The sequence below is a fragment of the Trinickia mobilis genome (assembly GCF_017315705.1).
Taxonomy (GTDB): Bacteria; Pseudomonadota; Gammaproteobacteria; order Burkholderiales; family Burkholderiaceae; genus Trinickia_A; species Trinickia_A mobilis.
On sequence record NZ_JAFLRF010000021.1, the window covers coordinates 1 to 56512 of the forward strand.

The 56512-nt window shown below is 62.6% G+C and carries 56 protein-coding genes and 6 pseudogenes (1 of these 62 cut by a window edge); 40 read left to right on the forward strand and 22 right to left on the reverse strand.

All coding sequences use genetic code 11. The features are described 5' to 3' along the window. On the forward strand, positions 1-179 hold a 179-nt coding region (ccsA, locus tag J3489_RS24020), incomplete at its 5' end, for a cytochrome c biogenesis protein CcsA (RefSeq protein WP_207002510.1). Between the two features lie 135 nt (positions 180-314). Continuing rightward, complete coding sequence (locus J3489_RS24025; RefSeq protein ID WP_207002339.1) at positions 315-824, forward strand: DUF1269 domain-containing protein; 510 nt, start codon at positions 315-317, stop codon at positions 822-824. A gap of 23 nt (positions 825-847) precedes the next feature. Here the strand turns inward: J3489_RS24025 and J3489_RS24030 are convergent, their stop codons facing one another. Further along, entirely contained in the window at positions 848-1480 is a 633-nt protein-coding gene (locus J3489_RS24030) for a lytic transglycosylase domain-containing protein (protein ID WP_207002341.1), read from the reverse strand. 533 nt (positions 1481-2013) lie between these two features. Between J3489_RS24030 and J3489_RS24035 the strand changes: the two genes are divergently transcribed. Beyond that, positions 2014-2793 carry a response regulator gene (locus J3489_RS24035; RefSeq protein ID WP_207002343.1) on the forward strand — a complete coding sequence of 260 codons (780 nt, stop codon included), beginning with the start codon at positions 2014-2016 and terminating at the stop codon, positions 2791-2793. Positions 2794-2800: 7 nt separating this feature from the next. On the opposite strand, the gene J3489_RS24040 is transcribed toward J3489_RS24035, so the two are convergent. After that, positions 2801-3877, reverse strand: a complete 1077-nt coding sequence (locus J3489_RS24040; protein WP_242540256.1) for a sensor histidine kinase — start codon at positions 3875-3877, stop codon at positions 2801-2803. A gap of 340 nt (positions 3878-4217) precedes the next feature. On the opposite strand from J3489_RS24040, the gene J3489_RS24045 reads away from it, so the two are divergent. The 17 genes from J3489_RS24045 (at position 4218) to J3489_RS38630 (ending at position 18553) form a co-directional block, all read left to right on the forward strand. After that, positions 4218-4853, forward strand: coding sequence for an SCO family protein (locus tag J3489_RS24045; RefSeq protein WP_374193483.1), 636 nt, complete (start codon positions 4218-4220; stop codon positions 4851-4853). A gap of 48 nt (positions 4854-4901) precedes the next feature. Further along, complete coding sequence (locus J3489_RS24050) at positions 4902-5558, forward strand: response regulator (RefSeq protein WP_309491417.1); 657 nt, start codon at positions 4902-4904, stop codon at positions 5556-5558. Positions 5559-5740: 182 nt separating this feature from the next. Next, positions 5741-6190 carry a type II secretion system major pseudopilin GspG gene (gene gspG, locus J3489_RS24055; protein WP_137337550.1) on the forward strand — a complete coding sequence of 150 codons (450 nt, stop codon included), beginning with the start codon at positions 5741-5743 and terminating at the stop codon, positions 6188-6190. 52 nt (positions 6191-6242) lie between these two features. Continuing rightward, complete coding sequence (locus J3489_RS24060) at positions 6243-7445, forward strand: type II secretion system F family protein (RefSeq protein WP_207002350.1); 1203 nt, start codon at positions 6243-6245, stop codon at positions 7443-7445. Between the two features lie 138 nt (positions 7446-7583). Then, positions 7584-9188 carry a GspE/PulE family protein gene (locus tag J3489_RS24065; protein WP_242540262.1) on the forward strand — a complete coding sequence of 535 codons (1605 nt, stop codon included), beginning with the start codon at positions 7584-7586 and terminating at the stop codon, positions 9186-9188. Beyond that, the gene (locus J3489_RS24070) at positions 9169-10059 is read left to right on the forward strand and encodes a hypothetical protein (RefSeq protein ID WP_207002353.1); all 891 of its coding nucleotides are present in this window, start codon (positions 9169-9171) and stop codon (positions 10057-10059) included. Before J3489_RS24065 ends, J3489_RS24070 begins: the two co-directional genes overlap by 20 nt. Further along, positions 10056-10586 carry a PilN family protein gene (locus J3489_RS24075; RefSeq protein WP_207002356.1) on the forward strand — a complete coding sequence of 177 codons (531 nt, stop codon included), beginning with the start codon at positions 10056-10058 and terminating at the stop codon, positions 10584-10586. The genes J3489_RS24070 and J3489_RS24075 overlap by 4 nt, the downstream gene beginning before the upstream one ends. Further along, positions 10583-11149, forward strand: coding sequence for a hypothetical protein (locus tag J3489_RS24080; RefSeq protein WP_207002358.1), 567 nt, complete (start codon positions 10583-10585; stop codon positions 11147-11149). Before J3489_RS24075 ends, J3489_RS24080 begins: the two co-directional genes overlap by 4 nt. Continuing rightward, complete coding sequence (locus J3489_RS24085) at positions 11146-11754, forward strand: hypothetical protein (RefSeq protein WP_207002360.1); 609 nt, start codon at positions 11146-11148, stop codon at positions 11752-11754. Before J3489_RS24080 ends, J3489_RS24085 begins: the two co-directional genes overlap by 4 nt. Continuing rightward, positions 11755-14001: a type IV pilus secretin PilQ gene (locus J3489_RS24090; protein WP_207002362.1), complete on the forward strand. Its 2247-nt coding sequence runs from the start codon at positions 11755-11757 to the stop codon at positions 13999-14001. Between the two features lie 24 nt (positions 14002-14025). Beyond that, entirely contained in the window at positions 14026-14553 is a 528-nt protein-coding gene (locus tag J3489_RS24095; RefSeq protein WP_207002515.1) for a type II secretion system protein, read from the forward strand. 9 nt (positions 14554-14562) lie between these two features. Next, positions 14563-14952 carry a type IV pilin protein gene (locus tag J3489_RS24100; protein WP_207002364.1) on the forward strand — a complete coding sequence of 130 codons (390 nt, stop codon included), beginning with the start codon at positions 14563-14565 and terminating at the stop codon, positions 14950-14952. Then, positions 14949-15584: a type II secretion system protein gene (locus J3489_RS24105; protein WP_374193484.1), complete on the forward strand. Its 636-nt coding sequence runs from the start codon at positions 14949-14951 to the stop codon at positions 15582-15584. The genes J3489_RS24100 and J3489_RS24105 overlap by 4 nt, the downstream gene beginning before the upstream one ends. A 227-nt stretch (positions 15585-15811) precedes the next feature. Continuing rightward, entirely contained in the window at positions 15812-16204 is a 393-nt protein-coding gene (locus J3489_RS24110; protein WP_207002366.1) for a DUF2946 domain-containing protein, read from the forward strand. A 154-nt stretch (positions 16205-16358) separates the two neighbouring features. Next, complete coding sequence (locus J3489_RS24115) at positions 16359-17258, forward strand: hypothetical protein (RefSeq protein WP_242540258.1); 900 nt, start codon at positions 16359-16361, stop codon at positions 17256-17258. Between the two features lie 18 nt (positions 17259-17276). Beyond that, positions 17277-17642: a copper resistance CopC family protein gene (locus tag J3489_RS24120; protein ID WP_207002368.1), complete on the forward strand. Its 366-nt coding sequence runs from the start codon at positions 17277-17279 to the stop codon at positions 17640-17642. Positions 17643-17644: 2 nt separating this feature from the next. Continuing rightward, positions 17645-18553, forward strand: coding sequence for a CopD family protein (locus tag J3489_RS38630; RefSeq protein ID WP_207002370.1), 909 nt, complete (start codon positions 17645-17647; stop codon positions 18551-18553). Positions 18554-18739: 186 nt separating this feature from the next. Here the strand turns inward: J3489_RS38630 and J3489_RS24130 are convergent, their stop codons facing one another. The 6 genes and pseudogenes from J3489_RS24130 to J3489_RS24155 all read right to left on the reverse strand — a co-directional run bounded on the left by J3489_RS24130 (position 18740) and on the right by J3489_RS24155 (position 22639). After that, a complete protein-coding gene (locus tag J3489_RS24130) occupies positions 18740-19663 on the reverse strand; it encodes a LysR family transcriptional regulator (RefSeq protein ID WP_207002373.1) in 924 nt (307 codons plus the stop codon). Positions 19664-20080: 417 nt separating this feature from the next. Then, positions 20081-20395, reverse strand: a complete 315-nt coding sequence (locus J3489_RS24135; protein ID WP_207002375.1) for a DUF4148 domain-containing protein — start codon at positions 20393-20395, stop codon at positions 20081-20083. A gap of 341 nt (positions 20396-20736) precedes the next feature. Continuing rightward, positions 20737-20913: pseudogene (locus J3489_RS24140) on the reverse strand (IS30 family transposase); the annotation flags it as partial. Then, positions 20898-21431: pseudogene (locus J3489_RS24145) on the reverse strand (cytochrome c biogenesis protein DipZ); the annotation flags it as partial. The pseudogenes J3489_RS24145 and J3489_RS24140, both read right to left, overlap by 16 nt. Positions 21432-21539: 108 nt before the next feature. After that, a complete protein-coding gene (locus J3489_RS24150; protein WP_207002377.1) occupies positions 21540-22289 on the reverse strand; it encodes an alpha/beta fold hydrolase in 750 nt (249 codons plus the stop codon). Between the two features lie 44 nt (positions 22290-22333). Beyond that, complete coding sequence (locus J3489_RS24155) at positions 22334-22639, reverse strand: putative quinol monooxygenase (RefSeq protein WP_207002379.1); 306 nt, start codon at positions 22637-22639, stop codon at positions 22334-22336. Positions 22640-22746: 107 nt separating this feature from the next. On the opposite strand from J3489_RS24155, the gene J3489_RS24160 reads away from it, so the two are divergent. Then, on the forward strand, positions 22747-23706 hold the full coding sequence (locus tag J3489_RS24160; protein ID WP_207002521.1) for a GlxA family transcriptional regulator: 960 nt from the start codon (positions 22747-22749) through the stop codon (positions 23704-23706). A 197-nt stretch (positions 23707-23903) separates the two neighbouring features. Here the strand turns inward: J3489_RS24160 and J3489_RS24165 are convergent. Next, positions 23904-24035 (reverse strand): annotated as a pseudogene (locus J3489_RS24165) (IclR family transcriptional regulator); the annotation flags it as partial. Between J3489_RS24165 and J3489_RS24170 the strand changes: the two are divergent. Beyond that, positions 23979-24368: an FAD-dependent oxidoreductase gene (locus J3489_RS24170; RefSeq protein ID WP_508617099.1), complete on the forward strand. Its 390-nt coding sequence runs from the start codon at positions 23979-23981 to the stop codon at positions 24366-24368. The pseudogene J3489_RS24165 and the gene J3489_RS24170 overlap by 57 nt on opposite strands. Positions 24369-24805: 437 nt before the next feature. Here the strand turns inward: J3489_RS24170 and J3489_RS24175 are convergent, their stop codons facing one another. After that, the gene (locus tag J3489_RS24175) at positions 24806-25195 is read right to left on the reverse strand and encodes a DUF1330 domain-containing protein (protein ID WP_207002381.1); all 390 of its coding nucleotides are present in this window, start codon (positions 25193-25195) and stop codon (positions 24806-24808) included. A 30-nt stretch (positions 25196-25225) separates the two neighbouring features. Between J3489_RS24175 and J3489_RS24180 the strand changes: the two genes are divergently transcribed. Continuing rightward, positions 25226-25417, forward strand: a complete 192-nt coding sequence (locus tag J3489_RS24180; protein WP_207002383.1) for a hypothetical protein — start codon at positions 25226-25228, stop codon at positions 25415-25417. Between the two features lie 4 nt (positions 25418-25421). Here J3489_RS24180 and J3489_RS24185 read toward each other — a convergent pair whose 3' ends face one another. Then, positions 25422-25760 carry a septal ring lytic transglycosylase RlpA family protein gene (locus J3489_RS24185; RefSeq protein WP_207002385.1) on the reverse strand — a complete coding sequence of 113 codons (339 nt, stop codon included), beginning with the start codon at positions 25758-25760 and terminating at the stop codon, positions 25422-25424. Positions 25761-26733: 973 nt separating this feature from the next. On the opposite strand from J3489_RS24185, the gene J3489_RS24190 reads away from it, so the two are divergent. The 3 genes and pseudogenes from J3489_RS24190 to J3489_RS37820 all read left to right on the forward strand — a co-directional run. Further along, positions 26734-27474 (forward strand): hypothetical protein, encoded by a 741-nt coding sequence (locus tag J3489_RS24190; protein WP_207002387.1) that lies wholly within the window; start codon positions 26734-26736, stop codon positions 27472-27474. A gap of 592 nt (positions 27475-28066) precedes the next feature. Further along, entirely contained in the window at positions 28067-28339 is a 273-nt protein-coding gene (locus J3489_RS24195; protein ID WP_207002389.1) for a DUF3734 domain-containing protein, read from the forward strand. Next, positions 28336-28489, forward strand: a pseudogene (locus tag J3489_RS37820) (acetoacetate decarboxylase); the annotation flags it as partial. The gene J3489_RS24195 and the pseudogene J3489_RS37820, both read left to right, overlap by 4 nt. A 109-nt stretch (positions 28490-28598) precedes the next feature. On the opposite strand, the gene ydiK reads toward J3489_RS37820, so the two are convergent. Further along, entirely contained in the window at positions 28599-29768 is a 1170-nt protein-coding gene (ydiK, locus tag J3489_RS24200) for an AI-2E family transporter YdiK (RefSeq protein WP_309491418.1), read from the reverse strand. Continuing rightward, positions 29765-30514: a SulP family inorganic anion transporter gene (locus J3489_RS24205; protein WP_207002391.1), complete on the reverse strand. Its 750-nt coding sequence runs from the start codon at positions 30512-30514 to the stop codon at positions 29765-29767. Before J3489_RS24205 ends, ydiK begins: the two co-directional genes overlap by 4 nt. 360 nt (positions 30515-30874) lie before the next feature. Here J3489_RS24205 and J3489_RS24210 point away from each other — a divergent pair, with 360 nt between their 5' ends. From J3489_RS24210 to J3489_RS24220, 3 genes are all read left to right on the forward strand, one after another. Then, on the forward strand, positions 30875-31480 hold the full coding sequence (locus tag J3489_RS24210) for a hypothetical protein (RefSeq protein ID WP_207002393.1): 606 nt from the start codon (positions 30875-30877) through the stop codon (positions 31478-31480). A 136-nt stretch (positions 31481-31616) separates the two neighbouring features. Then, positions 31617-31895 carry a hypothetical protein gene (locus tag J3489_RS24215; RefSeq protein ID WP_207002395.1) on the forward strand — a complete coding sequence of 93 codons (279 nt, stop codon included), beginning with the start codon at positions 31617-31619 and terminating at the stop codon, positions 31893-31895. Positions 31896-32015: 120 nt separating this feature from the next. Further along, a complete protein-coding gene (locus J3489_RS24220) occupies positions 32016-32777 on the forward strand; it encodes a bestrophin-like domain (RefSeq protein WP_207002397.1) in 762 nt (253 codons plus the stop codon). A 212-nt stretch (positions 32778-32989) separates the two neighbouring features. On the opposite strand, the gene J3489_RS24225 is transcribed toward J3489_RS24220, so the two are convergent. The 6 genes and pseudogenes from J3489_RS24225 to J3489_RS38505 form a co-directional block, all read right to left on the reverse strand. Further along, positions 32990-34729: an ABC transporter ATP-binding protein/permease gene (locus tag J3489_RS24225; RefSeq protein ID WP_207002399.1), complete on the reverse strand. Its 1740-nt coding sequence runs from the start codon at positions 34727-34729 to the stop codon at positions 32990-32992. Positions 34730-35017: 288 nt separating this feature from the next. Further along, positions 35018-35674 (reverse strand): annotated as a pseudogene (locus J3489_RS24230) (NADH-quinone oxidoreductase subunit N); the annotation flags it as partial. Between the two features lie 319 nt (positions 35675-35993). Further along, positions 35994-36734 carry an acetoacetate decarboxylase gene (locus tag J3489_RS24235; protein ID WP_207002401.1) on the reverse strand — a complete coding sequence of 247 codons (741 nt, stop codon included), beginning with the start codon at positions 36732-36734 and terminating at the stop codon, positions 35994-35996. Between the two features lie 25 nt (positions 36735-36759). Then, entirely contained in the window at positions 36760-37488 is a 729-nt protein-coding gene (locus J3489_RS24240; protein ID WP_207002403.1) for a DUF3734 domain-containing protein, read from the reverse strand. Positions 37489-37536: 48 nt separating this feature from the next. Then, positions 37537-39906, reverse strand: coding sequence for a hypothetical protein (locus J3489_RS24245; RefSeq protein WP_207002405.1), 2370 nt, complete (start codon positions 39904-39906; stop codon positions 37537-37539). 484 nt (positions 39907-40390) lie between these two features. Next, positions 40391-40908, reverse strand: a pseudogene (locus J3489_RS38505) (LysR family transcriptional regulator). 260 nt (positions 40909-41168) lie between these two features. Here J3489_RS38505 and J3489_RS24255 point away from each other — a divergent pair. The 11 genes from J3489_RS24255 (at position 41169) to J3489_RS24305 (ending at position 52745) form a co-directional block, all read left to right on the forward strand. Beyond that, complete coding sequence (locus J3489_RS24255) at positions 41169-42869, forward strand: 5-guanidino-2-oxopentanoate decarboxylase (protein WP_207002409.1); 1701 nt, start codon at positions 41169-41171, stop codon at positions 42867-42869. Next, on the forward strand, positions 42866-44341 hold the full coding sequence (locus J3489_RS24260; protein ID WP_207002411.1) for an aldehyde dehydrogenase family protein: 1476 nt from the start codon (positions 42866-42868) through the stop codon (positions 44339-44341). Before J3489_RS24255 ends, J3489_RS24260 begins: the two co-directional genes overlap by 4 nt. A 24-nt stretch (positions 44342-44365) precedes the next feature. Then, on the forward strand, positions 44366-45337 hold the full coding sequence (gene speB / locus J3489_RS24265) for an agmatinase (RefSeq protein ID WP_207002413.1): 972 nt from the start codon (positions 44366-44368) through the stop codon (positions 45335-45337). 272 nt (positions 45338-45609) lie between these two features. After that, positions 45610-46704, forward strand: a complete 1095-nt coding sequence (locus J3489_RS24270; RefSeq protein ID WP_207002416.1) for an ABC transporter substrate-binding protein — start codon at positions 45610-45612, stop codon at positions 46702-46704. Further along, positions 46701-47630: an ABC transporter permease gene (locus J3489_RS24275; protein WP_374193485.1), complete on the forward strand. Its 930-nt coding sequence runs from the start codon at positions 46701-46703 to the stop codon at positions 47628-47630. The genes J3489_RS24270 and J3489_RS24275 overlap by 4 nt, the downstream gene beginning before the upstream one ends. Continuing rightward, positions 47627-48496 carry an ABC transporter permease gene (locus J3489_RS24280; RefSeq protein WP_207002418.1) on the forward strand — a complete coding sequence of 290 codons (870 nt, stop codon included), beginning with the start codon at positions 47627-47629 and terminating at the stop codon, positions 48494-48496. Before J3489_RS24275 ends, J3489_RS24280 begins: the two co-directional genes overlap by 4 nt. Before the next feature lie 22 nt (positions 48497-48518). Further along, complete coding sequence (locus J3489_RS24285; protein ID WP_207002527.1) at positions 48519-49592, forward strand: ABC transporter ATP-binding protein; 1074 nt, start codon at positions 48519-48521, stop codon at positions 49590-49592. A 39-nt stretch (positions 49593-49631) separates the two neighbouring features. Further along, positions 49632-50456: a transporter substrate-binding domain-containing protein gene (locus J3489_RS24290; RefSeq protein ID WP_207002420.1), complete on the forward strand. Its 825-nt coding sequence runs from the start codon at positions 49632-49634 to the stop codon at positions 50454-50456. Positions 50457-50502: 46 nt separating this feature from the next. Then, positions 50503-51252, forward strand: coding sequence for an amino acid ABC transporter permease (locus J3489_RS24295; protein ID WP_207002422.1), 750 nt, complete (start codon positions 50503-50505; stop codon positions 51250-51252). Then, on the forward strand, positions 51249-51905 hold the full coding sequence (locus tag J3489_RS24300) for an amino acid ABC transporter permease (protein ID WP_207002423.1): 657 nt from the start codon (positions 51249-51251) through the stop codon (positions 51903-51905). Before J3489_RS24295 ends, J3489_RS24300 begins: the two co-directional genes overlap by 4 nt. A gap of 114 nt (positions 51906-52019) precedes the next feature. Beyond that, complete coding sequence (locus J3489_RS24305) at positions 52020-52745, forward strand: amino acid ABC transporter ATP-binding protein (RefSeq protein WP_207002425.1); 726 nt, start codon at positions 52020-52022, stop codon at positions 52743-52745. 178 nt (positions 52746-52923) lie between these two features. On the opposite strand, the gene J3489_RS24310 is transcribed toward J3489_RS24305, so the two are convergent. The 3 genes in view from J3489_RS24310 to J3489_RS24320 are tightly spaced (at most 12 nt apart) and all read right to left on the reverse strand, a layout consistent with a single transcriptional unit that may run on beyond the window. After that, entirely contained in the window at positions 52924-54498 is a 1575-nt protein-coding gene (locus tag J3489_RS24310; protein WP_207002427.1) for an efflux transporter outer membrane subunit, read from the reverse strand. After that, positions 54495-55571: an HlyD family secretion protein gene (locus J3489_RS24315; RefSeq protein ID WP_207002429.1), complete on the reverse strand. Its 1077-nt coding sequence runs from the start codon at positions 55569-55571 to the stop codon at positions 54495-54497. Before J3489_RS24315 ends, J3489_RS24310 begins: the two co-directional genes overlap by 4 nt. 12 nt (positions 55572-55583) lie before the next feature. Further along, positions 55584-56512 carry the 3' portion of an MFS transporter gene (locus J3489_RS24320; RefSeq protein ID WP_207002431.1) on the reverse strand. 697 nt of this gene lie beyond the right edge of the window, so 929 of the gene's 1626 nt are visible here — the last part of the coding sequence; its start codon lies beyond the right edge, outside the window; it ends in the stop codon at positions 55584-55586.

The window sequence follows — 56512 nt, forward strand, 5'->3', positions numbered from 1 at the left end:
AGACCTGGGCGCTGATCGTCTGGCTGAACTACGCGGCGTGGCTGCACATGCGCCTGATGAAGGGGCTGCGCGGCGCGGTCGCCGCGTGGTGGGCGCTCACAGGCCTGCTGGTGACGACCTTCGCATTCCTCGGCGTCAACATGTTCCTGTCGGGGCTGCACAGCTACGGCAGCCTGTGAGGATAGCGAAAGACCATCTACGGGTCTCTACCCACGCATTTCGGCGAGCCTTCCTACTTCAAGCCTGCTTCGGCCCGGGCAAGAATGCAATCACGGGTCTCGGTGTGAGCCCGGTGCAAAGTAGGAGTAACCGAAATGAGACGAATCTATCTTCTGTTGCCCACCAAACAGTGTGCGTGGGCGATCGTCAACGAGATGCTGATGCAGCGGGTCGAGTGGCGGCATATGCATGTCATCGCCAACGAGAATGTGTCAATCAACGGCCTGCCGCAGGCATCGCTCGCGCAACGCAGCGACCTGCTGCCGGCGCTGGCGCGAGGCACTGCAGTGGGTTGCGCGACCGGGATGATGATGGCGCTGTTTGCACTCGCTTTTCCGCCCGAAGACCTCACAATCGCCGGCGGCGCCGTGGTGACGATCACGCTTTCAGGCGCGGGATTCGGCGCATGGGCGGCCTCGATGATCGGCATCGATGTGCCGAACACGCGATTGAAGCGCTTCGAAGAAGGGATCCATCGGGGCGAGCTTCTGATGATGATCGACGTTCCGAAGGACCGCGTGGAGGAGATCGAGCAGATGATCAAGATTCACCACGAGGAGGCGCGCATCGAGGGAACGGACCCGACCATCCCCGCGTTTCCGTGACGCGTGCGCAAGTCCTCCGGTGATCAACTGGCCGCGAGAAGCTGCTTGTAACGCTCCAGCACTCGCGGAACGTACAGTCGTGTTTCAGGCAGCGACGGAATACGATAGCCGGCACGAATCACGGCATTCTCTCCGGCATTGTAAGCGGCCAGCGTAAGCTCGACATTCTCCTTGAACAGATCGAGGAGGAATCGCAGATAGCGGGCGCCGGCCAGCACGTTGTCTCGTGGATTGAGCATGTCGCCTTCCGAGAAGCGACGGGCGGTTTCCGGCATCAACTGCATCAGTCCCAGCGCACCTTTTTCCGACACTGCCTTCGGGTTGTATCCCGACTCGACGTCGATCACCGCGCGAAGGAGTTCGGGCTGAACGCGAAAGGAGCGGCTGGCCTCGTCGATCACATCCGCGAACAAGGCGAGCTGAGCGCTGCCGGATGACTTGCGGGACGTGCGCTTCGCGCCAGGTTCGCCTGGCGGGTCATCTGCGACGATTACCTTCAATCCGGGCTTGCCCGGCACGTTCGTGAGAACGATCGCTCCGTTGCTGTCGACCCCGCCGAATATCTGTGCGAGCGCCGTACCTGGCAGCACCGCGCCGAGCATGGCGAATGCGGCAACGGTCACGCTTCCCAACGTGGATGGCGGGCGCCAATGCATCTTCGTGTTCTCCTGCACCTGAATTGTGGTGTAAGAAAGAACGGATCAGCAATGGGGCACCTCCCTACATTTTGAGGCGTGAAATGGCTGCCGCAATGCCCAGTTCAGGAACTTTACGTTCGAAACAGACGGTAACGGGCGGAAATCGGCGGTAATAAATCAATTGTCAAATGCGGTGTCTGCATTGTTCTCAATTTACGCAATTGCTACGAATTCATTTTCGTGCGGCGGCAAAAAAGGAGTGATTTCCCCGCGATCCGTAGTGATACCAATCCTCGGGAAAAGTCGAAGGAGTTCAAATCTGAAACATTTTCGACATCCGGTGTGCTCCCGATGTGCCGGGAAATGCAGAGATCCGCGCCGTTGCTCGCTTGCAGAGAGGTGGCGCGAACCTTGCGAATCTCAGGCGCATCGCAGTCGCCTGACAGAAACTTGAAGCAAACACTTAGGAATTCGAAATCAAAAAGTGAAAGATTTGTGAATGGCAGGAATATCGTCAGCGACCGGGACCAGTAGAACCGGGGAGAAAAGGCATGAATACCAAATGTCGCGTTGTAATCGCAGAGGATCACGATCTGCTGAGAAATGGGCTACGTTCGATGCTGTGTGCGCAAGGCGACTATGACGTCGTCGGCGAAGCAAGAGACGGCAAGGAAGCCTGCCAGCAGGCGATGACGCTCACCCCTCATCTGATCCTGATGGATCTGTCGATGCGGGGGATGAATGGCATCGATGCCAGCGCGACGATCAAGCGGCGATCGCCGAGCGTGCGGATCATTGCGCTCACGGTGCATCAAAACGAGGAGTACGTGCGGGAAGCGCTGCGTGCTGGCGTCGAGGGTTACGTGCTGAAGGACGTATCGTTCGACGAGCTGCTGGTCGCGATGCGCTCCGTCATGCAGGGTAAGAAACACCTGAGCGCGGACGTGTATGGGTACATGGTCGACTCGTTCGTCAGCGGCCGCGAAGCGCCCGCACCGAAGCATGTATGGGACGTTCTGACGGGGCGCGAGCGCAGCGTGCTGAAGCTGATCGCGGAAGGACGCACCAACCGGCAGGTCGGGCAATACCTGAACCTGAGTCCGAAGACGATCGAGAAGTATCGTGCGAGCATGATGCACAAGCTCCATATCGTCAATCTCACGGAACTGGTTCTCGTCGCGATGAACATGGGTCTGCTGACCTCGCTCGCCGCCAAGTGCGCTGAGCCGAACGTGGACGATGAGCACTTGCCGGAACGCTCCGATCCGGCGCCGGACTCCAGCCCGGGGGGCGAACTGCCCGAATACAGGATCGGCGATGCGGGCAACTGAGCGCGATCTAGAGCATCCAGGTCGCGCAGACGCGGGTACCCGTCGCGGCGGATGACTCGATCGAGAACGCGCCGCCGTGCATCTCGACGCGGTGCTGCATTCCGATCAGGCCCAATCCTGTCGTATACGCGTCTTCCGTGGCGAGCGGGTGGTTCTCATAGCCGATGCCGTTGTCCTGAATCGTCAACAGCAAGCCGCCCGCGTCACGCCGCAGGCTGAGGGAGATTTCCGTAGCCTCGGCATGCTTGACGGCGTTGTTCAGCGCCTCCTGAGCCACTCTGAACATGTCCGCCTTCAGATGCTCAGGCACGTCCTTATCCACGACATCGCAGTCGAACACCACCGACATCGTCTCCGTGCCGTGCTCGATGCGCCGGCACAGCGAACCCAATGCCGCAGGCAGCCCCAGCTTGTCCAGCATGAGCGGCCGCAGTTCGCCGCATATCTGCCGCACGTCGCCGATCGTTTCGCGGACTCTGAACACGGTCGCATCCAGCAGGTTCGCCGCATCGTCGACCTGCCCGCGGCGTATGCGCATCAGTGCGTCCTCCGTCATCAGCTTGACGAGGGTCAATGCCTGCCCGAGGCCATCGTGCAATTCCGCAGCAAGACGCTGGCGCTCCTTCTGCTGGCCCATCATCAGATACTTCTGGCACAACCGCTCGCTTGCATCGAACAGCTTGGGCGGGTCGGCAGACCTGGGCTCGAAGATCAGGGGCTCTTCGAAAAGCGTCAGCAAGACGATCGATTCCGTCTGTCTCGTGGGCAACCGTTGTTGATGCAGCGCGAGCCGCGTTGGATGGCCCGTCCGGCCGCTGATAACCGCACTGAACGAATGAAACTCGCGAGCCGCGCTCGCGGACAATTCGTCTGCCAATTCGGCGCGAAAGTCGTCGGGCGCAAGGTCGTCGAGACGCTTGCCGACGAGCTCGGCGCTCGAATAGCCGAGCAACGCGGAAGCGCTGCGGTTTGCCGACACGAAGGTCCCGTCGGGCGTGAGAATCGCGAGCGCGGCGCCACGCGCGTCGGTGACGACGCCGGTGTCGGATTGGCTGGGGTGGGCCGCGCTACGAAGCTTGCGCATTGCTTCGATCAGATCTGGCAATCCTACCTGCGGTCCCCCTGGCGGCCTTTCATCCATTGGAGCTCCCGATGGGTCGGCATAAGCAAATCGCAAGGTTACCGAAATTGTAGGCCGCGATCCAGGCGCGCCACAACGGGGAATTGATAGGGTCGCAGTGTGGGGACATCCCGGTTGCACAGTGCGGGTTTTCCATCAAGCGGGGATGCCCTACCGTCGTTTGGGGTCCCTCATCCAATGACGCTTGCCGGCAAGTTCATGACACTGCACGGGTGAGGGAGTGAAAGCGCCGCGACCTGCGCATCGCACAGCGCGACCTTTCTTCTCGTTTCCGGAGACCAGTATGAACAGGACTGCAAAATCAAGGATCGGCGCATTCGTGATGACGGGCGTGGCGCTCGCGGCAACGGCGGCGTGGAGCGCACCCGCCGAGGACGCTGCGGCCGTTGCCGATCCTCACGCGCATCATCACATGATGGCGGGCATGACGACGCGCACGACGGCCCAGTACACGCTGCCCTCGGTCGAACTCGTGCGCGACGACGGCAAGACCGTCTCGCTGATCGGCGAGCTGAACGATGGCCGGCCAGTGATCCTGACATTCATCTACACCACCTGCACGACGATCTGCCCGATGATCAGCCAGACGCTCGGGAAATTGCAGAGCGATCTGGGCAGGGACCGGGACAAGGTCCACATCGTGTCGATCTCGATCGATCCGGAAGAGGACACACCGGCACGGCTCAAGGCGTACGCGGCCAGGTTCGAAGCTGGCCCCGAGTGGCAGCACTATACCGGCACGGTCGAGGCGAGCGTTGCGGTGCAGCGCGCGTTCAACGTCTATCGGGGCGACAAGATGAACCACACGCCGGTTGCATTCCTGCGCGCCGCGCCCGGCAAGCCCTGGTTGCGCATCGACGGCTTCGCGACACCGTCGGAACTGCTCGCCGCCTATCACGACGTGACCGCTTCCAATTAGGCGCGCAGCGTCCAGCAAGGAGCGACGAAATTGGAAAAAAAACATCGTGTGCTGATTGCGGAGGACCAGCATCTATTGCGCAGCGGCCTTTGCCGCATGGTTTCCGAACTGGACGACTACTGCATCGTCGGCGAGGCGAGCGGGGGGATCGAAGCCCATCGCCTCGCCGGGGAGACGCTGCCCGATCTGATCCTGATGGATCTGACGATGCCGGGTGGCAGCGGCTTCGAGGCGATCACCGCCATCAAGCGCGACTCCCTGCGCATCCGGATCATCGTCCTTTCCGTTCATTGGAGCGAAGACCATGTGCGGGAAGCGTTTGCCGCCGGTGCCGATGGATACGTGGTCAAGGACGCATCGTTCGACCAGCTGGTCCGGGAGATGCGTTTCGTGATGCAGGGCAAGCGCATGGCCGGTGCCGATGCCAACCGGATCTGCGCAGACCCGCGCGGATCGCAGGAGGACATCGCGCACAAGGCGAGGTTGTGGAACGCGTTGACCGGCCGCGAGCGTACCGTGCTGCGGCTCGTGGTGGAGGGGCACACCAACCGCCAGGTTGGCGAGTGCCTGAGTCTCAGCCCGAAAACCATAGAAAAGCATCGCGCGAACCTGATGCGCAAGCTAGGCATCAGGAACCTGAACGGCCTCGTGCGCCTCGCGATCGACATGGGCGTGCTGACGCCGCCCCGCGACGAGCATGTGTGAAATCCCTCCAGACGGGGACGGTGCAACTGGGGGGTATTTACCCATGTCTTTGGACGGCACTCCCTACTTCTTGGCCGTATCGACCTGAACAAGAATGCATTCAACGGCTTCAGCGATGCTGAAGCGGTGAGTCGATACAGGGGGAAGCCGTGCATAGCGAATCGACCTCTATCCAACGCGGCATGCAGGAGCCGTCACGGCACTACGTCGGCCTTGCCGCACGCGCGCGCGTGAGCCGCGGCTTCACGCTGCTCGAGCTGCTCGTCGTGATGGTCATCATCGGATTGCTGGCGGGTCTCGTCGCACCCCGATATTTCGAACAGGTCGGCAAGTCGAACGTCAAGATCGCGCGTGCGCAGATCGTGTCGCTCGGCCAGGCGCTCGATCAATACCGGCTGGATGTCGGTGTGTATCCGACGACCGAAGAAGGCCTGGAGGCGCTCGTGGTCAAGCCGCAGAATGCGACCCGCTGGGGCGGGCCGTATCTGCAGAAAGCGGTGCCGGTGGATCCGTGGGATCGCCCCTATCAGTATCGTTCGCCGGGTGACCACGGCGACTACGACCTGTATTCGCTTGGCAAGGACGGGCGCGGCGACGGCTCGGGCGAGAACGTAACGATCTCGTCATGGTAGGGATGCGTGGCGCGGCTGCGCCGGGGGCGGGTTGTCTGCAAGGAGAGTCGACGTGAAGTACGTGCTGCGTGTCTTCGATACGAATGGCTCGGTCCAGACGCTGCGCATCGACAGCGATTCGTCGACGACCGCCACGGCGCTCGCGCGCTCTCGCGGCCTGCGCGTCGTGTCGGTTCGCGCCGACGGCGGCCGGCAGCGGCATCGTGCGAGCCGGCTGGGGATACACGGCGCCCGGTTCAACGTCGAACTCTTCGCCCGCGAGCTCGCCGCGCTGCTTGACGCGGGCGTGGGTGTCGTCGACGCATTGCGCACGCTTGGCGGCAATGAACGCCGGGAGACGTCGGCGCAAGTGTATCGCGACCTCTTGCGCCAACTCGAAGAGGGGCAATCGCTGTCCGCGGCGCTCGAGCACGCAAGCCATATCTTCCCGCCGGTGCTGGTTGCGTGCGTGAAGGCGAGCGAGCAGACCGGCGGTCTCGCCGATAGCCTCACCCGTTACTCGCGCAACAGCGCGACACTCCATGAGCTGCGTGCACGGGTGGTGTCGGCGGCGATCTATCCGACGGTCCTGCTGCTCGTCGGCGCGGCTGTGGTCCTGTTCCTGCTCGGCTTCGTGGTGCCGCGCTTCGCCAGCCTTCTGGAGCACAGCGGGCGCGCGCTGCCGCTGCTATCGCGCCTGCTGATGGCCTGGGGCGGCATGGTGCACGCGCACGGGTCCGAGCTGACCCTCGGCCTCGCCGTGCTGGCCGCGGCGACCGGCTTCGCGTTGCGCCGCCCGTTCGTACGGAACTGGATCGCCGATCGCTTGCTGGCCCTGCCCGGTATCGGGCAACACTTCCGCGTTTTTCGCCAGTCGCAGTTCTATCGCACGACTGCCATGCTCGTCGACGGCGGCATTCCCGCAGTGAAGGCCTTCGACCTTGCACGAGGCCTGGTCGGACGCGCGGACCAAGCCGCGCTCGCCGGCGCCCTGCAGCAGGTGCGCAACGGCGCGAAGGTCTCGGATGCGTTTCAGGAGGCGGGGCTCGCCAACGCGATCGCGTACCGCCTGCTGACGGTAGCAGAGAAGACGGGCGGTCTCGGCCCCGTGCTCGACCGGATCGCGGCGTTCCAGGAGGCGCAGGTGTCGCGCACGATCGATCTGATTTCGCGACTGATCGAGCCCGCGATGATGATCTTCATTGGCGTGGTGATAGGCGGCATCGTCGTGCTGATGTACATGCCGATCTTCGAAATCGCGTCGAGCATTCAGTAGAACGTATTGGGGAAGCGCGTGGATACCGTCATCGCCCTACCGGAAGGCCTTCACGCCGAAGCGCGCGCCGATCTGCGCGACGCACTGAGAGCGCTCGGCGAGCGGCATGGTTCCGGCCTCCGCGCGCTCGAGGAACTGATGGCGCAGACCTCGCTCAGCGCGGACGAACTGCGCGTGCAACTGGCAGCGCTTTTCCGGATGAAGTCGATCGCTATGCGCGAGCTGAATCAGCTCGAACCGGATTTCGAAGTGATTCCGTTCGTCGACGCGACAACCCGCCTCTGCGTGTGCTTCCACGATCCGGACGGCGGCAATGGGCTGCTGTTCGCGATCGCCGATCCGCTCGATGCACGCACGCGCGGCTGGGTCGAGCATCGGATGCGCTCGCGGCCCAGCGTCCCGTATCGCTGGGCGCTCGCAAGCGCAGGAGACGTCAATGCGTATCTAGCCGTGCGCGAAAAGGACGTCCGCGCGATGGACTCCCTCGCGTTCGACGACCCGATCCAGAACACGGTCGATCCGGCCTCGCTGGCGTTGACGCTGCAGGGCATCAGCAGCGACGACAGTCCGGTGGTCAGACTGCTCAACTCGACGATCTACGACGCGCTCAAGATGATGGCGAGCGACATTCACCTCGAATGCCGCGCGAATGGGTTGATGATCAAGTGCCGCGTGGACGGCGTGCTCACCGTGGTCGGCCGTGCCGAGGGTCGCGACGTCGCGGACCAGGTGCTCTCGCGCGTGAAAGTGATCTCCGAGCTCGACATCGCGGAGCGGCGCGTGCCTCAAGACGGCCGTTTCAAGGCGCAGTACGCGGGGCGTGAAATCGACTTCCGCGTGTCGATCATGCCGAACCAGTTCGGCGAGGATGCGGTGCTGCGGATCCTGGACCGCTATCAGCTTTCGCAATCCGCAGGCGGTCTGACGCTCGAGGCACTCGGCTTTCAGGAGGGCGACACGCGCTTCATGCGCACGATCGCATCGATGCCGTACGGGATGCTGCTCGTCACGGGGCCGACCGGAAGCGGCAAGACAACGACGCTCTACGCGATCCTGACGGAAATCAACAACGGCCTCGAGAAGATCGTGACGATCGAGGATCCGGTCGAATACCAGCTAGGCGAGATCCTCCAGATCCCGGTCAACGAAGCGAAGGGACTCACGTTCGCACGCGGACTGCGCTCGATTCTCCGGCACGACCCGGACAAGATCATGGTCGGAGAAATCCGCGATCCGGAAACGGCGCAGATCGCCGTGCAGGCCGCACTGACCGGGCACCAGGTGTTCACGACCGTCCACGCGAACAACGTGTTCGACGTGATCGGCCGCTTCACCAACATGGAGGTCGATCCGTACAGCTTCGTTTCCGCGCTGAACGGCGTGGTTGCACAGCGCCTGTTGCGGCAATGCTGTCCGGACTGCATGACCGAAGACACGGTCGACAACGAGACGCTCATCCGCTCCGGAATCGACCCGGACGCAGCGGGCAGCTACCTCTTTCGCCGCGGCGCCGGCTGCGCCTCATGCCGCGGCAGCGGGTATCGCGGACGACGTGCGATCGCCGAGGCGCTGCGCATGAACGACGAGTTGCGGCAACTGCTGTCGGAGCGCGCGCCGCTCGGACACATCAAGGCCGCGGCGATGCGCTACGGCATGCAGACGCTGCGCGTCGCCGCGATCGATCTCGTGAAGCGCGGCGAAACGACACTCGAGGAGATTAACCGTGTCACGATGGTTGAATAGTCCGCTTGCGATTGGAGTCGGCACACGCGAAATCGTCGTCGGGGTACGCGCGCCCGGACAGTGGCGCTCGCGCAAACACCTGCCGCCCGCGGAGCCGGCCTGCATCACGATTCCCGATGACCAGTACGGCACCGAGTCGGGTCTGCTCGACGCGCTGCGCGCGGCTCTCGTCACCACGTCCGGCGCCGCTGCGGGTGACGCAGATGAGAAAGCGCCCCGCGAGGCGAAGTCGTCGACGCGCAACGCACACGTGGTGCTGGACGATTTCTGGGGCAACCACGCGATCTTGCGCGGCGACTTTCGCACCCTGCGAGCGCGCGAGCTCGAAGAGATCGCGCTGGCCCATTTCACCGATACCTATGGGATCGCCGGCGAATCGCTGCTGGTGCGCTTCTGCTTGCAGCCAGGCGGCCGTGCGCTGTTTGCGAGCGCCATGTCCCGCGCGCTTCATGACGGCATTCATGAAGTGAGCGCCGCCGGAGATGTCCGCATTTCCCGCTTGAAACTGGGTCTTCCGGAAATGCTCAATCGCATCGATGTCGCGGCGGGCGGCGACACGCTGCTGATGTTCGTCGCCGAGGAGTTGATGCAGGCCGTGATGATCGAGCGGCGCGGCTGGGCCGCTTATGACGCGCAGCGCCTCTTTCCCGGCGATGCGGGCAACGCTTCGCGGCTTGCCGAACTGGCCGAGCAGCTGTTCGAACGCTCGGCGACTCGTGCGGGCCTCAAGCGGGAAGATTGCACGATCTATCTGTTCGGGAACGACACCGACCCGGCGCCGTTCGAAGCGCGTTTTGCGGCTGCGGTGCGGCCGGCACAACCGGCGGCGGACAGCGCACCCGCCCGTCGGCTGATGGAGTATGCGCAATGATCCAGATCCTCGATATCGACTTCGGCAGGCGCCGTGTCCGCTCCGGGACGAGCGGCTTGATCCTGTTGTGCGCCGCGGTTCTGCTGCTGCTCGTATGCGGCGCGCGGCTTTGGCATGCGCATGCCGAGAACGATCGCGTGCAGGCGGAGCTCGACGCCGTCCGGCATCGGACGCTCGCGCAGAAACACGCGGTGAAGCCGCCGCCGACACCGGCCGCCAAGCAGGCGGAAAAGCAGAGCCTGTCGATACTGCGCGAACTGACTGTGCCGTGGCAGGACCTCTTTTCGATCGTGGAAGATTATCCGGACCATGATGTCGCGCTGATCGGCATCGACCAGAACCCTGCGCAGAGCCAGATTCGCATCACGGCCGAAGCGAAGAATGTCGACGCGATGATCGCGTACCTGAAGTATCTGCAGACGAGCGTGCTGCTGCGCGAAGCCGTGCTCAACGAGCATCTGGTCGAGACCAATGTGCCGGGCAAGCCGGTTCGTTTCCAGATCACTGCCGTCTGGAGGAAGTCATGAAAGCGGATCAACTGCAGGACCTGCTGCTGACACTGCGGTTCGAGCTACGGCGCTCGTACGGCCTGCCTGGACTCCTCGGCGCGCTGATGATCGGCGCGGCAGCCCTCATGTGCGCCGAGATCTCCAGCGTGGACGCCGATACGAAGGAGATGCAGGATCCGGCGCGGCTCGCGCTGGCGGCCAAGGCGCACCATCTGGCCGGCACGCGCAGCGTGGAGGCGGACGCGATAGCGCTCGACGCCTTGCCGGAGCTGTTCCCGCGCTTTTCGCAAAGCGCGGATGATATCGCGGCGATATTCGAGCAGGCACACGGCAGCAATCTGACACTTGGGTCTGCCGAGTACCAGGTGAACACGGATGCGGGCACGCGCTTCACGCGCTATCAGGTGATGTTGCCCGTCAAGGATCAGTACAGCGCGATCCGGCATTTTCTTGCGTCGGTGCTCAACAGCGTGCCGAATGCAGCGCTACGGGAAATCCATGTCGAGCGTCCCGCGGTGGACGGCAATATTCTCGACGCGCGGGTGCGCTTCGAACTGATTTACCGGAGCGCCCAGCCATGAAACCCGCTCTGCGCATGCGTGTGCTGCTGGCGTTTTGCGGATTCGCGGCCGCCGGGGCAGCGTATCGCGTGCTGGTCGCGGCGCCCCAGACGCCGGCGCACGTCGCCGTGCTCGACAGCCGGCATCGCAGCGACGCGCACGCGGGGCCAGTTGCCATGCACCGCATGCTCGCATCCGGGGCGGCCGCAAAGACCGCGGCGCCGGCATCCGCGGCGCATGGCGCGGCCGCCAGCACGGCAGCGGCGACACCCCGTGCGAAGCTCGTCTCGTTGCGCGCGCCGCTTTCCGTCGAATCGGCCCACGATCCATTCACGGCTTCTTCGTGGCTTCCGCCGCCGCCTCCCGTCGAAGTGCCGGCCGCACCGGTGCGGCCGGCTCCCCCGGTCGCGCCCCCCGTGCCTTTTACCTACGTGGGGGAACTCGACGCAAAGGCGGACAAGCCGCAGGTTTTTCTCAGCAACGGTGACCAGTTGCTGATCGTGTCGCCAGGCGATGAGATCGATAGCCAGTATCGCGTCGAGTCGGTGTCGGAGTCGGACGTGGTGCTGACCTACCTGCCGCTGCACGAAAGACAGGTGGTATCCATTCCAAGAGAGGACAAGTGAATGAAAACCTCACGCACACGGGGTGCGAGCCGCGACGAGGACTGCGGCCCATCAACACGCCTCTCGCCAGTCATCCTGTTCCATGTCCAGTGCTCGGGCGCGACGCAGGTCGCGAGAAGGCGTGCGCTTGCGATCGCCGTGTCGGTGCTCGCCTTCAGCGGCTGCATGCACGTCCCGAACATTCATGACGATCCGACCAACGCACAGGTGAAGGTCGACTATCTGAACCAGCGCAACAGCCAGGTCAACGCGCTGCTCGACCAGGCCGATCTATTCCGCCGGAACTACCAGTTCGACGAGGCGGTCCAGCGACTCTATATGGCGAACGAGATCGACCCGACCAATGAGCGCATACGCAAGATCGGGGCGATGATCGATCACGACCGCAAGGATCTGGCCATCCTGCAGGAGGCCGACCGCATGATGAAGCGCGGCTCCTATGCGCAGGCGGCTGATCGGGTGCACCGCGTGCTGGTGGAGAACCCGACCAATACCCTCGCGCTGCAGATGCAGAAGGAGCTCGACGAGAAGCGCAGGCAGCAACGCGCGGAACGGGACGACAAGCTTGCTGCTTCGTCGATCATGCAGAAGCCGGTGACGCTGCAGTTTCGCGACGCGAACGTGCGCATGGTGTTCGAAGCGTTGTCGCGCACCACGGGGCTGAATGTGATTTTCGACCGCGACGTCCGCGCCGACCTGAAGACGACGATCTTCGTGACGAACGCGTCGGTGCAGGACACGGTTGACATGATCCTGATGCAGAATCAGCTCGACAAGAAGCAGCTCAACGCGAATACGCTTTTCATTTACCCCGCGACCCCCGCCAAGCAGCTCGAATATCAGGAGCTCAAAGTACGCACGTTTCAGTTGTCGAACGTCGACTCCAAGCAGATCCAGCAATTGCTGAAGAGCATTCTGAAGATCAAGGAGGTCGTGATCGACGAGCGTGCGAATACCGTGACGATTCGCGGCACGCCGGACACGATCAAGGTTGCCGAGGAGATGATCGCCGCGCAGGATCTGCCGGATCCCGAGGTGATGATGGAGGTCGAGGTGCTGGAGGTGTCGCACGAGCGCCTCTCCGATCTCGGCATCGACTGGCCGAACTCGTTCACGGTGTCGACCCCGAGTACCGTGGATACATGGGGCGCGCTGCATCATCTGCCGGTCAATGCGCTGAACGTCAGCGGCCTCTCGGCCACGGCGAACTTCAAGCTCACCGACACCGATGCGAACCTGCTTGCGAGTCCGCGCATCAGGACACGCAACCGGGAGAAGGCGCGGATCATGATTGGCGACAAGGTGCCGGTGATCTCCAGCTCCAGCACGCCGAGCACGAGCGGCCCATCCTTTACGCAGATGATTCAGTACCTCGATGTCGGCATCAAGCTCGAAGTGGAGCCACGGGTCTATCGCGACGGCGACGTCGGCATCCAGCTGAATCTCGAAGTCAGCAACATCACGAATACGATCTCGAGCAACAATTCACAGGGCTTGAATTCGCTCGCCTATCAGATCGGAACACGCAGCGCATCGACGAGTCTCCGCCTACGGGACGGCGAAACCCAGATTCTCGGCGGCCTCATCTCGGATGAGGACCGCAGGACTGCCGACAAGGTGCCGGGTCTCGGGCAATTGCCGGTACTAGGGAGGCTGTTCTCCAACCACCAGGGTGACCACACCAAGACCGAGATCGTGTTGCAGATCACGCCGCACATCATCCGGCCGCAGCTTGCTGCCGATGCGGACACGCAGGAATTGTGGTCGGGCACCGACGTCAATGTGCACGCCGACCAACTGCGGCTGGATCCCGTCATGGCGAGCGCGGAAACGTCCGTGGTGCCTGCGGCGAAGCCGATGCCCGGCATGGTCGGCGGCGGCACGGTAGGCGGCGCGTCGCCGGCAGCGACTCCCGCGCTGCCGTCCCCGTCGAACGGCGCGTTCGGGCAGATGGCGCCGGCGCCGCGCACGACGCCGCCGCCCGAACCGTACGGTGGACGCTTCTCGAGATCGCCTGCACCGCAAGCGGCTCCCGCAGGGCGGGCCGCCCAGAGCGCGGCGCCGGCACCGGCTGCGCCGCCGCCAGCGGATCAGGCGGGCGGCGAAGCGGAGCCGGGCCCTGGGGCCGCCGAGACACCGGCGCCCGCGCCGCCCGCCGCACCGCCAGCGCCGCCAGCATCGCTGCAGATGCCGCCTGGCACCATGCCGAGCGATAACCCGCTTCACTCGATCCAGAACGGGTACTGAACCGTGGCCACCGGACAGAGCGCGATGCGCTTGCACGGCGCAGGCCGGCTCGATCAGCGTGGATTTACGCTGATCGAGCTGGTGATCACGCTCGCGCTCGTGGGCATTCTCGCGCTCGCGATCATGCCGTTTTCGGAACTGATCGTGCAGCGTCAGAAGGAGCAGCAGCTGAGCGATGCGTTGCGCGAGATCCGTACCGCGCTCGACGCCTACAAGGAGGCGAGCGATACCGGTCTCATCGACAAGGAAGCGGACGCATCCGGCTATCCGCCGACGCTGACCGTACTCGTGACCGGCGTGAAGAACGCCAAGGATCCGAAAGGCGGCCTGCTGATGTTCCTGCGTCACGTGCCGCGCGATCCATTCTTCAGCGGCGACCCGGACACGCTTGCCGAGGAAACGTGGAGCGCGCGGGCCTATGGCGAGCCGCCGGACCAGGCGGCGGGCGGCGACCCGGCCATCAGGAGCGAACAGGCTGGCAAGGATGTGTTCGACGTGTCGTCGAAATCCGATCGCGTCGGCATTAACGGTATCCCGTACAAACAATGGTGACGGTGCATCATGAAACCCGCTCGCACGCACAAGACCCGCGGCTTCACGCTGATCGAACTCGTTGTCGTGATGGCCATCATCGGCCTGCTTCTGACGATAGCGGTGCCGCGTTATATGCACAGCATCGAACGCGGGAAGGAGCAGGTCCGGCAGCAGAACGTCGCGGTGATGCGCAATGCGATCGACCAGTACTACGGGGACAACGGTCAGTATCCCGAGACGCTCGACGAACTGGTGGCGAAGCATTACCTGCGCGCCGTTCCCGTCGACCCGGTCAATGGCGATGACAAATGGGCTGTGATGGCTTCGCCGGACGAAACCAAGCCGGGCGTCTACGATGTGGCGCCGGCGAGCAGTCCGCAGGGTGCGCCACCGCGCGCGGACGGAGTCGCCAAATGAGCGGCACCGCCTGCTCTTCGCGCGGCGCCGGGCCCGCGAAAGCGCGTGCGAGGCAGCGCTTGGGGCCACGTGCTGCGCAACAGGGCGGGCTGGTGCTGCTGGCGCTCTTGATCGCACTGATGCTGATGTCGATCGCATTGGCCGGCGCGCTCGACGTGTGGTCGCTGCAACGGCGCCGAGAGCAGGAGAAGCAGCTGCTGTTCGCCGGCAACCAGTACCGGCAGGCGATTCTGCGGTATTACCGCGTCGGCCGGGCTTACCCTGCATCGGTCGATGACGTGCTCAACGACACACGCTTTCCCGCGCCTTTGCATCACCTCCGTCGCCCCTATCCGGATCCGATCACTGGCAAGAATGATTGGGTGTTCATGATGTGGGGCGATCGTTTCTACGGTGTCTTCAGCAGATCAGAGGCGGCCACCATCAAGCGCGCGGGATTTCCACGCCAATACGAGGACTTCGAGGGCGCAGAGACCTATCTGGGGTGGAAGTTCCTTTATCTGGCCCCGGGCCTGCGAACCACGCCGCCCAACGCTGTCCCCGCCGCGCCCGGGATTGCGGCCAGCTTTCCCGCCCTGTCTGGCTTTGAGGGTGGATATCTGCCGGGCCAGCGGCCATCCGGCTCACGGTGACGCGTGACGTATTCGTCCCGCTATCGCCGCAACACAACTAACCAGTAGCGTCAAATTGCCGCTATACGATGGGGAACCTCATGATAGACGAGAGACTTGGTACGCTCGGCCACCTACTCATCGCGCTGCTTGTTGCAAACTGGCCGCGCTCGACCAACCGCCAGTGACGAGCGGCGACGGGTCGACCGTTCCTCTGCCAATTTCTTTTAGCGTCTCGCCTATTCGCCATGCTCAACCGCCACCGTCAGAAGATCGGTGCCTGGCTTGGGATGCTTGCCATCCTGTTGAGCGTGGTCGCGCCGACGGTGTCTCAGGTGCTGCTTGGCGCGAATGGCGGCGTCGAGCATCACGCGCATCACTTCCATCACCATCATCCGGCCGTCGAGGTCGCGTTGGATGCCCATGCCGGGCATCACCATGGCTCCGATTCATCGTCGGTCTGCGACGCGTGCCCGTATTGCGGACTGATCGCGCACTTGCCAGCCTTGCCCAGCGTGGCCGTCGCATCGAGCGTCGCGCCGCTGCGTCCCTCCTTTCCTCCACCCCTCGTCACCGCTGCGTTCCGCCCGTACACGGTGCTGACGCTGGCTCAGCCGCGCGCTCCTCCCGCCTGGTCCTGATCTTCGTCGACGTTTTCAGCCAATGCGGCGATGTCGGTGAACGGCCTTCCTGCATTGACGCGTGCCTGCCGTGTGCTCCTCGGGGAGAACAACGAAGTTCCCCAAAGGGGCGGCCTGCGCGAATTCATCACGACAATTCGATTAGGACCTCAACATGCGAACCACTCTCAAACGGAGCGCCGCAGCGCTATGCGCGCTTGCGCCGTGCCTCTTTTCACTCGATGCGTCAGCCCATGCGGTCGTCGGCGACCGCGTCTTTCCGGCCACGATGGCCGTCGACGATCCCGGCGTCGGCGACGAATTCAATCTGCAGTTCAGCCACATCAAGACGGCCGACAGCAACGGCAACGACATGAACGTCAACACGGTGTCCTACGAGTGGGACAAGCTGATCACGAAGAATCTCGCGTTCAGCATCGCGAGCAACTACGCGAGCCAGAACTCGCCGGACGGCAACGCGAAGGGCTGGGACAATTTCACCCTCGGCGCGAAGTACCTCGTCTACGCGAATGCGCGGCACGAGTTCATGGCGTCGGTTGGGCTTCTCGCGACGCTCGGCGGCACCGGCTCGAAAGCGATCGCGAATTCATTTTCGACGTTCACCCCGACCGTCTATTTCGGCAAGGGCTTCGGCGACTTGCCGGCGTCGCTCGGACTGTTGCGTCCGTTCGCGATCACCGGCACGATCGGCCCGAACCTGACGACCGCGTCGTCGGACCAGGGACCGGACTCGCTTGGCTGGGGCTTGACGCTGCAGTACAGCATTCCGTACCTGCAGCAGCAGGTGAAGGATCTCGGATTGCCGCAGCCGTTCGCCAATCTGATTCCGGTCGTTGAATTCCCGATGAGCACCTGCACGGCTGGCGCGTGCTCTGGACAGACAACGGGCACGATCAACCCCGGCGTGATCTGGATCAATCGCTACGGGCAGTTCGGCATCGAAGCGCAGATTCCCGTCAATAGCCGGACCGGCACGCACACGGGTGTCTTGGTGCAAGCCCATATCTACTTCGACGACATCTTCCCGAACTCGATCGGCAAGCCGCTGTTCTGACCCAATAGGAGACCTTTCATGAAACTGCACACAAACGCACGGGGCACTGTTGCCGCGCTCTTGATCTCCGGTTGTCAGCTCGCGTACGCACACGCCTACCCGACCCATCAGGCGCCGGGGGCTGGCTCGACCGTCCCGGCCTCACAGAGGGATGTCGCGATCGATTTCGACGACGGGCTCGAGCCCGCGTTCAGCTCGATCACCGTCACGGACGCGCAGGGCAAAGCTGTCACCCGCGCCAAGGCCGTTGTCGACCCGTCGAACCAGAAGCACATGTCGGCGGCGCTGAGCCCGCTGACTTCAGGCGTCTACACGGTCTCGTGGGTCGCCGTCGCCGCGGACGGGCATCGCACGCAGGGTCACTACACCTTCACGGTGAAGTGACCGTGGAGCCGCTCGTCGCCGTGCAGATTGCTGTGGCAGCCGTGCAGGATATGCTGTTCGCGACGGCGGCCGGCTCGCTCGCGTGCGCCGTGATAGGGAAGCGAAGCGGCATGGGCGCGCCGACCACGCTACGCGGTTGGCAGGCGGGTCTCGCGCTCGCGTTGGCGCTCACGGCCCTCGCGTACCTCTGGCTGCAGTCAGCCGTGATGAGCGGCTCGACGCTTACCGAGGCAGGCCCCGCGGTCACCGCCGTGCTCACGGAGTCGCACTACGGCGTCGCATGGTCGGTTGGGTTCATCGGCGCGCTGCTGGCGACGCTGAGCCGCCTCTTCGACCGGCGCGGCCTGCCGCTGTTCGCCGCGGGCCTCCTCGCGTGGGCGGCGGGCAAGGCGGCAGCGAGCCACGCGGCCGACGCGGGCGACTTCTCGGTGCGAGAAGTCATCCATGTCGTGCATCTGTGTGCGACCGCGCTATGGGCCGGCAGCGTGATCGTCGCGGCAGTGATGCTGCGCCGGCTCGCGCCGACCGCTCGCGCAGCGGCCGAGCACAGGGCGGCTTTCTGCACCGAGCTATCGCATCTGGCGACGTCCGCACTTCTCGTCGTTCTGATCACCGGCTTCTACAACGTGATGCAGGACACCGAGCAGGCGAGCGTGCCGTTCTTCGGCATGGCCTGGGGCTGGATACTCTTGGCAAAGCTCGCGTGCGTCGCCGCGGCGGTGGCATTGGGCGGCTGGAACCGAGTGGTGGTCTTGCCCGATCTACACGCCCGAGCGCGGCAGGACGGTTCGGCTTTCATGGCCGCGCAAGGCCGCTTCGACACTTGGCTCGCCATTGAAGTGCTCGTCATGTTGGCCGTTCTTGCGATCGCGGCCGTGCTGGGACATACGTCTGCGACGGGCGGCTTATGAACGACCCACGCCCGAACCGAGCCCTCTACCGCGCGAGCGGTTTCGATCTTTGTCATATCGTGGCTGGCGACGCGATACGCAACAATGCTGTTTGTGCCGTGAACTTCACAGTCCTGCATCACGGTCGGGGCGATATGTACGGGGAAACGGGGATGGCGGTCCAGTCGGGTTGCCTTTCACCGCCGGTCAGCCGGTGAGCAGTGCTTTGTCGCGGGCAATGACTTCGGGTAAATGGCCGCGCAGGAAGTCGACCCACGTCCGTGTCTTCGCATCGATGAATTTGCGCGAAGGGTAGAGCGCGTAAATGTTCATGTTCTGCAGCGTGAGATTGGGCAGCACGCGAACCAGCGTGCCGTTTCGCAGACCGTCGACTGCTGCATACAACGGCAGCACGCCGATGCCCATGCCTTCGCGAATTGCGACAACAAGTGATTCGGCGATATTCACCTGCAACGGGCCGCTGACCTGTATGAGTTCACTGCCATCAGGTCCTTCGAGCAGCCACTCGTGCGGCGGAAAAGCGGGCGTATTCAGTATCAGGCATTCATGCTGCGCCAGATCGCCCGGTCGCTGCGGGGTGCCGCGCGAATGCACATAGTCAGCCGATGCGCAGAGGATGTTGAACGTCGACCCGAGCAGGTGCGAAACCATCTCCGAGTCGGAAAGCGAATGAGCCGCAACGACGGCGACATCGCTGCCGCCTCCGAAGAGATCGGGCGGGCTCTGCGACAAGGTTAGTTCGACCCTCACGTCCGGATACTGGGCACGATACCTTGCGATCGCCGGCAGCACGTAGTGTTGTCCAATGCTTGCGTAACTGAATATCCGCAACGTGCCGGCTGGGCGCTCATGCGCGCCGCTCGCCTCCTCCTCTGCCTTGCCGACGTCGGCGAGGATCTGCTGACAGCGCTGCAGATATTGCTCGCCAGCGGGCGTGAGGGCAAGACGCCGCGTCGAACGGTTCAGCAGGCGGGTGCGCAGGTGGGCTTCGAGTTCTGATACCGCGCGCGACATGGCGCCGGTCGTCGAATTGAGCGACTCGGCCGCAGCAGTGAAGCTGCCGGCTTCGACGACCCGCGTGAACACCCGCATATTTTGTAGCGTGTCCATAAAATCTTCACGTGTGGCAAAGAATTATTCTCGCACCACCACGCCACGCCAGTCGAGTTTCGGGATCTACCCGGCAAATACGCGGCAAGCATCAGCAACACCGTGCAATGCCGCGCCACTGTGCATGGTCACACTACAGGATACGCACCCCGCTCGGCGCTGCTCCGCAATTCTTTTAAAGGAGCAAAAGTGCGGGTCGTTGTGGCGATCGCCGCCACCCAGACCGTGAAGATCTGTGAGAAGCCATCGGGAGCCCGATGGCGGAGGTATCGATAACGACGGGCCCACTACCCCGGACGCTACCTCGATAGCGAGCCAGTTTTAGAGTGCAGACGCGCAGAAGTGCAGCACGCTCGGAGTGCGACGCTCAATTGCTGGATGCTTTCGGCATCCCTCTGGCGCGTCCGGATCAACGCATCAGGGGTGGTTGTACATCGCGTTCCAGTCGGCAGCAGACACCCCACTCCGACCAGCTGACTGCGACGAACCGCTCACGCCGCCGCCGTAACCGCTTGCTGCGCCGTTCTGTGCAGCAACACGTGCTTCTGCGGCCTCTATGTTTTTCGGATACTGAGTTTGATCGCTCGAGGGGTTGTAGCCCGCCCGTTCAAGCTGGACAAGTTCGGCCCGCACCTGCGCACGGGTTACAGGCGCATTCGACTGTTGAGCGAACGATACGACCGGTGCAGAAAGCACAGCGGCAACAACAACGGCTTGAACAAGGGACTTCATGATGAGCTACCTCGAGACTTGGTTTTGTCCTGCTGCGAACACCCTTGTTCGTAGCCAGTGGGGACAGTCTAAGTAGACAGGCACTTAAGATTAAGGCCGATGTCTGGAGGAGATCGTTGTCGGATTTGGGAAAACCACCGGAAGGTGCGCAGAGCGCCGACGCAGCGCAAACGGCTTCCACCAAGTAGGCTTGAGTGACGCCGATCGATGCCCAACATCTCGCATCCCTGTTTGGGCCGGGCCGATTCGGGTTCGCTTCGATTAGTACCGCGCCATGCGCACAGCTCTCTGAGCCGGAATGCTTGACGGAGTCTGCAAGCAAGTAGTGGTAGCCGGCCACGCAGTTCCTGAGGCAACTTGCCGGCGTGCCTGATCAGGGCGTTGATGACCGTCTCGGTATCCTTGCTATCGATCTTCACCAGCATCACGAAGCGGGTTTGACTTTCGACGAGAGTTGCAATCTGGCTGTTGGCGCTGCCAAACAGCAGATCACCTTCCCAGTGGCCCAGCCGCGCACGTAGGGCAGCGCACGGATGCAATTGATGCACGAGTAAGTCCAGAAGTCGACCAGCACCGCCTTGCCGCGCAGCGACTGTGCAGTGAGCGGCGCGCTGTTGAGCCACCGGGCGGCGCCAGCCAGAGAGGGCAGTTCGCCTTCCACCGGCAGCGCGCCCGTGGCTCTGGCGGCGGCCCGCAGGGGGCCAACGAGATGTACCGCGTCAATCAACTTCTGTTCGATTCCGCCGGTACTCGCCAGCGACACCCGTGTCAGCAGATGAGCATCCAGCCCGAGCGCAATGGCGGCCACCTCCGCGAGCACCAGCACACCCAAAGTGCGGCGCACCAGTTCGCCGGCGCCAGGCGAGCGCTTCATGGCGGCGGCGGCGAAGGTGAGCACCATGCCGGCCAGCATGGGCAGCCCATTGCGCGCAAACGGCCGGTCCGCGCGCGCGAATACGAAAGGCAGCACGGGCAGGATGCAGGGACTCAGAACGGTGAGTACCCCGCCCAGGTAAGCAAGGATCAGTAACAGCATGGGAGAGACTTCCGTGGTGGGTTCATGGCGCTATTCGCGCGGCCTCGCGCCCGGGTCATGTCCAGGTGCGCGAGGCTGCGGACAGCACGTCCTGGCGTCTACGCTCGTCTACTTTGCAGCAGCCTCGATGACTCGAGCGACCGCATCCGGATGCGAGATATAGACAGCGTGGCCTGCGCTCACTTCGGTAACCTTGGCGCCCGAGCGTTGATACATCCAGCGCTGAAGCTGGGGGCTCACTACATGATCCTGTGTGGTCAGCACCGCGTAGCTAGGCTTGGTTCGCCAAGCCGCGACAGGCACAGGTGCTGCCACGGCTTTCTGCGCGAGTGGCTGCTGCGAGTCCGCCAGGAATTGCGCCTCTGCAGGAGGGAGATCCTCCGCATAGGTCTCGCGGAATTTCGCCGGCGGCATGTAGAAGAATTTGTCCGGCGTGGCGCGCATGGCATCATTTGGCGCGGCAAACTTCTGCAAGAGTTGGCCGCTGGCTTCGCCCTTGTCGGGTTGGAGGGCGGCTACATAGACGAGTGCGCTCACCTTCGGGTCGGCGCCTGCATCCGTGATCACGGAGCCGCCGTAGCTATGACCGACCAGCACGACAGGGCCCCGCTGCTGATCGATGACGCGTTTGGTCGCGTCGACGTCCTCGGCGAGGCTGGTAAGCGGCTCTTGCACGATGCTCACGTGGTAGCCGTCTTTCGACAGGATGTCGTAGACGCCGCGCCAGCCAGAGCCGTCCACGAGCGCACCGTGAACAATGACGATGTCTTTTGCCGCCGTTCCAGTCTCGGCGTGGGCCATCGTGCTACCCATGGCAACCAGGACGGCACTAAAAATAACTTTTCGCAGTACGAACATTATAATCTCCACAATCGCTTCCGAATACTCACGTACAGGTGGCTTCAGGCTAGTGCGTTCTTCATGGCCAGAACGTCGAACGGCTCGACCGCAGGCGGGCGTGCCAGCATCTCGTCGACCCGCGCCATCAGGCTCTTTGCCATGTTGCCGGCGAGATGGGCCTGGCGATCTTCTTCTCTCGCAAAAGCGTCGAAGACAGCGAACGTGTTCGGCGACAGCTTCAGGGCGAACCAGATCGGCGTAGTGGCCTCCTGATTCGTCATTTCCAGGCCGGCGGCCAGAAAATCCGCTACCGCCTGCTCCTTTCCGGGCTTGGCTTCAAGTCTGACAAATAAAGCGTGCTTGATCATCTGCGTTCTCCAGTGTCCGCGTGAGGGGCCACGCGATGAGCGCACTTTACAAACGCGGCGGGCTGGGGAACACTGTCTCAATCGACAATTTTGATATCGATTCTGCCATGCGGATTTTTGTTCTCGCGCTCGAGGGAGTGTTCGACACCGGCCTCACCACCGTGCTCGATGCCTTGACGACGGCCAACGAACTTGCGCGCGCGACGGGGATGCTCACACCGGGCTTCGAAATCACCGTGGCGGGGATGCGGCCAGAGGTGCGTACCGCGCTTGGGCTGCAAGTTCCCGTCCGCGATATGACAGACGCCCGTGCACCGGATTGGGTCGTCGTGCCGGCGCTCAACAGGACGACGACGGACCTGCTCGTGCCTTCGCTCGGCCGGGCCGACGTGATCGATGCGCTCGGTGCATTGCGCTCGTGGCACAGTGCCGGCGCCCATATCGGAGCCGCCTGTACGGGAACCTTCGTGCTGGCCGAAAGCGGCTTGCTCAACGGGCGCGAAGCCACGACCACCTGGTGGCTCTCGCCGGTGTTCCGGCAGCGTTACCCCGAGGTGCACCTGGATGCGCATCGCATCGTTGTTCCTAGCGGCAGCACGGTGACGGCAGGGGCCGCCCTGAGCCATCTGGACCTTGCGCTATGGCTGATCCGCAACAACAGCCCTGAGCTTGCCGCGCTCGTGGCCAGCTATCTCGTATTCGATTCGCGGCTGTCGCAGTCTGCCTTTGCGATCTCCGATCACCTGGCCCATTCGGACCCGCTCGTCGAACGTTTCGACCGCTGGGTGCGCGAACACCTCGCCACGGCAATCGCACTCGACGCCGCCGCGGACGCCTTGGCGACGAGCAAGCGGACCTTATCGCGACGTCTGAATGAAGTGCTCGGTAAAACGCCCGTCGAGTACATCCAGGATCTGCGGATCGAGCGTGCCGTTCATCTGCTGAAAACGAGCAAGGACAGCGTGGAGCGCATCGCCGAGCAGGTCGGCTACGCAGACGGCGTCACATTGCGTACGCTACTGCGGCGACGGCTAGGCAAGGGGGTCCGTGAGCTGCGGGCGTCGTGAGTCTTATCGACTATGGGAGTGTGGTCGTGCTCGACCGGTCCCACGGGAGGTTTGCCAACTGAAGTGAAGGGCGAATGGCGGCTTCACCCTGCGGATTCAACCGGTGGATGCAGCACACGAGACGCGCGCGCATTGCGATTGTCTTCGATCCACACGTGTGCCATTGCGGCTATCAGGTCGGCGTGCTCGCTTGACTGCTACTCAAGCGTTCTTATCGAATTGCTGATTCCCCTGGCGCAATCGATCACTGCCGGCGCGAGCTTCTGCCGCGCATCGTCGAAGGTCCATCGGCTGGTCGGCGCGACCACGTGCACGGCGGCGACTGGGCGCATCTCGAGCGCGCGGTGGAATTGATGTATCCGCAATTGAAGGGTGTCGAGTATGAGTATCGCTGGGCCGGGCGTGTCGCGATCACCGCGGATTTTTTGCCACATGTTCACGAACCGGCGCCGGGGCTGAGCATTGCGCTCGGGTACAACGGACGCGATATCGCGATGGCGACGACCGTCGGCAAGCATCTGGCCGCGCGGTTGTGCAGCGATGCGCGCACGCCTTTTCCGTTCGACGTCACGCCGATCAAGCCGATTCCGTTTCATGGACTGCAGCGGTTTTACATCACGGCAGGTGTAGCGTGGTACCGCTTCATGGATGCCATCTCTTGATACTTTTATCGTTCATCGGCGCTTCCGATCCAATAGCTCTTGAAACGCGGAACAAATCCGGCCTGGTAATCGATGGTCGTGCAACAACACCGTCCCCGCTAACGGACCACGCGTGCCAAATGCAACAAGAAGATACCCGGCTGTCACGCAATTCCGTAGGTGTCGCTACGTTAATTGGACCGATCGCGATGTTTACATCGTCTTAGCTTGCGTCTGGCAATCGTGTTTAACGGCTGCTTCGCCAGAAGACATTAGGCAGCGACTCTCAATTGCCATGGCTGTTGTCGACAGACTTTGGGGGAACGGGGTGTAAATGATCGAGACTTTCAAACCGGCTATGTCTGACGAAACGATCTGCCTCACCGGTAGCGGTCCAGTTTGAATGAAATGAAAGAGGCCGCCTAAGTTGACGGCCTCTGCATTGCGACTAACGCGAACTATTGCGGGGCTTCTACGGCGATGATGCGGAACGAGGAAGCATATTTGCCGCCAATCTTTCTCGCCTCTTTGAAGGCCGGAGAATTATAGGCAGCGATGGCCTTGTCCATGTTTTCGTAGCTGACGATGACATAGCGCGCCTTGGGCGGTGTGCCTTCAATCGTGACGTTTTTCCCTCCAGCAACTGCCTTGAAACCGGACCCGCCGTCGCTAAGTGCTTTCGTCGCGAGTGGAAGAAACTCCTTGGCGTAACCCTCTGAGTTTGTTACGTCGACTTCTGCAACGACGTAGGCGATTGGCTTAGCCTGAGCATGAAGTCCTTGGATCGCCGCTCCTCCGATAGCAGCGCCAGCGACGAGTGCGACAGCTACTTTGTAATTCGTTTTCATGAAGCCCTCCCTGTTTGGTAATAAACCCATTTGGATCTGTTGCAGGCTTTTGTGGAAGTGGATCTGTTGGAAGAAACGCGCGCAGCCGCCATTCGCATCTTTCGCTCGCTGCCACGCGATGAGGCGGCGTTGGAACGTTTCGCCCAGACCGGTCGTGAAGAACCATTGCTACGCAGTCTTGCCGATGCCTTGAGCAAGCGATTTGCTCAGGGCACCGTCTAGGACTTCACTGCTCTGTCGTCAAGGTTCCGCCCTCGTCCGACCCCGTCTGTGTCTTCTCCACACGTTCAATCTGCACGCGCATCGACCGCGCGTCTGGCAAACCCAGGGCTTCAGCCGCTGCGTAAGAGAGATCGATAATCCGGCCTTTGACGTATGGTCCGCGATCGTTGATGCGAACGACAACCGACTTTCCGGTAGCCAACGATCGGACGCGCACATAGCTACCGAGCGGCAATGTTCGATGGGCGGCAGTCAAGGCGCCGCCATCGTAGCGTTCTCCGTTTGCTGTCAGATGCCCCTGGAACGTCGCCGAATACCATGACGCCTCGCCGGATTGCAACATCTCGTGCTCGTGCCGAGGGTGACAGGAATCAGCTCTGCACGCAGCATGCTTGGACGAAATCTGTCCGCAAGCAGTGAACAAAGCGCAGATTCCCAAGACTCCCAAATAGCGAAGTGATAGCAGCATAGACCACCCATCAGTCAATGAGACGTGGTTCTAACGGTCTCCCAAAGTTCGCGTTGGCGGCGTGCCCGGGTTATGTAACACCTTGACAATATTTTAGGTGACAGACGACGCTCCTGAAGATCGGACCCTCATTTCCTTGTCGGAGTCGTCGACCCGATTGGCACAGGCCTTTAGATGCGTATTGGCTTCGTCGCATATCGGTCTTTACGTGCCCCTGACCGGTACGTGATGCGAAGACATAAAGCGACCCTGAGCCGTCCTTCCCGATATGTTCCAGAACGTCGCAAGTTGGACTGCTGAGCAGCCATTCGCCCGAAATCATCACCTTGACTTCATCCGCCGATGCCGCGCCGCTGCCCAGTAATGCGCCCACGGCGCAGAGTACGAGTGCGTGAACCCGACGCCATTCGCTCACGCGGGGTCGCTTGCCGCTTGTTGGCCTTTATAGGTTCTTCGCGTTTGTCGATAGCGGCCGTTCAACGTTTGAGTTGTGCGCGTCACATCATTGTCATCATGTGCGATCCTCGCGTTTCCTGAGTATGCCTGTCGACGGGATGTGAGTATTCCCGCACGGAGTTTTCCCTCTCGAGCGAACACTATGTGGTATCTGGCGTGGTTCCGTCCGGGTTTGCCACTGGACGCCTGCGCCCCCCGCACGATTGCTTCAGAAAGGAACCAACTGCAAATGAGAAATAGATAGCCGCTTTGCGAGTGGCGAAATGTGCCGGTTAGCGCCGCGGCCCTGTTAAGCGCCATTCACGGACGGCTTGCGCATTGCGTATCGGCACGAGGCCCACCGGGAGGTGGCTGGAGCGCTTCCATTTCTCTATAGCTGCGAGGTGAAACCATGAGAATTAAATCGTTGTTAGGGATAGCAGTTGCTTCGGTGGCTTTTGCGCCATCGCTGCAATCCATTCCAGCATGGGCCGATGGTCCGAAGTCCGCTTATGACAACGGCGGGACGGACGCGTCGCTCGACCCCGGCGAAGAACGTATGACGGCCGACGAGGAAAACCGCGCACGTCAGCAAGAGCTGAGCAATGCCTACCACAATGGCTACGTCGCTCGGGCGAAGGAGGACGCCGAGACGTACGCTTCCTTGCGGGATCAGTTGAAGCATCCGCCGGCACAGGTCCAGTCGCACGATGCGCCGCCGCTCCCGCCCGGCATGCCGAACGACGAGGCCATGCAGGAGCCCGTCCCGCAGCCGCACGCCGCCCAGCGCGCATTGCCGGCCCCGCCCGGGTACCAGACGGTAGCGCAGCAGCCACGGTACGCGCCACCGCCGACGCGTTACCAGCCGACGCCCGCCTATGCGCAAGCGCCGGTCATCGACAACGGTCCGTGGGAGTATCAGCAGCCGGTGTACGTGCAACAGGCCTATGCAGCGCCCCCTCCACCGGCTGTCCAGTACGTTCCGGTCTATACGCAGGAGGGGGTGCAGGAATACCCGGTTCAGGCCGTGGTGCAGCCAGTCGTCGCCGTCGCCAGTCCCATGCCCTATCCGGTCTACCGGACGGGATACTGGCCACCAGGATTTCCCCGTCCGTACCGCGATGGGCCCATGATCTACCAGGTCTGGCAATAGCGGAGGGTGCGGGCCGGGGGGGCTCCAGGCCCGCGCCCGCCAGCCTGAGAACGCGGGGTCGCCCCGCAAACCCTGACTGCGGCACGAGCCGGGCTCGCAGGCGCAAATACTCCCTTTCCGAACTGGACCCTGCCGATTTCAGACGGTCAAGCTTTTCGATCTCGTCGGCGACGCTGAAACCAACGACCTGACGCAGCTCATCGCGAGCCCGCTTCTCCCACTCCTGCTTTCGCTTCGACCGATGAAGCAACATTCGTCTTTGCCAATCGAACGGCCGTTTACTGGTAGAACGGCCGCCCTCGACTTCACCGCAGTCTGCGAATGTTCGGCCGTTGCTGTTGTTCCTTACTGCGGGCTGTCATTCATTTCGGAAGCCGGCGACACCGCACCCGGGTTGACACCTTTGGCGACTACCATCAAACAGTGACAGTGGGCGGTGAAACCACCGTGGAAAGGATCGCGCCATGACTGCACACCTGATTGCCGATGTCGATGTGACAGACCCCGTTCTTTTTGAAGAGTACAAACGGGAAGTACCTGCTACTGAGACGCGCAGGGCGGAAAATATCTCGGACGCGGTAGTCCGATCCCGATGCCGAGCGGCTCGCGGCGGCTCGTGGCGGTCAGCGCGCGCGGGGAGGTCGTGCTCGTTCACTTCACCAATCACCACGACACGCGGTCGTCTGATTTCAAGGACTACGCGTTCTCGCGCTCGACCGTGGACGAGTTGTGGGAGGGCGGACTGAACGACGTGCGCCATGCGATTGCCACGCAAGCGTGGCGCAACGCGGTGGAGCTGGCGCAAGGCATCCGCGTCTGTGATTTCACCCCATCGAAACCTGCCCGAGAGGAGTCCCCACGATGACCGAATCCGAAGTGATCGAGCGTGCGTTCGCGATGCCGCTCACCAGCCCCGCGTCCGCCGGGTCCCTATCGTCTCATCGATCGCGAGTTTCTGATCATCACCTACCGGACCGACCCTGTCGTGCTCGCGAGCGTCATCTCCGCCCCGCTCGGATACCGCAAACGGTAACGCCGCGAGCGTTTTTGGCGCATTCGGCGAACGCGCCCGAAGAAAGCAGGCAGTACCGGTATACGAGCCATGAGAGGTACCGGCATGCAAGTCATTCGTGTGCCACATTGTCCGCCGTTGGTGCGTCGTTGCCGGGCGCGGCAGCATCCGACTCGGCGGCGGACGGTTTGGCCGTGCCGATCCACGCCAGAAGCAGGTGATAAGTGACTGCGAGAATTACGGGGCCAATGAAGAGTCCGACCACGCCGAGAGAAAGCAGGCCGCCCAGCACGCCAAAGAGAATGAGCACCATGGGCAGCTCGACCGCGCGCCGTATGAGCAATGGACGCAGGATGCTGTCGAGCATGGTGACCCCGATCGACCAGATGAGCAGCAGGATTGCGGTGAGTCGCGAGCCGTTGACGAAGAGCCACGCCACGCAGCCAAGAAGCGGCAACAACGGACCGATCTGAACCAGACAGACGACTAGCAGAAGCGCGGCCAGGATGCCGGCAAACGGGACGCCGGCCACCCAGACGCCCAGCGCGCCGAGCGACGCCTGAATGACGGCCGTCACGACAACGCCGAGCGCAATCGCACGAACCGACTGCGCGGCAAGAAGGACGATTTCCGCTCCGTTGTGGGGCGCCACGCGCTCGGCGACGCGGGTCACCAGCCGCGCTGCGATTTCGCCCTTTGCGTACAGCAGACCGCACACGATCAGCATGAGCAGCAGGTATAGCGCGAACACGCCCAGCTGGCTTGCGCGCGCAAGCAGCCAGCGCGCAGCGATTGTTAGGTACGGTTCGACCTCGGCGAGTACGCCGCCAGGCCCCGCATCCGAGAGGGATTGCCACTCGTGCGCAATGCGTGCGCCCACCACGGGCACGCTGGCGAGCCATTGAGGAGGAGACGGCAGCGCATAGTCCGGGAGGCCTTTGAGGAAACCGGTGATTTCCGCGGCATGACTGGCGAGTGTGGAGACGGCGGAATAAATCGGCACCACGATCACCACGATCTGCACCAGCAACATGAGCACTACCGCGGGTGCGCGCCGTCCATGAAGGCGGCGTTGCAACGCGACGAAGCCAGGCCACGTGGCGACGACGATCATGGTGCCCCAGATGAGCGCGGGAACGAACGGATGCAGAACGTAGAGCGTGCCTCCAATGAGCAGCAATAGCGAGCCCGCTCCGAGCACGATGCGGGGAAGGTCGGCGGTGGCACGCACGCCTGAATGTTCGGGCGGGTGCGGGTCGGCACCAGATCGGTTGTCGTTCACGTACGTGTCTCCGTGGGTGGGACGGCACCTGCTTGAGTTCGGTCGCGTTCCTCGCGAATGGCCCGAATGGCTTCGCGCAATGTAGCGAAGTGCAGCCACGCTTCGTCGAATTCACGCAGACCTCGCGACTTCAACCATTCGTGCGTTTGCATGCGCCGGCCCGCGAACTCGAGCGAGATGACGCTCGGTACCGTGAAAGCCTGCCACCCCAGGCACGATGTCCAGCACATCCCACGAAGGGCGCGCGATTCCCGCGGCGTGCACCCAGCCCAGCAATTCGCCCAGTTGGCCAAGCACGTTGTAAAGGCAATGCCGTTCATTGAACCTGCGAGAGTCGGGCTTGAGATGAAGCTCGCGGCAATGCACATGAGACCGAAAATGAAAGCGAGCGTCATCGGCAGCGCGAGATATTGCGCGGAAACTGGCGCCGCGCGCGGCGCCAGTGCTGCGGCTAGGAGCGTGCAGCTAACCGCGTCGGGCACAACGATCAGTTGGCGCGACGTGCGGAACACCGCGTAGGCGACAACCGGCAGAATGCTCGAGTAGAGGCCAACGGCCGGAGTGAATCCGGCGAGCTGCGCATAGGCGAGGCCAACCGGCAGTGCGACGGCCGCCGCCGAAAGGCCCGCAACCGCGTCGTGGTGCAGGTCCTCGCGCCGATGGCCGAGCAACGCGCGAAGGCCCGGCGCGACGCGCGCAAGGCGCGCCAGTGCTGCGGACGTCGTCTGGTCGAATACCTTCTTCAAGGTCTACTTAGCCTCTCGCAGACGCGACCTGCCCGATTGTGCTCCCGGCTTCCGCACCAGGACAGCAAGCCGCGCTTTGCGCGCGGAAATTGCCAAGTCCACGGCGACACGACGAGAAAACCGGGACATGGTCGAGTTTCCAGATTATCACTATGAAAGCGCGGCACCATCGGACCTTGGTCCTATGCCTCGTCCTATGCGGCACGCGCCGTCGTGCCAATCTTTTCGCTGCGTCGTCGCCGGGCTGTATCCGTAGCGCAACCATGTCGGCCCGGCCGGTATAGGACCTAAGTCCAATACCGTTGCGAGAGTGCTCGCCCTAAGCTCAGGCTTGTCATGCGCGCGCACGAGGAGGCGCCAATGGCAAATCCGACTCGACGTTTTGCTGCTGGGCTGACCGCGATTGCTGCATTGTGTTCAGCCGGCGTCTATCCTTCCGTTGTGCCGGCGCAGGAATCGCGAGCTGCAAGCGGTCCTTCGGCCTACGAACTGGGGGCCGTGGTCGAAACCACCGCGCGCGTGGTGCATATCGACGCTGCGACGAATACCGTTTCGCTCAAGGGGCCGCGCGGGAACATCGTGGACGTGCAGGTCGACCCCGCCGTGGCAGACGTCGGGCGGTTAGCGCGAGGGGACCGTGTTCACATCTCGTATCGCGGAGCACTTCTGATATCGGCGGAGAAAACCGCATCGGGCGGTATTCGCTCGCGTGTTGAGACACAGGCGGTTGCGCCTGCGTCCGGTGGCCAGGTCCAGGTGGCTCACCATGTCGTCGTGGTAGCAACCGTACAAACGATCGATCTGAAGAAGCGGCAAGTTACGTTACGCGGACCCCAGCGAACGGTGACGATAGACGTGTCCAGCGACGTGCCGCTCGAGAAGCTTCGCGTGGGCGACAGCATTCGCGCGGAATACACGAGTGCGGTCGCCGTGCAGGTTACGCGGGTTGGTACTGCCATGCAGTGAACACGCTTGTATCAGATTACGATCTGGGTGAAAGGTTGGACCACGGAACCTTGCCAGGCGCGGCACCGCACAAGGCCACCGCCATATGTCGCGCGAGAATTACGAAAACACCACGACGCAGTTCAAAAACTAGGTTGTGCTTGTCATCGGCGGCGCAGCGGTGGCGTCGGCCAATACGCAAGCGGCCGCCGCAAATGCCTACAACGCTGGCTATGCCGCCGGCGTGACGGCCGCCCCGCCCGCGCTTGCCCCGATCAGTTCGAACTTTGCGATGGGCGCGATCTATGCGACGCTGCCCGCCGGCTGTATCAAGCCCGACGTTCAGGTTGGCACCTACTACTTGTGCGGCAATAAATGGTTTAAGCCCTCCTATGGCGCGATCGGCGTTTACTACCGGGCGGTGTCCGCACCTTGACGGATGCGGCACGAGGACGCGAGGAGCGATGACAGGCTGGGCAACACCGGCGCGAGCAAAGCGGCGGCTTGGGTGTTAGGCAAATCACTCGCTGCACGTGCAGGGACGGAGGATTGAACGATGCACCATCTGAGCGTCGCGTTGATTGTATTTGCGTGTGTCTTTTGCAGCGCATTGGTCGGTTTGTATTTGCGCACCCTGCTGCCGGAGCACCATCTGAGTGACGACTCGATCGGTGTCGCCAAACTGGTAATCGGCCTGATTGCCACGATGGCCGCGCTTGTGCTTGGCTTGCTGATCTCGTCGGCCAAGAGCTCATTCGATACCGTGAACGCAGAAGTGACACACGACGCCGCCGACGTCATCCTGCTCGATCGCGTGCTCGCCCAGTATGGGCCGGAAACGCAGGAGATTCGAGGCTTGCTGAAGCATTTCGTCGCCAATGGGATCCAGCAGATCGCGTCAGGCGACCCGGCGCAACTGGCAACGATGCACAGCCCCGAGGCGCTCAAGCGCGGGGAATATCTCGAGCGCAAGCTAGTGGAACTGTCGCCGCAGAACGACTTGCAGCGGCGGCTGCAGGCACGCGCGATCGACCTGGCCGACACGGCGGTGGCCGTGCGCGAGCTTGGACTCCTGCAAGCCTCGGGCTCGACTCCGACGCCGCTGTTGATCACCCTCGTGTTGTGGCTGTGCATTATCTTCGGCGCGTTTGGCCTGTTCACCCCCCCGAATGCAACGGTCATCATCGCGTTGTTTCTAGGCGCGTTATCCACGTCAGTCGCCATCTTCCTAATCCTGGAAATGAATACGCCGCTCAACGGCTTGGTTACGATCTCGCTGTCTCCAATGCGCGAGGCGCTCGCCGTTCTCGGCCAATAGCGACGAGAGGCGCAGGACAAAGGTCCCGGAGGAAAACCACGAACAACGTCCCCATTCGAAAGCGAAGCAGTCGCACCAATGTCCATGCGGCAGTCTTGCCGAATCACGCCTCCTGGCCGAACTTCGCCATCCCGATGTGTCATCCCGATGTGTCATCCCGATGTGTCATCCCGATTGCAGCGGCAATTAGCTGAGGTAACGCCCGAATACGGTCAGGTCGCTCCCCCCCGCTTGATATCGAGCGTCTCCTCGTGGAACTGCACAAGGGACTTGCGCTGCGCCACGCTGACGATCGCTCCTTTGTGCAGTCGTTCTGCGAGCAGGTGATACAGATGCGCTTCAGTTTCGCTGTCAAGCGCACTCGTTGCCTCGTCGAGGAACACATAGTCGGGCTTGTGCAGCAGCACACGCGCAACCGCCAGCCGCTGCTGCTCTCCCGGGGAAAGGATGCGCCACCAGGGATCCGATTCCTGAAGGCGGTCTGCAAAGCCTTCAAGCCGGCACGCACGCAGTACCTCGCGGCACTCGTCGTCGCTAAAGGTGTTGGCCTTCGCGGGATAGGCAAGTGCGGCCTTAAAGGTGCCTGCCGGCAAATAGCTCTGCTGGGGGATGAACATCATGCGCGCGCCCACTGGTGCATCGATCAAGCCGTTGCCGAACGGCCAGAGACCCGCGAGCGCACGTAAAAACGTGCTTTTCCCTGAGCCCGACGTCCCGCGGACAAGCCACCGTGAACCAGGCTTTACTGCGATGTCACGCACATTTGCAAGCGCTTTGCCATCTGGCAACGCAAGCGAGAGGTTGCGCGTGACGAGCTGGTTCTCATCCACATAGTGCAGGTTGATACCGCCATGCTCGGTGGCCGGCGAGACTGACTCCTTCAGATGGGATTGCTGCATGACGCGCTCGAACTCGCTCAGACGGTTTGCTGTCGCACGCCACTCGACGAGCGTATCGTAATTGTTGATGAACCACGAGAGTGATTCGCTAACCGAACTGAATGCGTCGGTGATCTGCATCAGCGTGCCGAAACTTACCGCGCCTGCGAAATAGCGCGGCGACGCAACGATGATCGGAAAGATGTCGGCGACCTGCGCATAAAAGTTGAGCACGAAGCTGTAGCGCCTCGTATACTTCATGAAGCGCCACCAGTTTTCACGAATGCGGGCGAAAAGGTCGTTGGCATTCGATTCCTCGGTTTGCATGCCTTCATAAAACGCAATCTCCTCGGCGTTTTCGCGCAAACGGATCAAGCCGAACCGAAAATCTGCCTCGACGCGCTGCAACTGGTAGTTGATCGACACGAGCGGGTGACCAATCCTGTTAGTCACGAGCGCGCCGACAATCGCATAGACGATAGCTGCCCAAAGCATGTAGCCCGGTATCTGAACGGATGAAGAGCCGACCATGACAGTCAAAGCGCCCGCCGTGCTCCACAGGACGATGGAGAACCAGACGAACGTCTCGACCGTCGACAGCAGATCGAGCGTGAGAGAAAGGGTTGTGGTCGCGAACAGGCTGAGGTCAGCGGCGATACGCTGGTCTGGATTGTCGGCAAGCCGATCGCGCTCGACTCGATAGAAGATGCCGCCGTCCAGCCATCTGTGAAGATAGCGCCGTGTCAGCCACTGGCGCCATTGAAAGCCAAGCATCTGGCGCAGATAGCGGTTGTACACGGAGATGGTGATGAACGCGAATGCGAGTACCGCAAAAATCAGCACAAGTTGCGGAAATTCGCGTACGTTCTTGCTTTCCAGTGCGTCGTAGAAATCGCGGCTCCATGTGTTCAGGCGGGCGTTGATGCCTACCATCAACAGGTCCATTGTGACGATTGCCGTCAGCAGTCCCCACGCGGTGCCGCGTTCCTCGGAGACCCAATACGGCTTGATCAGACTCCATGCTGAGACATGGTCGAGTTGCCCAGTTGCAAGGCCGGATGGTGTATTGGTCATGAGCTTACCCTTAACGCAAAGCGATCGCGGATCGAGCAAAGCAGTAATTTCCGATACAGTCTGCGCCCAGGACTGCGTCACTCACCACCTGCATTCGGCTTTTCGCGGGGCGCAACGGCTCAGACCCATTTGGGCCATTCAGCGTTGGACTGCGAACGTCTGGAGTTCGGTGCCTGTGACACGCCGACGAGCGCCAACAGCAGGATGAATCAGCCTGCCACCGACATCAGCGCGGCAGTGTGTTCGCTATAGCCTGCAGGCAGACCGTCATCAGCGGACCCGGAACGACGCCGCGACCTTCGGGCCGCCGCCAACGAAAAGGGTCATCGCCGTGGGCGCGCCGTGATAGACGTCGGGCACCCACATATGGAACGGCACGGCGCCCATCTTGAACGCAACACCTGCAACGATGAAGATCACGCCAAATAGCAGCAAGGCATCGTTGATACGGCCCGAAGCCACCGCCTTCAGTACCTCGTTCAGTTCGAGCGAGCCCGTCGCGCCGTACAGCATGGAGATGCCGTACAGCAGGAAACCCGTGGCCAGTGCACCAAGCACGTAGTACTTCATCGCCGCTTCGCTCGATTGCGCGGCGTCGCGGCGCAACGCGATCATTGCGTACAGCGACAGAGACATCAGTTCGAGACCGAGGTACAGCATCAGGAAGTGGTTGCCCGAGATCATGATCAACTGGCCGAGCAGCGAGAACATGCCGAGCAGGAACACGTCGTCGCGGAACAGGTCGCGATCTTCGAGGTATCTGCGCGAATAGACGAGCGAGACAGCGAAGCCAAGCGACACGACCGCCTTCATCACACTGGCGAATGAATCGATCACGATCATCCGCGAGAAGAAATAGTACTGGTGCGAATCGAATGATTGGAACGCGAACCACACGCCCGCCGCGGTCGACGACAGGAGAGCGGCGAGGTAAGTAGTACGACGGATTGTTGCTTCGGAGCGGGACGACGGATGATGGGTGAGACTGATGGCCCTGCACACAGCCTTGAGAAGGGCTCCATCATCGAACGACTTGCACAAATAGATTGCAGCGTCGGCTTCGAGTGCCAGTTCGCTAACGCGGGTCTCATCGTGTGCCGAGATAAGAGCACGCGAATCGGCCTGCCCCTCAGAGCGCCGTTGCACCTCGACGAAGTTCGTCGCAGGAATGAAGGCGCCGGGCTTTATGGCAAGTGCCGCGCAAAAGTGGAGACTGCCGGACGTCACGGTGCCATTTTGATCCTAGGGAGCATCGCGATTCCTCTCACTCAGCGAGATAGTCATGGACGACGGTACCCAACCCGAGCGTCAGGTCGGTCAGGATATGCACGCCCGACATCACTTTGAGCACCGGCAGCTCTGCGACCGGCGCGAGCGCATGATGGAACAGCTCGAGCGCGGCCGGCCCCTCCCAGGCTCCCTTCACGGTAACGTCTTCGCAGAAGTACCGCACCAATTCGCAGATGCGAGTAGTGCCGTCCACATGCGGAATGATCTTGAGTAGGAAGTTCGGCGCCGACAGCGAGGCCAGAATCTTGTCGTGCGCAAGTGCCCTGTGCTTATAACCCATCGTCGCGACCGCAATCGGGACCGGCCCGTACCTCAGGACGCCACCGATCGTGTCTTGCTCGACGCGCAGCTCTGGCGATGCGAGCTTCTTCGGAAATCCCCAGATTTCACGCCCCCCGGCAATCGGGGATCCGTCGTCGAGATACATCGCGTGCACATAGCCGCCGCGTTCGCCGCGGAAGTTAACCGGGATTACCTGGCCGCTTTCCGTGTAGTTGCCGAACCCGGTTGAATTTGGCATCCGAATGAACTCGAATTTGACGACTGGATCGGTCATCTCCAGCGGAGCGGGAATCACCGCAGCCAGCGCGTCGGGATCGGTCTGATAGGTGACGATCAGGAACTCCCGATCGACGAAACGATAGGGACCTGGCGGAAATGCTGGACTGGTGAGCGGCATTGCGAAGGCGCGCTCTTTTACGTCTGCTTCTGTCATGTGCGGTGCTCCTGTTGTTTGGCCACTAACGGGTAAGGTCATAGATGCGGATGCCATTGCCAAGGTCCTTTGCCTCCTTCCACTCCGGACTGTCGATAGACCGACGCGCGTCTTCGAGCCCGCCCTCCCACAATTCCGTCACGGTGGCTCTGGAGAACTCGTAGTCCTTGAAATTGGCGGAGCGCGTATTGTGGCGATTAATGAAGTGCACGAGTGCGACGGCACCGCGGGTGCTTATCGTGGTGAGCCGCTGCACGTCCGGATCCTCTAAGAGCGCTTTGGGTAGCTTGTCGAGCAGGCGACGCAGTGAGCTGCGAAGCTCTTCGATCTCCTTGATGCGCGTCGTGTCGAAACGCGTTTTGCTTGCATACTGAATGTCCTTCACGCGCTCCTGCACCTGGTTCAGATTCTGCGGCAGGTCGCCGGCGCCGCTGAAGAAATTCAACATCGGCCGCATCGGGTCCATGTACGCCGGCGGAATGAACGGCGTCTGGGCCGATACACGCTCCCAGAAATCACGCAAGCGCGCCACGCGGCGCTCCGGCGGGTTGCCCGCGATCAACGCTGCATTGATCGCGCCAATCGATACGCCTGAAATCCAGTCGGGCGCCACGCCGGCATCAGCGAGACCGGCATAGATACCAGCTTGGTACGCCCCCAAAGCACCGCCCCCTTGCAAGACGAGAACGGTGTGGTCGAACTTGCCCCAGGTCGTCGTTATCCTGGACGGTTGCGCCTCGCGTTTGTTTGCCATGGTGATTTCCGGGGATTAGAAGACGCAATGGGCGCGCGATGCGGACCACTATCGGCGAAAGCCGCCGCCACCACCGCCCCCTCGTTGGACGTAGCGTTGGCTCCCGGCTGCGTCTCGCTGCCGATTCTGCATTTGCTGGTTCAGGTCACCGGGGGAGAACTGTCCGCTGGTCCTGTTAAATCCGCCCGCAGGACTTTGGGGTGAGCCGCCGCCCGGCGTGTTCGCAGCGGATGGTGTCCGGCGCTGCTGTTGATAGCCTTGTGCTTTTTGCTGAGCGGCGGCGGAATTGGCGGTCTGGGTCCCGGCGGAACGCTGCTGCTGAGCGCTCTGTGCCGTCTGTTGCGCCGTCTGTGGCGTGGGCTTGTTGACAGGCGACCACGAGCCATTGTCGTATTTTTGCCAGCTGCCGTTGGTGTTCTTATAGACGTTCCCGTCACGGCCCGCGTACATGTCGCCGCTCGCGGTTTTACCCGCCGCCGCACGGCCGTTGGCGCTCGTGCCGGCAACGGCCTTGCCCCCTGCGGAGTTCTGATACGTACCGACCGAACCCTTGGCCGTGGTCGAATGCTGGGTCGCCGCCCACTGGTTGCCCTTCGTGACAACCGAACTTCCCCATTGGCCGTAAGCGTTCGAGCCTTGGCGCGTAGCAGCATAGGCGCCGGTGTATGGGTTGTAGGCTTGCGCGACACTTGCGCTGCCGTATCGCCCGGAAGCCGTCGCGCCGCGTGCGTAGGTGCCGGTGGACGGGTTGTACGACGTGCCCCACTGAGCGCTCCCGTTCGGTCCGTAAGCGACCCCTCTCACGGCGCTCGCTCCCGTATAGGGGTTGTAGGCGCGATAGCCATAGGGCGCCGGACGGGGGTAGTAAACCGGGTAAGGTCCGCGACCCACGCCAACGTAGGGCGGGTAGTAGTACCCGTTGCCTTGCGCGATGATCGCGCCGACTGCTGCGCCTGCGATGAAGACGCCGAGATACCCCGCTGTGTAGCTTGCCTGTACCGCGCCGGTCGGGGTCGCGTATTGCGTGACATAGGTCACGTTATAGACGGGCGAACTCGGCGGAATTGTATAAATGACTTGGGGTACGGAGATACTGGTTTGCCACGGCCCGGTTGGCGACGAAGAATCGAACCACACACCCTGAGAGCAAACGTAGTAGTGATTTTGCACTTTGATGACTTTGTTAGGCGTGTTCACCGCGTATGCGAGCGTTGTGCCTTGAATCGGCTGGAACTGAGGCTCGCCGCTGTACGAAACTTTGACCGCGGCCGCCGCCGCGGCGGGGTTGACCTCCACCGTCGTCGGGATCTGCGCGAGCAGCACCGCATCGTTGGCTTCTGGCGTCCCCGGCACGGAACTCAAGACCCGGGCGGCCGCGCTATCGTGCGGAATCTTCGCGAAATCAGGCGGCAACTGGTTCGTCGCGAACGTCCACGGCCCGGTGGGTCCGGGCGCGGAAAACCAGCGACCGGCGCTCAAGTAGTAGTACGTGCTGGTCCGTGAATAGACGAACACATCGCTATCGGTATTTTTCGCGAAGACCAGTTGGGTGCCGGGAATCGTTGCATAAACAGGCTTTCCGTCAAAGACAATCAGTTCTGCGGGCGTATTGCTGAAGAACACGCCGGGCGCTTTGACCCGCTGTCCTTTGGGCGGGGGGATATAGGGCTTCAAGTCTGCCCAGGTGGGATCGGCAGGCACCTTTGACATCTTGGCAGGAAGCGTCTGCGCTTGCGCCCAGCCGCTTTTCAGGTCGGTCGACGTCATCCATGACTGCCCGGTGAACAAGTAGTACTGGTGGCCGGCGCTATCGACGAACAGCGGCCAGCTGGCGTTGACAACAAACGCGAGGTCGGAATTCTGAATCGGCGCGAGCACCGGCTCACCGTCCACAAACAGCAGGATCGCCGGCCCGAAACTCGCAAAGATCGCCGGCGGGTCGTTCTTGACGGCTGCAACCGGCGGAGTGTTCTTTTTCTCCACGCTCGCGACCAGGCGGTCGACCGATATGGTCAGCGAAGCCTGCGGATTGAGAAATTTGCGCACGAGCTGATCCAGCTTTTTGGCCGTTGCCGGATCCGTGTCTGGAAAAGTCGTGCCGGTAATTTGCGGATTGCTCAAGAGCACGTTACGGCTGTCGACGTCAACATCCGTGTGCATCTGCAGCGTGATAGTGCCTACCTGCGGCTTACCGCCGCGCGGGGTCACGCTTATCGCCATGCGACCGGTGACTTCCTTGAATTCCTTCCATTCGTCGATCTGCGGTTGGTAGTAGACGAGCGTAGCGTCGTCTCTTGTGATCTCTCGCGGCCAACCGGGGTCTTGAGCCGCAGCAGGGCCCGGAAGCGCTGCCGATAGCACCAGCGCAAGCGCCAAAGCCCGTGTCGACGCGCAGATCAGCATTCCCGGTGTGGCCATGTCTTGCTCCTCGCCAGCGTCGTGGCCTGCCTGCAGCGCACTCGAACGTGGGTATGCAGTCGGAATCGCTGATTACGCGGCGCAGGTCGCTTCGCAACGGCTCGTCACCCGTCGAATGCGGGGAGGCCCTCTCCAACTTTTGGTCGGCCGCCCGTCGCTCGACTCAACTCTTGGAATCTAGGTCAGGCGCAGCGCTCGGGCAATTGGACTTTGGTCTCATCCACCCGGATGCAAAACGGCTTTTTCCTCGCACGAAAGATGCAACACAATAGAAGCTGCGTGAGCGGCGGGAGTGTTGCATCGACCGGTTGAATCCGCAGGGTGCTACTGCCATTCATACCACGCAGCCGGCCGGCTCATCGGCTATTGCCGACGTTCACGTGTCTGCGCTCGTGAGGCAGCTACAGGTCGCTTTTCAACCTTCCCTGTCGCTGCGAGCTTGTTCGCTGCGTCCTGCGCGCTCTCGGCCTCAGTCGTGGTCGTTTCAACTACGGGCGGTTCCCGTCGTCACGCCTCCCATGACCCCGATCCACTCGCGAAACAGGTTCACCTTGTGCTGGTGCGCGAGGCAATCCGGGTAGACGAAGTAATAGCGGGCGCCCGTGGTCAGCACGATGTCGAACGGCATCGCGAGGCGCTTCGACGCAACATCCTCACTCACGAGCGAGCAGTCGCTGATCGCGACGCCGAATCCCTGCGCCGCCGCGTTCGTCGCAAGGTCGAGCGTTTCAAGACTCTGCCCGAGGTCGGCATCGATCTCGGGTGCCTCGGCATGGGCGAGCCACATCTTCCAGTCGCGAGCTGTTCGCCTTCCATCGTCAGCACGAGCCCCTTCGCGTGCCGCGTGAACAGCGGAAAACCGTAGTACTCCTCAAGCGCCTGGATCTGGCGGCTCACCGCTCCCTGCGTCACACAGAGATGATCGGCCGCGCGGGTGAAACTGCGGTGGCGCGCGACCGTTTCGAAGATTTGCAGTGCGTTCAGCGGCGGCAGACGGCGCATGGTTGTTCCCTTGCTGCATCTGGAAAAGTCACAACGGCGGGTGTGCTCCCCGGCCGGACGGCTTCATATCATTTATACACGGAATAGAGATTCACGATACGTCTGACGGTATTGCTCTCCTGATTGCGGCCATGAGCAAAGAACATGATGAGCATGCAAATTCATCGGTTGTCGTGCATGCGCCATGGAACAAGAATGGGCCAACACGCAAACTCCGGAGACAGGCATGCACCGGCAATCGATCAACGCACAGACGTCTCATGAACTCCCCTGAAACCGCCTCCATCTTCGGCCACGCGGGAGGGCACCGCCAGCCCCGACCGGCCACCACGCAGACCTGCGGCGAAGCACTCGTGAGGCTGCTCGAACACTACGGCGTCGAACTGGTGTTCGGCATTCCCGGCGTCCATACCGTCGAGCTGTATCGTGGGCTCGCGGCGTCGACGCTGCGCCACGTCACACCACGCCACGAGCAAGGCGCGGGCTTCATGGCCGACGGCTACGCGCGCGTTACCGGCAAACCCGGCGTGTGCTTCGTTATCACCGGGCCGGGCATGACGAATATTGCAACCGCGATGGCGCAGGCTTACGCAGATTCGATCCCGATGCTCGTGATTTCCAGTGTCAACGCCACGCACCAACTCGGCAACGGTGCTGGCCGCCTGCACGAACTGCCGTCGCAGCACGGCGTGTTCGCAGGGCTCACCGCGTTCTCCCAAACGCTGCTGAATGCGGACGAACTGCCCCAGGTGCTGGCCCGCGCTTTTGCGGTTTTCGCGAGCGAGCGGCCGCGACCGGTTCACATCGAAATTCCGCTCGACGTGATCGTTGCGCCCGCTCGCGGCACGACATCGGGCGCGGCGGTGCTTCCCGCGAAGCCCGCCGGCGCACCGGCCACGCTCGAGGAGGCCGCCGGCTTGCTCGCTAGCGCGCGGCGCCCGCTCCTCCTGGCCGGTGGCGGGACTATTGAGGCCGCCCCCGAATTGCGCGCGCTGGCCGAACGTTTGCAGGCGCCGGTAGCGCTGACGATCAATGCGAAGGGACTGATGCCGCGCGGTCATGCGCTGTCGATCGGCTCGACCCAGTCGCTTCCCGCGACGCGCACATTGGTGTGCGAAGCCGACGTGGTGCTCGCGGTCGGCACCGAACTCGGCGAGACCGACTACGACGTGATGTTCGACGGCGGGTTCGCGATCGACGGCAAGCTTGTCCGGATCGACATAGACGCCCAGCAGGTCATGCGCAATTTCCCGCCCGATGTGGCGATCGCGGCCGACGCGAAGCTCGCGCTTGCCGCGCTCGACGCCAGGCTCGCGGCACACCCGCTGCCGCCGCGCGATGCCGGCTGGGGCGCGCCGCGCGTGCGCGCCGTGCGCGCAGCGGTCAATGCCAGTTACGACGGGCCGATTCGCTCGCAGGCCGCGCTCCTCGATACCGTGTTGGACGCACTGCCCGATGCGGTCATCGTGGGCGATTCGACGCGCCCGGTCTACGCCGGCAATTTCTCTTTCGAGGCGGCCGCGCCTAGGTCGTGGTTCAACTCGTCCACGGGCTACGGCACGCTGGGCTATGGGTTGCCGGCCGCGATCGGCGCCCGGCTTGCGACCGGCAACCGGCCCGTGATCTGCCTGACCGGCGACGGCGGCCTGCAGTTCACGCTGCCCGAACTGGCGAGCGCTGTCGAAGCCGCCGTGCCGGTGATCGTGCTGCTGTGGAATAACCGAGGCTATGCCGAAATCAAAAAGTACATGGTCGAGCGCGATATCGAGCCGATCGGCGTCGACATATACGCCCCGGATTTCCTCGCGCTTGCGCGCGGCTTCGGCTGCTGCGCCGCAACGGCCGAAACACCGGCCCTGCTCGCGAACGAACTGAAGCATGCCGCAGCTCGCCATGTGCCCACGCTGATCGAAATCGACGAACAGAAGTGGTTCAGCAATGTATCGGGAGGGCAGGCATGAACGCGCCGAACGACACGCAGTTCGTCACGCAGCACTATATCGACGGCCGCTGGGTCGACGGTGCAATGGGCGGGACGATTGCCGTGGTCAACCCGGCTACCGGGGCCCACCTGACCGACGTGGCCGCAGGCACCGCGCACGACGTCGAACTTGCGGTGGCCAGCGCGGCCCGCGCGTTCCGTGCGTGGCGGAAAACGACCGGCGCCGAGCGCGCACGCTACCTGCATGCGATCGCCACAGCAGTCGAGGCGCGGCGCAAGCGTCTCGCGATACTGCAATCGCTGAACAATGGCAAGTCGCAGCAAGAGGCGCACATGGACGTCGACGACGTGATCGCGACGTTCCGCTATTACGCCCAACTGGCCGAGCGGCCGGACGACGCGACTGGCGAAGAGGTCAGCATTCCCAGCACCGAGCACCGTGCGCGAATTTGCCGCGAGCCGTGCGGCGTGGCCGCGCTGATCGTACCGTGGAATTTCCCCATGGTGACGACGGCGTGGAAGCTCGCCCCGGCGCTCGCGGCCGGCTGCACGGTCGTGCTCAAGCCGTCCGAAATCACGCCGCTGCCGGAGCTCGAACTGGCGTCGGCCATCGCATCGGTCAGCTTGCCGACCGGCGTTTTCAACGTAGTGACGGGTACCGGTGCCGACGTGGGCGCACCGCTCGTCGCGCATCAGGGGGTCGCGAAAGTGTCCTTTACCGGCAGCACGGGTGTCGGCCAGACGGTGATGAAGACTGCCGCCGACACGTTAAAGGGTGTGAGTCTCGAACTCGGGGGGAAGTCGTCGATCCTGGTATTCGATGATGCGGACCTCGAACTGGCGGTCGAGCTGGTCGCGACGGGCGGCTTCTTCAACAGCGGCCAGATGTGCTCCGCGACGAGCCGGGTGCTGGTTGCGCGCGAACTCGCGCCCGCGTTGCTGGCGAGGCTTGTCGAGCGCGCGGAGCGGATCGTCGTCGGCGACCCGTTTGCGCCAGGCGTGCAGATGGGGCCGCTCGTGAACCGTGCCCAATTCGAGCGGGTCCGCGGTTATATCGAACAGGGTATTGCCGACGGTGCACGGATCGTAACCGGCGGCGGCCGGCCAGCGGAAGTGCCGGAGCACGGGTTTTTCATCGCACCGACGATTTTTGCCGACGTGCCGCCGACGAGCGCGTTGTGGCGCGACGAGATTTTCGGCCCGGTCCTGTGCGTGCGCGTGTTCGACACCGAACAGGAAGCCGTTGCGCTCGCCAACGACAGCGAGTACGGGCTGGTGGCGACCATCGTCACCGCCGATGAGGCACGCGGCGAACGGGTCGCTCGCGCGCTGGAGGCCGGCGTGGTGTGGGTCAACACGCCCCAACTGATCTATCCGCAGACCTCGTGGGGTGGGTACAAGCGCAGCAGCATCGGGCGCGAACTGGGCCCGTTCGGGCTTGCCGCGTTCCAGGAAATCAAGCAGGTACTGACGCGTCGTCAGGCCAATTAGCCAGTCTACTTAAAAGGATTTGCGATGACGCACGATAACCAATCCGACAACCCTTTCAACCAGCCGCTCGGCGGCAATCGGATGCCGCGCTTCGCGGGCCCGGCGACGATGATGCGCCTGCCGAGCGCGACGTCGGCGCAGGGGCTCGATGCGTGTTTCGTCGGCGTACCGCTTGACACCGGCACCTCGAACCGGTCAGGCGCGCGGTTCGGGCCGCGCGCGATCCGAGCCGAATCGTGCCTGCTGCGCCCTTACAACATGGCGACCCGCGCGGCGCCGTACGACAGCATGCAAGTGGCCGACATCGGCGACGTCGCGATCAACACGTTCAATCTGCAGAAGAGCATGGACATCGTCACCGAAGCGTATGACGAAATCCTCGGGCATGGCTGCGTGCCCCTGACGATGGGCGGCGACCATACGATCGTGCTACCGATCCTGCGCGCGATGAAGAAGAAATATGGCCCGGTTGGCGTGGTCCATATCGACGCGCATGCGGACGTGAACGACACGATGTTCGGCGAGAAGATCGCGCACGGCACGCCATTTCGGCGCGCGATCGAAGAAGGGCTGATCGACGGCAACCGCGTCGTGCAGATCGGCCTGCGCGGCACCGGCTATACGGCAGAGGACTTCGACTGGTCGAGATCGCACGGCATACGTGTCGTGCAGGCGGAGGAGTGCTGGTACAAGTCCGTCGCGCCGATCATGGACGAGGTCCGCGGGAAACTTGGCGACGGCCCGGTATATCTGAGCTTCGACATCGACGGCCTGGACCCGAGTTTCGCACCCGGCACGGGCACGCCGGAAATCGGCGGCCTGACGATCTGGCAGGCGCTTGAAATCATCCGCGGCTGCCGTGGCCTGGATATCGCGGGCTGCGACCTGGTGGAGATCTCGCCGCCGTACGACCCGTCCGGCAATACGGCGCTGGTCGGCGCGAATCTGTTGTATGAAATGTTGTGCGTGCTGCCCAAGGTTGAATACCGGACGTAAATGTTTGGATCCGGGGGCGCGGCAGACCGTGCCCCCGGGCTCCGCTTCGCTCCGTACTGGCTACGGCCCGCGCCATGCACACTTCACATGCCGCTACCTTTAACAACAAGAAACCGGCAGGCCCGCCTATGCACTCCCGTCATGGCACGCATGCCGATATTTCGCTTGTGACGTGATTTTTGCAAACCTAGAGTGAGCTCATACGCGACGCAATACAAGCACTCATCCGGCGTATAGATCGGAAACCTAACTGAATCACCATGGAGACGGCGATGAGAAATTTTAGTTCGGGACGGCGGCAAGCCTTCAAGACGATCGGTGCGGCGCTCGCGGCGTCCGCGCTACCGATGCCGTTCGTGAATTTGAAGGCGCAGGAACACAATTTCGCCGGCAAGACGCTGCGCCTGTTGACCTGGTCGGACGATACGGGCACTGCAGCGCTGCACAATATCGCCGCGACATTCATGGCCAAGACAGGCGCGAAAGTGATTGCCGATCGCGCGGACGGCACCTCCGGGATGGTCGCCAAGGTGAAGGCCACCGGCGAGCGCCCCACCTACGACGTGATCACGCTCGCAGGCGTGGGCGCCGCGGGTCTCGGCGATGCGGGTCTGCTCGTCAAGCCCGATCTCGACAAGCTGCCGAACCTGAAGGACGTGGCGCCGCAATATCGCACAGGCGCCAACGGTTTCGGCGTCGGCTATCTGTTGTGGTCCGACGGCCTGATCTACAGCACGTCGACCGTCAAGACGCCGCCCTCGTCGTACGAAGCGCTGTGGGACCCCAAGTATGCAGGCCGCCTGTTCCTGCCGCCGCCCGAGTTTGCCGAAGCAGTCGATCTGGCGATCATCGCCGCCAAGATGTCGGGCGGCTCGCAGCAGAACATCGATCCCGGCTTCAAGAAGCTGATGGACTTGAAGGACCGTGTGCTGACGCTCGGCGAGAATCCGAATCAGGTGGCCGACCTGTTCCGCACGGGTTCACTCGATATCGGCGGCATCTATTCGCCGGCGTTCTTTCCCGATCAGATCCGCAAACCCGAATACAAGATGGGCGTGACGTATGGCATGAAGGAAGGTTTCGCCACGCAGTTGTTGTTCACCGTGATTCCGAAGTCGCACCCGGGCGACAGCGATCTGATCCATGCGTTCATCAACCATTCGCTCGATGCGGGCGTGCAAGGCCGCATGGCGGCCGACGTGCTGAACGGCCCGGTGAATTCGAAGGCGGTGATTCCGGCCGAAGGGCGCGCGTATGTGCCGAGTCCGCAGCAGATCGCGGAAAGGGCGTTCCTGCATGACGACAAGGCGCTTGCCGTGGTGCAGCCCGATTGGATCAAGCGCTACACCGAGATCTTCTCAGCATGACCACCATGTCCGGACTCTCTTCGCACCGGGCCGAACCGGGGGCGCCGGACGAACCGGTTGCCCCCGCATCGGGTGCCGCGCTCGCCAAGGCTCGGCCGTGGCTGCTGCTCGCGCCGATCCTTGCGTTTCTCACGGTGCTCGCCGCCGCGTCGCTCGTCGTCCTGCGCATGAGCTTCGGCACGAGCGGCGACGAATGGCACAGTTTCACGCTGCAGAACTACGCAAACCTCGCCGATTCGTACTTCTTGAACGCGCTGTGGCTCACGCTGCGGCTCGCGTTTCAGAGCATGGTGTGCGCGGTGCTGCTGGCGATCCCGGTCGCGCTGGCGATGGCGCGCACCGAGTCGCGGCTGGCGCGGCGCCTGCTGCTTGCGGGCGTGCTGTTGCCGCTGCTCGTCAATTTGCTGCTGCAGGGCTATGGCTGGCTAGTGATTCTCGGGCCTGCGGGCTTGCTCAATCACGCATTGCTCGCAAGCGGTGTGATCCAGCGTCCGATCCAATGGCTCTATCGCGAGCATGGTGTGCTGCTTGGCCTGATCCAGACAGCGTTTCCGCTTGCGGTACTGCCGTTGTCGAGCGCGATGCGCGCCGTGTCGCGCTCGTACGAAGAAGCCGCGGCAACGCTCGGCGCGACGCGCCGGCAAACGCTGCGTCACGTGATGTTGCCGCTCGCGATGCCCGGGCTTGTCTCCGGCGCCCTGCTCGTCTTCGCCTACAACGCGAGTGCGTTCGCGGTGCCGCTGCTGCTCGGCGGCCGGCGCGTGCCGATGCTCGCCGTGCTGGTGCACGACCAGGTCGCACCGCTGTTGAACTGGCCGGCGGCCTCCGCATCCGGCGTGGTGCTGATGGCCGCTACGCTCGTCGTCATGGCGATCTCGCAGCGCCTCGTGCACCGTACGCAACGTATCAAGGAGCCGTCCGCATGAGCACCCCAGGCAATTCGCTTCGTCTGCGCACCCTGCGCCTGCCCACGACGATGCCGGGCCAGCTCGGCAAGCCTGCGGCGCTGCTTGCCGCGATCGTCCTGTTCCTCGCCGCGCTGCCGATCCTGACGATGATCACGATGTCGTTCAGCGCGTCGGATACGCTGCAATTTCCACCGCCCGGCTACAGCCTGCAGTGGTATCGCGCAGCGTGGCATACCTTTGTCTCACCCGATGCAAGCGACGCGCTGTCGATGGGCAGCGCGCTGACCACGAGCCTGATCGTCGCGGTATCGACGATGGTCGTCGCAACGCTCGTTTCTGTGCCGGCCGCCTATGCGTTGAGCCGTTACCGCTTTCGCGGCAAATCGGCGGTCGAGCAGCTCGTTGCGCTGCCGCTCGTTTATCCGCTCGTGATGCTCGGGCTGTCGCTGCTGCTGGTGTTCAACGTGCTGCCCGTCGAACTCGGTGTGTTCCGGCTCATCATCGCGCACGTGATTCTTGTGCTGCCGTTCACGGTGAAGAACTGTGCCGCGTCGGTGGCGTCGATCGGTCCGGAGTTCGAGGAAGCGGCGTGCGTGATGGGCGCTAGCCCGCGCCGAGCGCTGACCGACGTCGTGTTGCCGCTGATGCGCCCCGGCATCCTCGCCGGCATGCTGTTCGCGTTCATCATCTCGTTCAACGAATTCACGGTGACTTTCTTTCTCTACGGCATCAACACAATGACGCTGCCGATATGGCTCTACAGCCGCACCGTGTCGTCGCTTGACCCGACCGTGTTTTCGTTCGCGGTCTTCATTGTCGCCATCGACTTCGCACTGATCTGGCTGCTTGAAAAGCTGATTGGCGATGAAGGCGTCGCACTCTAGGCGGGCAGCCCAAGGAACCCTCATGACTCATCTGACACTTCAGGCCGTGACCAAGCGCTTTAACACCGCCTATGCCGTCGACCACGTCGACCTGAGCGTCCCGGACGGCAAGCTGGTCTGCTTTCTCGGTCCGTCCGGCTGCGGCAAGACGACGCTGCTGCGAATGATCGCGGGGCTGGAAACGCCGAGTTCCGGCAGCGTGACGTTTGCCGGCCGCGATATTACCCGCCTGCCGGCGAACCGGCGCGACTTCGGCATGGTGTTCCAGTCGCTCGCGCTGTTTCCGCATATGACGGTGGCGGAGAATATCGCCTATCCACTGCGGCTGCGCAAAACGGACAAGGCTGCGCAGTCACGCCGCGTCACTGAACTGCTCGAACTGATCCAGTTGCCGCACATGGCGAACCGGCCGGTCACGCAGCTATCCGGCGGACAGCGCCAGCGTGTGGCGATTGCCCGTGCTATTGCGTCGTCGCCGAAACTGCTGCTGCTCGACGAACCGCTGTCGGCGCTCGACGCCAAGCTGCGCGAAACGATGCAGGTGGAAATCCGCCTGCTGCAACAGCGCCTGGGCATCACGACAATCATGGTCACGCACGACCAGCGCGAAGCGATGACGATGGCCGACGAAATCGTCGTGATGGAAAAAGGCCGGATAGCGCAGGTCGGCAAGCCGCTCGACATCTACCGCGAGCCGGTCAGCGAGTTCGTCGCAGACTTCATCGGCCTCGGCAACATCGTGCCGGTGACGTACGACGGACAAGGCGGTGTGAGTCTGCCGGGCGGCCAGCAGATCATCGTCACGCAGCCGGCGCGTGTGCCGCAGTCGACGACGGATATCCGGCTGTTGATCCGTCCCGAAGACGTCTGCGTGAAGCCCGCCTCCAGCGGCGCCGGCCCGAACCGTCTGAGCGGGACGATCACCTTCATCCGCGACGTAGGCGCGTCGCTCGAAGCGACGATCGACTGCGCCGGCTTCACGCTAACCGCCGCGACGACGCCACGCGAGACGCCGGGCCTGATGCTCGGGATGCCGGTGCTGGCCGAACTGCCGCCACAGGCCTGCAAACTGATCGCGGCGCACGCGGCTCACTGAATTCAATCCGACACCGACGTTTTCGACAGAGGAACAACCATGTTCACCCCTCCCTCCTTCTCACTGCGCGCCCAGCGGATCTTCGCCACGTTCGCCGCGGTGCTGGCGTTTGCCGGCGTGGCCGCGCTGTCCGCGTTTTCCCAGTCCGCCCATGCCGATGCACTGGATTCGGTCGCCAAGTCCGGCGTGGTCCGGATCGGCGTATTCGAGGACTATCCGCCGTTTGGCTCGATCGGACCGGACATGAAGCCGAAGGGCTACGACATCGACGTCGCCAACCTGATCGGCAAGGCCCTGAACGCGAAGGTCGAACTCGTCCAGGTGACAGGCGACAACCGCATGGCGTATCTCGCGGACCACAAGGTGGACATGCTGCTCTCCGTCGGCGAGACACCGGAGCGCGCGAAGGTGATCGACTTCTCGCAGCCGTATGCTCCGTACTACCTCGCAGTGTTCGGCCCGAAGGCGCTGGTCGTGAAGAATGCGAACGACCTCGCCGGCAAGACGATTTCGGTCGCCCGCGGGACGCTCGAAGATCTGAGCGTCACCAAGATCGCGCCGCCGAGCGCCACGATCAAGCGTTTCGACGATCCGAACGGTGCGATTTCCGCATTCCTCTCCGGACAGGCCCAGTTGATGGTGGTCGGCAACGACGTCGGTGCGACGATCCTTGCGCGTCAGCCGGCGAACGATCCGGAGCAGAAGTTCGCGCTGTTCAGCTCACCGGATCACGTTGGCCTGAACAAGAATGAGCCGCGCCTGAAGCAGAAAGTCGATGAGACGATTGCCCGCGCCCGCAAGGACGGTACGCTGAGCGCGATTTCGCAGAAGTGGCTGCGCGCGCCGCTGCCGGCCAATCTCTGACGACCGGCTTTGCGGACCAGCCCCACCTGACCATGAGCAGCACGTCATGACCTATGCATTCGATTTCAGCGGCTTCGGCTTCTACGCGGGCATGCTCGCGCGGGGCGTCGCTGTCACCCTTGGACTTACAGCGGTGTCGACGGTGCTGGGTGGCCTCATCGGTATCGCGGGCGCGAGCGCCAGCGTCGCGGGGCCGCGCTGGGCTCGCACGCTGGTCGCCGCTTATGTCGAGCTGATCCGCAACACGCCGTTTCTCGTGCAGCTGTTTTTCGTGTTTTTCGGACTGCCGGGTTTCGGCATTCGTATCGACGAGGTGCAGGCGGCGATCCTCGCGATGACGGTCAATCTCGGCGCTTACGCGACCGAGATCGTGCGCGCCGGTATCGACTCGATTCCGCGCGGCCAGATCCAGGCCGGGCAGGCGCTGGGCCTGCATGGACGCCAGGTGTTCCGCCATGTGGTGCTGCCGCAGGCACTGGCCAATGTGTTTCCGGCGCTGCTGGGCCAGGTGCTGATCGTGATGCTCGGCTCCGCCGTGGTATCGCAAATCTCGGTGCCCGACCTGACGTATGCGGCCAATTTTATCCAGTCGCGCAACTTCCGCTCGTTCGAGAGCTACCTGATCATCACCGCGACCTACTTGCTGCTGTCGATCGTATTGCGCCAGCTGCTGAACCGGCTGGGGTGCGGCCTCTTCGCAGGACGCACGCCACGCACGCCCGATGCACGGGGCAACTGGCGGACGCTGTTCACCTCGCGCGGGGCACGCACGCTTCCGACGGAGCGCTCACCATGACCGAATTCACGCTGTGGGATATCGCGCGCAATCTGCTGCTCGCCGCACGCTGGACCGTGTTGCTCTCCCTGGTCGCTTTCGTGTGCGGCGGTGCTGTCGGCCTGCTGCTGCTGGCGATGCGCGTGTCGCCGCTGTCATGGCTGCGCCGGGTGGTCTCGCTCTATGTCGAACTGTTCCAGGGCACGCCGCTGCTGATGCAACTGTTCCTTGCGTTCTTCGGCCTGCCGTTACTGGGCGTGGACGTGTCCGCATGGGTTGCAGCTGCCGTCACGCTGACGCTTTACACCAGTGCGTATCTCGCCGATATCTGGCGCGGCTGCGTCGAAGCCGTGCCGCGCGGCCAGTGGGCAGCGGGTGCGAGTCTGGGCATGACGTTCAGCCAGCAGTTGCGCTACATCGTCTGGCCGCAGGCGAGGAAGATCGCGGTCGCGCCGACCGTCGGCTTTCTGGTGCAGGTGGTCAAGAGCACCGCGCTGACGTCGATCATCGGCTTCACCGAACTGACCAAGGTTGGCACGATGATCACCAACACCGCGTTCCGCCCGTTTCCGATCTACGGGATGGTTGCGCTGATCTACTTCGCGATGTGTTACCCGCTGACGTGGTACGCGCGCCGGCTGGAGAAGGCGCAACGCGCGCAGGCCCACCGCTGACAATCGTCACGATGCGAGACGTCCTTTCCCCACCTTGACGTTGATTTGGTCTGGCCGCGTACTTCTACAGCCGCGAAATCGGCCGCGTGTGGCAAACCATGAATGGATTTCACGATGATCTCAATCAGCAATGTTTCGAAGTGGTATGGACATTTCCAGGTGCTGACTGACTGCACGACGGAAGTGAAAAAAGGCGAAGTGGTCGTCGTGTGCGGTCCCTCGGGTTCGGGCAAGTCAACCCTCATCAAGACGGTGAACGGCCTCGAGCCGTTTCAGCAGGGCGAAATTTTGATCGACGGCCAGTCGGTCGGCGACAAGAAGACCAACCTGTCGAAGCTGCGGGCGAAAGTCGGCATGGTGTTCCAGCACTTCGAACTGTTCCCGCACTTGTCGATCACCGAAAACCTGACGCTCGCGCAGATCAAGGTTCTCGACCGTTCGAAGGACGAAGCGGTAGCGAAGGCGCTGAAGCTACTGGATCGCGTTGGTCTGCGTGCGCACGCGGACAAGTTCCCGGCGCAATTGTCAGGCGGTCAGCAACAGCGAGTGGCGATTGCGCGCGCGCTTTCGATGGACCCGATCGCGATGCTGTTCGACGAACCGACCTCAGCGCTCGACCCAGAAATGATCAACGAAGTGCTCGACGTGATGGTCGAACTCGCGCAGGAAGGCATGACGATGATGTGCGTGACGCACGAAATGGGCTTTGCGAAGAAGGTCGCTCACCGCGTGATCTTCATGGACAAGGGCGTAATCGTCGAAGACGACCGCAAGGAAGAATTCTTCGCGAACCCGAAGTCCGATCGCGCGAAGGATTTTCTCGCGAAGATCCTGCACTAACTTCCCGGACATTCAGGACGCGGGCCGGCCCCGGGCTCCACATTCGCTGTCGGCAACCGAATGGCCGGTTGAATCCGCGGACTATTTGCGGCCACCGTCGTCGGACCAGCGCCGGCGTCCCGCCGCGCCGGCACGGCCCGGTAATGACCGGTGGTCACCCAAAAATTGAAAAAACCCCCTATTTCAGGGACCGCCGGCCCCCATCAACTTGAGGCGTTTGGACTGCGTAAGTCGATTCCCAGCCGCCGCCGAGCGCCTTGCAGAGCGTGATCAGATTTGCGGCAGCGGTCGCTTGGCTTTGCTCGAGGTTGCTCTGGCCTTCGAGCAGTTGCTTCTGCACGTTCAGCACGTCGAGATAGTCCAATGCCCCAGCCTTGTAGCGCTGCTGCGCTACGGCGAGTGCGCGCTGGTTCAGCGCCACCACCTCCTTCAGCTTGACGCGGCGCAGCTGCTCGGCATCGTAGGCGACCAGTGCATCGTCCACCTCGCGCCAAGCCTCGAGCACGGCGCGTTTGTAGACGATCGCGGCCTCCTGTTGTTGCGCCTCGCGTAACTGCAGTGTGCCCTTGAGACGCCCGCCTTCGAAGATCGGCATCGTGATGGAGGGGCCGAGAACAAACTGCCCCGACGCCCAGCTGGCGAGGCTGGAGAGCTGAAGGCTCTGGAACCCCGCACTGCCATTGAGCGAAATGTGCGGATAAAAGTCGGCTTTTGCCACACCGATCGATGCCGTGGCCGCATGCAATTGCGCTTCCGCTCGCCGGATATCGGGTCGGCGTTGCAGGAGCTCCGACGGAAAGCCGATGGGCACCTGTCCAGGCAGCTCGGGCACGTCATGCGGCTCGGCGAGCGTTTGCTTAAGCGCGCCCGGCTCCTCGTCGAGCAAGACACCAATCGCGTTGATCTTAGTCTCGCATTGCGATTCGAGCGTTGGAATCAGACTTTCGATCGACGCCGCCTGCGCGGAAGCATTGGCCACATCCAGATCCGTCGTCACGCCGTCCCGCTCGCGGATTTGCGTGAGCTTCGTGGTATCGCGGGCAATCTCGAGGTTTTGTTTCGCGATGTTCAACAGCGATTGTGTGTCGCGCAACTCGATATAGTCTCGCGCGAGTTCGGCGCGGGCAGACAACAACACGGCGTTCCGGTCTTCGTAAGAAGCATCCGATAAGGCGGACGCCTCTTCGACACCGCGTCGAGCCCCGCCCCAGATATCGAGTTCCCAAGAGGCATCGAAGCCCATTTGATAGAGGTTGTAGGCCGGCGACCCCTTGGAACCCGGTATCGGCGCCACGCCAAGCGGCGTTTTCCCCGAAGCCGATTGCGATTGGGGATCGAGCGAGGGGACGCCGAGCAGCGACAGAATGCCGTTCGGGCTGCCGCGCTCGCGGTCGTAGGACGCAGCGCCGTCCAGCGTGGGCAATTCCGCCGCCCCCGCAATGCGCTGTCCAGCGCGGCTTTGCCGCAGGCGCGCCGACGCCGCGGCCACATCGAGGTTCGCATCGGCCAGTTGCTTTTCAAGCGCGTTCAACGTGGGATCGTTGAACAGTGTCCACCAATCGGAATTGAATCCGGCTTCGACGGCCTCGCTGGGTGCTTGCGCCGCTTCGGTTCGTTCAAAGACTTGCGGCGGCGTGGACGTCGTAGGAGGTACGAAATTCGGTCCGACGGTACAGCCGGCGATCACAAGGCATGCCAAGATTTCCAACGCCAACGCGCGGATGGCGCGGAATGAAAAGTCGTGCGTACTCATTTTTGCGCTCCCGCTTCGGCCCGCGCATCGCCATGTCGACCGGTGGCCACTTCGGTTTCGACAGAAAGCCCCACGCTCAACGCAGACGCCGCCTCTTGACCTTTGTCGATGTCGATCTTGATCGGTACGCGTTGGACGATCTTCGTGAAGTTGCCCGTCGCGTTGTCGGGTGCGATAGGCGCAAAGCTCACGCCGGTTGCGGGCGCGAGGCTATCGATCCGGCCATGAATCACCACGCCAGGAAGGCTGTCCACCTTGATGCGCACGCTTTCGCCGGGCCGCATCTTGGTGATCTGGTTTTCCTGGAAGTTGGCGACGACATAGGCTTCGGAAAGCGGCACGATCGCGAGAACCGGCGCGCCGGGCGTCACGTATGCGCCAACGCGTGCGGAACGCCGTCCAACCGTGCCGTCGATCGGCGCGCGGATCTCCGTATAGGACAGGTTGAGCTGCGCCTGCTCGAGCGCCGCCTCGGCGCGTTCGAGCGCGCCGGCCGCCTTGTCGCGCTGGGTATTCAGTACGTTCAGGTTCTGCTCGGTCGCCTCCAGCGCGGCTTGGTCGTGGGCCTGCTGCGCAAGCTGCTCGGCGAGCGCGCTCGAGGCGTGCTGTTGCTCCTGAGCTGTTCCTGCGCCGGTTTGCGAGAGATCCTGGTAGCGCGCGGCGTTGTCGCGCGCAAACGCGATCGCCGCATCGTCGGACTTGAGCGTCGCGCGCGCCTGATCGACGAGCGAGGGCTGCCGCGCGATTTCGGCGTCGTAGTTCGCGACGGACGCCTTTGCCGCGGCGACGTCCGCTTGAGCACTCATCAATGCCGCCTTGTAGTCGCGGTCGTCGATACGCACCAGCAATTGCCCGGCTTTGACCGACTGGTTGTCGTCGACCAGGACTTCGGAGATCTGGCCCGGGATGCGCGGCGCCACGAGGGTGAAATCAGCCTCGACGTAGGCATCGTTGGTGGATTCGGTATTCGAGCCGCTTGACAGGCTTGAATAAGCCCATGCGCCAATACCGACTGCGACGGCGATAGCGGCCGCAGGAATGAGTTTGAGGGGAGATCGAGCAGCGGTTGACATGATTGCGTTCCCTTAGTGCGAAGAGGGGGGCGTCGTGCTCCACGGCGGGTAAATGCGCACGGGTAACACTGGCACGAGGAGAAGAAGCACGATGGCGACTCCCGCCATCACGAGGTAGAGATCCGCCGATGTCAGTACCACTGCTTGCTCGTGGATCCGGTGTGCAAGTTCGCCGAGGCCATGGCCCGCGTCGATGCTTTGGCTTGTGACAAGCGCGTGATTGCCTAATTGGTCCACGAGCATGTTCGAATGAAGACGTTCGCGATCGGTACCCAACCCTTCTATGAGACCCGTCGCCACAGCCGCGGAAAACGTCTTGAGCGAGTTGAACATCGCTGAAGCAAAGGGACCTTCTGCCGGGGGCAAGCCCGTCGTCACGCCCATCAGGATCGCGAGAATCACCATCGGCTGCGCGACGATCTGTATCGATTGAAGCCAGTAGAAGTTGTCGCGGATCCACTCGGACGTGATGAAGCTCCCCATCACGCACGTGGTGATCATGAGGCTCAATCCGATGGCCATGACCCACCGGTGGTCAACGCGCCGCAGATTCAAAAGTGCGGCCGTCAAGGGGAGCGTGATCAAGAGCGGCATCGCAACCAGCAGCGACAAAGGTGCAGTTTGCAGCGGCCGGTAGGTGTGAACATCGGCGAGAAATTGGCTGGGTATCGCAGCCACGCCAACCAGCAAGATGACCGCGCCCGCGAGTGTTGTGAGTCCGTGCGCAAAGTTTCTGCGCGCAAGCAGCTGCAGCTTGAAAAAGGGATGCGGGTGAAACCACTCGTTGACGAGGAACGTCACCAACATCAGCCCGCCGCCGATAAACATCACGCGAATGAACGCGGAATCGAGCCAGTCGAGACGATCGCCTTGCAGAAGGCCGATCACGAGCATGGCGACGGCCAGAAAACCGGTCAGAAACCCGGTCCAGTTGAATGCCG

Excerpts from the sequence above, each read along its gene's own strand:
- J3489_RS24025 (WP_207002339.1), top strand. The coding sequence starts at position 315 with ATGAGACGAATCTATCTTCTGTTGCCCACCAAACAGTGTGCGTGGGCG.
- J3489_RS24030 (WP_207002341.1), bottom strand. The coding sequence starts at position 1,480 with ATGCATTGGCGCCCGCCATCCACGTTGGGAAGCGTGACCGTTGCCGCA.
- J3489_RS24035 (WP_207002343.1), top strand. The coding sequence starts at position 2,014 with ATGAATACCAAATGTCGCGTTGTAATCGCAGAGGATCACGATCTGCTG.
- J3489_RS24040 (WP_242540256.1), bottom strand. The coding sequence starts at position 3,877 with ATGCGCAAGCTTCGTAGCGCGGCCCACCCCAGCCAATCCGACACCGGC.
- J3489_RS24045 (WP_374193483.1), top strand. The coding sequence starts at position 4,218 with ATGAACAGGACTGCAAAATCAAGGATCGGCGCATTCGTGATGACGGGC.
- gspG (WP_137337550.1), top strand. The coding sequence starts at position 5,741 with ATGCAGGAGCCGTCACGGCACTACGTCGGCCTTGCCGCACGCGCGCGC.
- J3489_RS24065 (WP_242540262.1), top strand. The coding sequence starts at position 7,584 with ATGGCGCAGACCTCGCTCAGCGCGGACGAACTGCGCGTGCAACTGGCA.
- J3489_RS24075 (WP_207002356.1), top strand. The coding sequence starts at position 10,056 with ATGATCCAGATCCTCGATATCGACTTCGGCAGGCGCCGTGTCCGCTCC.
- J3489_RS24080 (WP_207002358.1), top strand. The coding sequence starts at position 10,583 with ATGAAAGCGGATCAACTGCAGGACCTGCTGCTGACACTGCGGTTCGAG.
- J3489_RS24085 (WP_207002360.1), top strand. The coding sequence starts at position 11,146 with ATGAAACCCGCTCTGCGCATGCGTGTGCTGCTGGCGTTTTGCGGATTC.
- J3489_RS24090 (WP_207002362.1), top strand. The coding sequence starts at position 11,755 with ATGAAAACCTCACGCACACGGGGTGCGAGCCGCGACGAGGACTGCGGC.
- J3489_RS24095 (WP_207002515.1), top strand. The coding sequence starts at position 14,026 with ATGCGCTTGCACGGCGCAGGCCGGCTCGATCAGCGTGGATTTACGCTG.
- J3489_RS24100 (WP_207002364.1), top strand. The coding sequence starts at position 14,563 with ATGAAACCCGCTCGCACGCACAAGACCCGCGGCTTCACGCTGATCGAA.
- J3489_RS24105 (WP_374193484.1), top strand. The coding sequence starts at position 14,949 with ATGAGCGGCACCGCCTGCTCTTCGCGCGGCGCCGGGCCCGCGAAAGCG.
- J3489_RS24110 (WP_207002366.1), top strand. The coding sequence starts at position 15,812 with ATGCTCAACCGCCACCGTCAGAAGATCGGTGCCTGGCTTGGGATGCTT.
- J3489_RS24115 (WP_242540258.1), top strand. The coding sequence starts at position 16,359 with ATGCGAACCACTCTCAAACGGAGCGCCGCAGCGCTATGCGCGCTTGCG.
- J3489_RS24120 (WP_207002368.1), top strand. The coding sequence starts at position 17,277 with ATGAAACTGCACACAAACGCACGGGGCACTGTTGCCGCGCTCTTGATC.
- J3489_RS24130 (WP_207002373.1), bottom strand. The coding sequence starts at position 19,663 with ATGGACACGCTACAAAATATGCGGGTGTTCACGCGGGTCGTCGAAGCC.
- J3489_RS24135 (WP_207002375.1), bottom strand. The coding sequence starts at position 20,395 with ATGAAGTCCCTTGTTCAAGCCGTTGTTGTTGCCGCTGTGCTTTCTGCA.
- J3489_RS24150 (WP_207002377.1), bottom strand. The coding sequence starts at position 22,289 with ATGTTCGTACTGCGAAAAGTTATTTTTAGTGCCGTCCTGGTTGCCATG.
- J3489_RS24155 (WP_207002379.1), bottom strand. The coding sequence starts at position 22,639 with ATGATCAAGCACGCTTTATTTGTCAGACTTGAAGCCAAGCCCGGAAAG.
- J3489_RS24160 (WP_207002521.1), top strand. The coding sequence starts at position 22,747 with ATGCGGATTTTTGTTCTCGCGCTCGAGGGAGTGTTCGACACCGGCCTC.
- J3489_RS24175 (WP_207002381.1), bottom strand. The coding sequence starts at position 25,195 with ATGAAAACGAATTACAAAGTAGCTGTCGCACTCGTCGCTGGCGCTGCT.
- J3489_RS24185 (WP_207002385.1), bottom strand. The coding sequence starts at position 25,760 with ATGTTGCAATCCGGCGAGGCGTCATGGTATTCGGCGACGTTCCAGGGG.
- J3489_RS24190 (WP_207002387.1), top strand. The coding sequence starts at position 26,734 with ATGAGAATTAAATCGTTGTTAGGGATAGCAGTTGCTTCGGTGGCTTTT.
- J3489_RS24195 (WP_207002389.1), top strand. The coding sequence starts at position 28,067 with ATGCCGAGCGGCTCGCGGCGGCTCGTGGCGGTCAGCGCGCGCGGGGAG.
- J3489_RS24210 (WP_207002393.1), top strand. The coding sequence starts at position 30,875 with ATGGCAAATCCGACTCGACGTTTTGCTGCTGGGCTGACCGCGATTGCT.
- J3489_RS24220 (WP_207002397.1), top strand. The coding sequence starts at position 32,016 with ATGCACCATCTGAGCGTCGCGTTGATTGTATTTGCGTGTGTCTTTTGC.
- J3489_RS24225 (WP_207002399.1), bottom strand. The coding sequence starts at position 34,729 with ATGACCAATACACCATCCGGCCTTGCAACTGGGCAACTCGACCATGTC.
- J3489_RS24235 (WP_207002401.1), bottom strand. The coding sequence starts at position 36,734 with ATGACAGAAGCAGACGTAAAAGAGCGCGCCTTCGCAATGCCGCTCACC.
- J3489_RS24240 (WP_207002403.1), bottom strand. The coding sequence starts at position 37,488 with ATGGCAAACAAACGCGAGGCGCAACCGTCCAGGATAACGACGACCTGG.
- J3489_RS24245 (WP_207002405.1), bottom strand. The coding sequence starts at position 39,906 with ATGGCCACACCGGGAATGCTGATCTGCGCGTCGACACGGGCTTTGGCG.
- J3489_RS24255 (WP_207002409.1), top strand. The coding sequence starts at position 41,169 with ATGAACTCCCCTGAAACCGCCTCCATCTTCGGCCACGCGGGAGGGCAC.
- J3489_RS24260 (WP_207002411.1), top strand. The coding sequence starts at position 42,866 with ATGAACGCGCCGAACGACACGCAGTTCGTCACGCAGCACTATATCGAC.
- speB (WP_207002413.1), top strand. The coding sequence starts at position 44,366 with ATGACGCACGATAACCAATCCGACAACCCTTTCAACCAGCCGCTCGGC.
- J3489_RS24270 (WP_207002416.1), top strand. The coding sequence starts at position 45,610 with ATGAGAAATTTTAGTTCGGGACGGCGGCAAGCCTTCAAGACGATCGGT.
- J3489_RS24275 (WP_374193485.1), top strand. The coding sequence starts at position 46,701 with ATGACCACCATGTCCGGACTCTCTTCGCACCGGGCCGAACCGGGGGCG.
- J3489_RS24280 (WP_207002418.1), top strand. The coding sequence starts at position 47,627 with ATGAGCACCCCAGGCAATTCGCTTCGTCTGCGCACCCTGCGCCTGCCC.
- J3489_RS24285 (WP_207002527.1), top strand. The coding sequence starts at position 48,519 with ATGACTCATCTGACACTTCAGGCCGTGACCAAGCGCTTTAACACCGCC.
- J3489_RS24290 (WP_207002420.1), top strand. The coding sequence starts at position 49,632 with ATGTTCACCCCTCCCTCCTTCTCACTGCGCGCCCAGCGGATCTTCGCC.
- J3489_RS24295 (WP_207002422.1), top strand. The coding sequence starts at position 50,503 with ATGACCTATGCATTCGATTTCAGCGGCTTCGGCTTCTACGCGGGCATG.
- J3489_RS24300 (WP_207002423.1), top strand. The coding sequence starts at position 51,249 with ATGACCGAATTCACGCTGTGGGATATCGCGCGCAATCTGCTGCTCGCC.
- J3489_RS24305 (WP_207002425.1), top strand. The coding sequence starts at position 52,020 with ATGATCTCAATCAGCAATGTTTCGAAGTGGTATGGACATTTCCAGGTG.
- J3489_RS24310 (WP_207002427.1), bottom strand. The coding sequence starts at position 54,498 with ATGAGTACGCACGACTTTTCATTCCGCGCCATCCGCGCGTTGGCGTTG.
- J3489_RS24315 (WP_207002429.1), bottom strand. The coding sequence starts at position 55,571 with ATGTCAACCGCTGCTCGATCTCCCCTCAAACTCATTCCTGCGGCCGCT.